The organism is Kitasatospora saccharophila (assembly GCF_039529925.1).
GTDB classification, from domain to species: Bacteria; Actinomycetota; Actinomycetes; order Streptomycetales; family Streptomycetaceae; genus Kitasatospora; species Kitasatospora saccharophila.
The window spans coordinates 1-57671 of the sequence record NZ_BAAANS010000008.1; the positions used below are offsets into that span (position 1 = coordinate 1).

General features: G+C 74.5%; 33 protein-coding genes and 1 pseudogene (1 of these 34 running past the window's edge). 27 read left to right on the top strand and 7 right to left on the bottom strand.

Features of this window, described 5'->3' with window-relative positions:
• Positions 1 to 712 (bottom strand): annotated as a pseudogene (locus tag ABD345_RS07820) (ComF family protein); the annotation flags it as partial.
• Between the two features lie 367 nt (positions 713 to 1079).
• Between ABD345_RS07820 and hpf the strand changes: the two are divergent.
• On the top strand, positions 1080 to 1775 hold the full coding sequence (gene hpf / locus ABD345_RS07825; RefSeq protein WP_344551148.1) for a ribosome hibernation-promoting factor, HPF/YfiA family: 696 nt from the start codon (positions 1080 to 1082) through the stop codon (positions 1773 to 1775).
• 180 nt (positions 1776 to 1955) lie between these two features.
• Positions 1956 to 2681: a response regulator gene (locus ABD345_RS07830; RefSeq protein WP_380273480.1), complete on the top strand. Its 726-nt coding sequence runs from the start codon at positions 1956 to 1958 to the stop codon at positions 2679 to 2681.
• Between the two features lie 42 nt (positions 2682 to 2723).
• Here ABD345_RS07830 and ABD345_RS07835 read toward each other — a convergent pair whose 3' ends face one another.
• Positions 2724 to 3971 (bottom strand): winged helix-turn-helix domain-containing protein, encoded by a 1248-nt coding sequence (locus ABD345_RS07835; RefSeq protein WP_344551150.1) that lies wholly within the window; start codon positions 3969 to 3971, stop codon positions 2724 to 2726.
• 219 nt (positions 3972 to 4190) lie between these two features.
• On the opposite strand from ABD345_RS07835, the gene secA reads away from it, so the two are divergent.
• Positions 4191 to 6974 (top strand): preprotein translocase subunit SecA, encoded by a 2784-nt coding sequence (secA, locus tag ABD345_RS07840; RefSeq protein WP_344551152.1) that lies wholly within the window; start codon positions 4191 to 4193, stop codon positions 6972 to 6974.
• A 98-nt stretch (positions 6975 to 7072) separates the two neighbouring features.
• Here the strand turns inward: secA and ABD345_RS07845 are convergent, their stop codons facing one another.
• Entirely contained in the window at positions 7073 to 7624 is a 552-nt protein-coding gene (locus ABD345_RS07845) for an Rv3235 family protein (protein WP_344551154.1), read from the bottom strand.
• A gap of 328 nt (positions 7625 to 7952) precedes the next feature.
• On the opposite strand from ABD345_RS07845, the gene ABD345_RS07850 reads away from it, so the two are divergent.
• The 8 genes from ABD345_RS07850 (at position 7953) to ABD345_RS07885 (ending at position 16928) form a co-directional block, all read left to right on the top strand.
• Positions 7953 to 8462: a DUF6912 family protein gene (locus ABD345_RS07850; protein WP_344551156.1), complete on the top strand. Its 510-nt coding sequence runs from the start codon at positions 7953 to 7955 to the stop codon at positions 8460 to 8462.
• Positions 8463 to 8759: 297 nt separating this feature from the next.
• The gene (locus ABD345_RS07855) at positions 8760 to 9947 is read left to right on the top strand and encodes an MFS transporter (RefSeq protein ID WP_344551158.1); all 1188 of its coding nucleotides are present in this window, start codon (positions 8760 to 8762) and stop codon (positions 9945 to 9947) included.
• A 32-nt stretch (positions 9948 to 9979) separates the two neighbouring features.
• Positions 9980 to 10807, top strand: coding sequence for an aldo/keto reductase (locus ABD345_RS07860; RefSeq protein ID WP_344551160.1), 828 nt, complete (start codon positions 9980 to 9982; stop codon positions 10805 to 10807).
• A gap of 150 nt (positions 10808 to 10957) precedes the next feature.
• Complete coding sequence (locus tag ABD345_RS07865; protein ID WP_344551161.1) at positions 10958 to 12271, top strand: sensor histidine kinase; 1314 nt, start codon at positions 10958 to 10960, stop codon at positions 12269 to 12271.
• 413 nt (positions 12272 to 12684) lie between these two features.
• Positions 12685 to 14877 carry an MMPL family transporter gene (locus ABD345_RS07870; RefSeq protein ID WP_344551162.1) on the top strand — a complete coding sequence of 731 codons (2193 nt, stop codon included), beginning with the start codon at positions 12685 to 12687 and terminating at the stop codon, positions 14875 to 14877.
• 159 nt (positions 14878 to 15036) lie between these two features.
• Complete coding sequence (locus tag ABD345_RS07875; protein WP_344551164.1) at positions 15037 to 15243, top strand: MbtH family protein; 207 nt, start codon at positions 15037 to 15039, stop codon at positions 15241 to 15243.
• 4 nt (positions 15244 to 15247) lie between these two features.
• Positions 15248 to 16195 carry an ATP-binding cassette domain-containing protein gene (locus ABD345_RS07880; RefSeq protein WP_344551165.1) on the top strand — a complete coding sequence of 316 codons (948 nt, stop codon included), beginning with the start codon at positions 15248 to 15250 and terminating at the stop codon, positions 16193 to 16195.
• Positions 16196 to 16199: 4 nt separating this feature from the next.
• The gene (locus ABD345_RS07885; protein ID WP_344551166.1) at positions 16200 to 16928 is read left to right on the top strand and encodes a 4'-phosphopantetheinyl transferase family protein; all 729 of its coding nucleotides are present in this window, start codon (positions 16200 to 16202) and stop codon (positions 16926 to 16928) included.
• Positions 16929 to 16991: 63 nt separating this feature from the next.
• Here the strand turns inward: ABD345_RS07885 and ABD345_RS07890 are convergent, their stop codons facing one another.
• Positions 16992 to 17825 (bottom strand): AfsR/SARP family transcriptional regulator, encoded by an 834-nt coding sequence (locus tag ABD345_RS07890; protein ID WP_344551167.1) that lies wholly within the window; start codon positions 17823 to 17825, stop codon positions 16992 to 16994.
• Between the two features lie 584 nt (positions 17826 to 18409).
• On the bottom strand, positions 18410 to 19453 hold the full coding sequence (locus ABD345_RS07895; RefSeq protein ID WP_344551168.1) for a hypothetical protein: 1044 nt from the start codon (positions 19451 to 19453) through the stop codon (positions 18410 to 18412).
• Between the two features lie 455 nt (positions 19454 to 19908).
• Between ABD345_RS07895 and ABD345_RS07900 the strand changes: the two genes are divergently transcribed.
• The 7 genes from ABD345_RS07900 (at position 19909) to ABD345_RS07930 (ending at position 26615) form a co-directional block, all read left to right on the top strand.
• A complete protein-coding gene (locus tag ABD345_RS07900) occupies positions 19909 to 20838 on the top strand; it encodes a 3-oxoacyl-[acyl-carrier-protein] synthase III C-terminal domain-containing protein (RefSeq protein ID WP_344551169.1) in 930 nt (309 codons plus the stop codon).
• Positions 20839 to 20840: 2 nt separating this feature from the next.
• A complete protein-coding gene (locus tag ABD345_RS07905; protein WP_344551170.1) occupies positions 20841 to 22247 on the top strand; it encodes a preATP grasp domain-containing protein in 1407 nt (468 codons plus the stop codon).
• A gap of 93 nt (positions 22248 to 22340) precedes the next feature.
• Entirely contained in the window at positions 22341 to 23609 is a 1269-nt protein-coding gene (gene lysA, locus ABD345_RS07910) for a diaminopimelate decarboxylase (protein WP_344551171.1), read from the top strand.
• Between the two features lie 99 nt (positions 23610 to 23708).
• Positions 23709 to 23981 carry a phosphopantetheine-binding protein gene (locus ABD345_RS07915; RefSeq protein WP_344551172.1) on the top strand — a complete coding sequence of 91 codons (273 nt, stop codon included), beginning with the start codon at positions 23709 to 23711 and terminating at the stop codon, positions 23979 to 23981.
• A gap of 2 nt (positions 23982 to 23983) precedes the next feature.
• Positions 23984 to 24856, top strand: coding sequence for a hypothetical protein (locus ABD345_RS07920; protein WP_344551173.1), 873 nt, complete (start codon positions 23984 to 23986; stop codon positions 24854 to 24856).
• Positions 24826 to 25467 carry a hypothetical protein gene (locus ABD345_RS07925; RefSeq protein ID WP_344551174.1) on the top strand — a complete coding sequence of 214 codons (642 nt, stop codon included), beginning with the start codon at positions 24826 to 24828 and terminating at the stop codon, positions 25465 to 25467. Before ABD345_RS07920 ends, ABD345_RS07925 begins: the two co-directional genes overlap by 31 nt.
• Positions 25464 to 26615, top strand: coding sequence for an acyl-CoA dehydrogenase family protein (locus ABD345_RS07930; RefSeq protein WP_344551175.1), 1152 nt, complete (start codon positions 25464 to 25466; stop codon positions 26613 to 26615). The genes ABD345_RS07925 and ABD345_RS07930 overlap by 4 nt, the downstream gene beginning before the upstream one ends.
• Before the next feature lie 51 nt (positions 26616 to 26666).
• Here the strand turns inward: ABD345_RS07930 and ABD345_RS07935 are convergent, their stop codons facing one another.
• Positions 26667 to 27314, bottom strand: a complete 648-nt coding sequence (locus ABD345_RS07935) for a response regulator transcription factor (protein ID WP_344551176.1) — start codon at positions 27312 to 27314, stop codon at positions 26667 to 26669.
• Positions 27315 to 27578: 264 nt separating this feature from the next.
• Here ABD345_RS07935 and sbnA point away from each other — a divergent pair, with 264 nt between their 5' ends.
• The 7 genes from sbnA (at position 27579) to ABD345_RS07970 (ending at position 52270) form a co-directional block, all read left to right on the top strand.
• Positions 27579 to 28559, top strand: a complete 981-nt coding sequence (gene sbnA, locus ABD345_RS07940; RefSeq protein ID WP_344551327.1) for a 2,3-diaminopropionate biosynthesis protein SbnA — start codon at positions 27579 to 27581, stop codon at positions 28557 to 28559.
• Between the two features lie 54 nt (positions 28560 to 28613).
• Positions 28614 to 36548, top strand: coding sequence for an amino acid adenylation domain-containing protein (locus ABD345_RS07945; RefSeq protein WP_344551177.1), 7935 nt, complete (start codon positions 28614 to 28616; stop codon positions 36546 to 36548).
• Positions 36548 to 43738: an amino acid adenylation domain-containing protein gene (locus ABD345_RS07950; RefSeq protein ID WP_344551178.1), complete on the top strand. Its 7191-nt coding sequence runs from the start codon at positions 36548 to 36550 to the stop codon at positions 43736 to 43738. Before ABD345_RS07945 ends, ABD345_RS07950 begins: the two co-directional genes overlap by 1 nt.
• On the top strand, positions 43735 to 44559 hold the full coding sequence (locus tag ABD345_RS07955) for an ABC transporter permease (protein ID WP_344551179.1): 825 nt from the start codon (positions 43735 to 43737) through the stop codon (positions 44557 to 44559). Before ABD345_RS07950 ends, ABD345_RS07955 begins: the two co-directional genes overlap by 4 nt.
• A 141-nt stretch (positions 44560 to 44700) precedes the next feature.
• On the top strand, positions 44701 to 45357 hold the full coding sequence (locus ABD345_RS07960; protein WP_344551180.1) for an HAD family hydrolase: 657 nt from the start codon (positions 44701 to 44703) through the stop codon (positions 45355 to 45357).
• 105 nt (positions 45358 to 45462) lie between these two features.
• Complete coding sequence (locus ABD345_RS07965) at positions 45463 to 47040, top strand: aldehyde dehydrogenase family protein (protein ID WP_344551328.1); 1578 nt, start codon at positions 45463 to 45465, stop codon at positions 47038 to 47040.
• A 292-nt stretch (positions 47041 to 47332) separates the two neighbouring features.
• Positions 47333 to 52270 (top strand): NAD-glutamate dehydrogenase, encoded by a 4938-nt coding sequence (locus tag ABD345_RS07970; protein ID WP_344551181.1) that lies wholly within the window; start codon positions 47333 to 47335, stop codon positions 52268 to 52270.
• A gap of 220 nt (positions 52271 to 52490) precedes the next feature.
• Here the strand turns inward: ABD345_RS07970 and ABD345_RS07975 are convergent, their stop codons facing one another.
• Entirely contained in the window at positions 52491 to 55199 is a 2709-nt protein-coding gene (locus ABD345_RS07975; protein ID WP_344551182.1) for an FtsK/SpoIIIE domain-containing protein, read from the bottom strand.
• Positions 55200 to 55539: 340 nt separating this feature from the next.
• Between ABD345_RS07975 and ABD345_RS07980 the strand changes: the two genes are divergently transcribed.
• Both ABD345_RS07980 and ABD345_RS07985 read left to right on the top strand, forming a co-directional pair.
• Positions 55540 to 57336 carry a serine/threonine-protein kinase gene (locus ABD345_RS07980; RefSeq protein WP_344551183.1) on the top strand — a complete coding sequence of 599 codons (1797 nt, stop codon included), beginning with the start codon at positions 55540 to 55542 and terminating at the stop codon, positions 57334 to 57336.
• A gap of 142 nt (positions 57337 to 57478) precedes the next feature.
• Positions 57479 to 57671, top strand: the 5' end (the start) of a protein-coding gene (locus tag ABD345_RS07985; protein ID WP_344551184.1) for a serine/threonine-protein kinase. 1055 nt of this gene lie beyond the right edge of the window; only the first 193 of its 1248 coding nucleotides appear in the window; the start codon lies at positions 57479 to 57481; its stop codon lies off the right edge, out of view.

The following is a 57671-nucleotide window of genomic DNA, read 5'->3' on the forward strand; positions in this document are numbered from 1 at the left end:
CCGGGCGGGGGCCGCGACGGTGGCCGCCGCCCGCGGCGGGCAGCCCGCCGCGCGCAGCGCCCGGGCCGCCTCGGCCAGGCTCGCCCCGGTGGTCACCAGGTCGTCCACCAGCACCAGCCGGTGCCCGGCCAGCCGCCCCGCCACCCGGGCCGGCACGGCCAGCGCCCCGTCCAGGTTGCGCTGCCGCTCGGCCGCGCGCAGGCCCGCCTGGTCGGCGACCGGGCGGCTGTGCCGCAGCACCGCCGCCACCAGGGTGGCCACGCCGCCGCCGCGCAGCCCGCGGACGGCGGCCGGGGCCAGCAGCAGCGTCGGGTCGTGGCCGCGGGCCCGGGTGGCCGCGGGGGCGGAGGGCACCGGCACCAGCAGCAGCGGGGCGGACCCCGCGCCGGTGGCGTCGCGCACCGCGGCGGCCAGCGCGGTGCCGAGCACGGGCCAGCAGCAGCGCCCCGCGCTCCTTGTGGGCGAGCAGCAGCTGGCGCACCGGCCCGGCGTAGGGGGCGGCGGCGTGCACCGGGGGCAGGCCGGGCGGCGGGCGGTGCGGTCCGGCCGGGCCGGCGGCGGCTCCGTCGAGCAGCGCGCGGCAGGGCGGGCAGAGGCCGGTGAGGCCGCTCCCGCAGCCGGCGCAGCGGGTCGGGAGGAGCAGGTCGAGCAGGGCGGCGAGGACCCGGTCCGAGCCGGATCCGGGCTGGTGGGCGGTGCTGCGGCTCGTCACGGAACCCCTCCGGAACGCCCGCCGGGCGGCGGCATCAGCCATACGGTGGGCGGTGCCGGGCGTGTTGTCCAGCCGTTCGCCGGTGTTTCACCCGTAGGTGGGTAGACAGGGGGGAACAGCCGGACCACCGACCGGACGCCGGTAGCTTCGTTCGACTGGAGAGGCGAGATCCCCGCGGCAGGTGTTGCATGAGGTTTCCAGGGGTTTCGAACGCTCCTGGTGGGGAGGAAGTGAGGTAAGGGCCGGTGGTCCTCGCGGGTTCCCCGGGCGGTGTCCGGGGGCGGGCGGTGACCGACTGGTCCGGCTGGGTCTCACGCCGGTTCGGGACGCACTCCGGGCCGGTCAGCACGAGGGATCGGAGTTCTGCGTGGACATCGTCGTCAAGGGCCGCAAGACCGAGGTGCCCAAGAGGTTCCGCGAGCACGTGGCCGAGAAGCTGGAGAAGGTCCAGAAGTTCGACACCAAGGCGATCAGCCTGGACGTCGAGGTGTCCAAGGAGCCCAACCCGCGCCAGGCCGACCGCGCCGACCGGGTGGAGATCACCCTGCGCAGCCGCGGCCCGGTGATCCGGGCCGAGGCGTCCGCCAGCGACCCGTGGGCCGCGCTGGACCTGGCCTCCGCCAAGCTGGAGGCGCAGCTGCGCAAGTCCGCCGACCGCCGCCGGGTGCACAAGGGCGGGGTCAACGGGCGGACGCCGGTCAGCGTCGCCGCGGCGACCGCCGCGCTGGCCGACCTGCCCCCCACCGAGGCCGCCCCGAGCGCCAACGGCACGGCCCGCAAGACCGTGGCGGGCAACCTGGAGGTGGAGGGCGACGGGCCGCTGGTGGTCCGCGAGAAGACGCACGCCGCGGCGCCGATGTCGCTGGACCAGGCGCTGTACGCGATGGAGCTGGTGGGCCACGACTTCTACCTGTTCCAGGAGAAGGACAGCGGCCTGCCGAGCGTGGTCTACCGCCGGCACGGCTACCACTACGGCGTGATCCACCTCAAGGAGGACATGACCGCCGCGGCGGACGTCGCCGGGGCGGGCGGCGCGATCAACAACGGGGCCGACGAGGACTGACGGCGGGCCCGCCCCGCGGAGGCGGCGGGTGACCCCGGCGGCCGGGGCGGCCGCCGGGGTCACCCGCGCGTGCGGGGTCACCCAGCCGGGCGGTTCGGCGCCGCAGGGTGACCGCGTCACGGCCCGGCCGTGGAATGATGGGCGGCGTCGGACGTGACGTGATCGGCGGGGGAGGAGCGGATGGGGGACCTTTCGCGCGAGGGCCAGGGGCCGGGGGACACCGGCTTTCCGCCGCACCGCGCGGAGCCGATCCGGGTGCTGGTGGTGGACGACCACGCGCTGTTCCGCCGGGGCCTGGAGATCGTGCTGGCCGAGGAGCAGGACATCCGGGTGATCGGCGAGGCCGGCGACGGCGCGGAGGCCGTGCTGAAGGCCGCCGACCTGCTGCCGGACATCATCCTGATGGACGTCCGGATGCCCCGGCGCAGCGGCATCGAGGCGTGCACCGCGATCAAGGACGTGGTGCCCAGCGCCAAGATCATCATGCTGACGATCAGCGACGAGGAGGCCGACCTCTACGAGGCGATCAAGGCGGGGGCCACCGGCTACCTGCTGAAGGAGATCTCCACCGACGAGGTGGCCACCGCGATCCGGGCGGTGGCCGACGGGCAGTCGCAGATCAGCCCGTCGATGGCGGCCAAGCTGCTGACCGAGTTCAAGTCGATGATCCAGCGCCGCTCGGACGACCGGGAGCTGCTGCCCGCGCCCCGGCTGACCGACCGGGAGCTGGAGGTGCTCAAGCTGGTGGCCACCGGGATGAACAACCGGGAGATCGCCAAGGAGCTGTTCATCAGCGAGAACACCGTGAAGAACCACGTGCGCAACATCCTGGAGAAGCTCCAACTGCACTCCAGGATGGAGGCGGTGGTGTACGCGATGCGTGAGAAGATCCTCGAAATAGGCTGAGCGCCGGCCGGGAGTGCCGGCCGGGAGCGCCCGCGGGGAGGTTCAGCCCAGCAGCCGCTCCAGCTCCGGCCGCAGCGACTCGTCCGCCAGCTGCTCCACCCGGACGGCCGAGCAGCCCGTCCACTCGGCCGCCTCGCGCAGCGCCTCGGCCAGCGCGGGGACGAACTTCGGTGCGTCCAGCGAGACTTGGCGGGCCACCAGGACGTTGCCGACGCGCGCCGGGTCGACCCGGCCGACCAGCCGGCCGGCGGTGAGCAGCGGCATCGCGAAGTAGCCGTGCACCCGCTTGTGCTTGGGGGTGTACGCCTCCAGGCGGTGGCTCATGCCGAAGATCCGCTCGGTGCGCGGGCGGTCCCAGATCAGCGAGTCGAACGGCGAGAGCAGCGTGGTGCGGTGGCGCCCGCGCCCCGCGGCGGAGCCGCCCGCCGGACCCGCCGCGGCCAGCGCCGCCGGGTCGGCCCAGGCCGGGGCGCCCCAGCCCTCCACCTCGACCGGGACCAGGCCCGACTCCGCCAGCACGGCGTCCAGTTGGGCGCCCTTGAGGCGGTGGTAGTCCATCAGGTCGGCGCGGGTGGCCACGCCGAGCGCGGCCCCGGCCAGCGCCACCAGCCGCACCAGGCACTCGGCGTCGGTCGGGTCCTGCCCGAACAGCTCGGCGGGGACGGCCCGTTCGGCCAGGTCGTAGACCCGCTTCCAGCCGCGCCGCTCGGTGACCACCACGTCCCCGAAGGCGAGCGCCCGCTCGACGGCGATCTTGGTGTCGGACCAGTCCCACCACTCGGAGGTCTTCTTGGCGCCGCCGAGGCCGGTGGAGGTCAGCGGGCCCTCGGCGCGCAGCTTGTCGATCACCTGGGCGTAGGCGGAGGAGGAGACCGGGTGGCCCCAGACCCGGTCCTTGGCCCGGTAGGCGCGGCGGCGGAAGGCGAACAGCGGCCACTGCTCGATCGGCAGCACGCAGGCCGCGTGCGACCAGTACTCGAAGGCGGTGCCCCGGCCCCAGTACGCCTGCTCGACCGGGCGGCGGCCGACCGCGCCGAGCCGGGCGTACGGCACCAGCTCGTGCGAGCGGGCCAGCACCGAGATGGTGTCCAACTGGACGGCGCCGAGCCGCCGCAGCACGCCCCCGGCGCCGGCCCGGCGGTCGGGCGGACCGATCAGGCCCTGGGCGCGCAGGGCGATCCGGCGGGCCTGGTCCGCGCCGAGCCGGACGGTGGGCGGGGGCGCCGCCGCTGCGGACGCGGACGGTGCGGCGGGAGTCGCGGAGGGTGACTCGACAGGGATCTCGGCCATGGGGCGAGGCTAGGCGGGAGCACTGACAACCGACCGGGAGCGAACCGCTTTGACCGTTTGGACCCGGCATCGGACGATGTGCTCCCAGGGGTGACACAGGAATAGCGTGCTGACGGACCTCCCGGCCGCTCGGACTCCTCGCATACGATGGCCCGTACGGTGGGGTGAACTCCCCACCGGCAGTCATCCAGAGCCGAATGAGGCAAGGAGCCCGCTCACGTGTCCGTCTTCGACAAGATCCTGCGCGCAGGCGAGGGCAAGATCCTCCGCAAGCTGCAGCGGATTGCCGCCCAGGTCAACTCGATCGAAGAGGACTTCGTCAACCTCACCGACGAAGAGCTGCGCGCGCTGACCGACGAGTACAAGTCCCGCCTGGCCGACGGCGAGAGCCTCGACGACATCCTCCCCGAGGCGTTCGCGACCGTCCGCGAGGCCGCCAAGCGCGTCCTGGGACAGCGCCACTACGACGTGCAGATCATGGGCGGCGCCGCCCTGCACTACGGGCACGTCGCGGAGATGCGCACCGGCGAGGGCAAGACCCTGGTCGGCACCCTGCCCGCGTACCTGAACGCGCTGACCGGCAAGGGCGTGCACCTGATCACCGTCAACGACTACCTCGCCGAGCGCGACTCGGAGTGGATGGGCCGGGTGCACCGCTTCCTGGGCCTGGAGGTCGGCGTGATCCTGGCGAACATGTCGCCGGCCGAGCGCAAGCGCCAGTACGGGATGGACATCACGTACGGCACCAACAACGAGTTCGGCTTCGACTACCTGCGCGACAACATGGCGTGGTCGCAGGACGAACTGGTGCAGCGCGGCCACAACTTCGCGATCGTCGACGAGGTCGACTCGATCCTGATCGACGAGGCCCGCACCCCGCTGATCATCTCCGGCCCGGCCGACCAGGCCACCAAGTGGTACAACGACTTCGCCAAGCTGGTGCAGCGCCTCAAGATCGACCGCGACTACGAGGTCGACGAGAAGAAGCGCACCGTCGGCATCCTGGAGGAGGGCGTCGGCCGGGTCGAGGACTACCTCGGCATCGACAACCTCTACGAGTCGGTGAACACCCCGCTGGTGGGCTTCCTGAACAACGCCATCAAGGCCAAGGAGCTCTACAAGGTCGACAAGGACTACGTCGTCATCAACGGCGAGGTCATGATCGTCGACGAGCACACCGGCCGCATCCTGGCGGGCCGCCGCTACAACGAGGGCATGCACCAGGCGATCGAGGCGAAGGAGGGCGTCGAGGTCCAGAACGAGAACCAGACGCTGGCCACGATCACCCTGCAGAACTTCTTCCGCCTCTACGACAAGCTGTCCGGCATGACCGGTACCGGCACCACCGAGGCGGCCGAGTTCCACCAGATCTACAAGCTCGGCGTGGTCCCGATCCCGACCAACAAGACCCCCCAGCGGATCGACCAGCCCGACCTGATCTACAAGTCGGAGCCGGCCAAGTTCGCCGCCGTGGTCGAGGACATCGCCGAGCGCTACGAGAAGGGCCAGCCGGTCCTGGTCGGCACCGTCTCGGTCGAGAAGTCCGAGTACCTGTCGCAGGAGCTGCGCAAGCGCGGCATCCCGCACGAGGTGCTGAACGCCAAGCACCACGAGCGCGAGGCGCAGATCGTCGCGCAGGCCGGCCGCAAGGGCGCCGTCACCGTCGCCACCAACATGGCCGGCCGCGGCACCGACATCATGCTCGGCGGCAACCCCGAGCACCTGGCCGCCGCCGAGCTCGCCCAGCGCGGCATCACTCCCGAGGAGACCCCGGAGGAGTACGAGGGCGCGCTCCCGGCCGCGATGGAGAAGGCCAAGCTCGCGGTCAAGGCGGAGCAGGAGGAGGTGCAGGAGATCGGCGGCCTGTACGTCCTGGGCACCGAGCGGCACGAGTCCCGCCGGATCGACAACCAGCTGCGCGGCCGCTCCGGCCGCCAGGGCGACCCGGGCGAGTCCCGGTTCTACCTGTCGCTGGGCGACGACCTGATGCGCCTGTTCAAGGCCAGCATGGTCGAGCGCGTGCTGTCGATGGCGAACGTCCCGGACGACGTGCCGATCGAGTCGAAGATGGTCACCCGCGCCATCGCCTCCGCGCAGACCCAGGTCGAGCAGCAGAACTTCGAGATCCGCAAGAACGTCCTCAAGTACGACGAGGTCCTCAACCGCCAGCGCGAGGTCATCTACGGCGAGCGCCGCCGCGTCCTGGAGGGCGAGGACCTGCAGGAGCAGGTCGGCCACTTCATGGACGACACCGTCGCCGCGTACGTCAACGCCGCCACCGGCGACGGCTTCGAGGACGACTGGGACCTCGACAAGCTGTGGACCGCGCTCAAGCAGCTCTACCCGGTCTCGCTGGACCTGGACGAGCTGGAGGAGGAGGCCGCGGACAGCGGCGGCCTGACCCCCGAGTTCCTCACCAAGGCCATCCAGGAGGACGTGGCCGCCGCGTACGGCCGCCGCGAGGACGAGCTCGGCGAGCAGATCATGCGCGAGCTGGAGCGCCGGGTCGTCCTGTCGGTGCTGGACCGCCGCTGGCGCGAGCACCTCTACGAGATGGACTACCTGCAGGAGGGCATCGCGCTGCGCGCCTACGCCCAGCGCGACCCGCTGGTCGAGTACCAGCGCGAGGGCTTCGACCTGTTCTCCGCGATGATGGAGGGCATCAAGGAGGAGTCCATCGGCTACCTGTTCAACCTGGAGGTCCAGGTCGAGCAGCAGGTCGAGGAGGTCCCGGTGCCGGACGACGAGCAGGTGCTGCTCGACAAGCTGGAGAAGGACGCCGCCGTCCCGGCCGCCCGCCCGGAGATCCGGGCCAAGGGCCTGGAGGCCCCCGAGCGCAAGAAGCTCCACTACATCGCCCCGTCCGACGAGATCGGCGGCGGCGTGGTCGAGGGCGACTTCGAGGACGAGGACGGGTCGGCGTCCGAGGGCGACGGCCTGACCCGGGCCGAGCGCCGCAAGGCCGCCAAGGCGGCGAAGGGCGGCCGGCGCCGCAAGGCCTGACCGGGTCCGCGCTCTCCGTGCTCTCCGTGTTCCGCGGGGCGCCGCTCCTTCCGGGGGTGGCGCCCCGCGGCGCTTCCCGGGCACCGCGTTCCCGCCGGTCACTTGGTCTCCACCGCGGCGCACTGCCACTGGCCGGTGCGGGTGTGCCGCTCCAGGCGGAACGCCAGCACGTGGTGCCGCGGGCCCAGCTCGACCCGCACGCACGCCTCCACCGCGCCCGGGCCCGGCGCGCAGTCGTGCACCCGGCCCAGCCGCGGACGCTGGACCCGGCCGCGCGGGCGCAGCGGGCCGCTGCGCACCAGCGCGGCCAGCTGGTGGAAGCCCGGCAGCGTGGTGTGCCGCTGCAGCTGGTGCACCGGGCGGGCCCCGCACAGCACCTCCACCAGCCGGTGGGCGAAGCGGCCGGCGAGGTCGGCGTGGCCGGTGCTGCCCGGGGCGGCCGTCCCCGGCCGGAGCGGCGGCCCGGAGCCGTCGCAGGCCGCGCGCGGGCTGCGGGCGGTGCGCGGGGCCGTCCCGGCCCGGTGCGGGTCGTGGTGCGGCTCCCGGTGCGGGTCCGGGTGCGGGTGGCGGACCGGGCGGCGGAGGCCGGGCGCGGGGCGGACCAGCGGGCGGATCAGCGGGCCGGGCGTCCGGGTGAGCTGCTCGGTCATCGTGGCCCTCTCGACGGGTGGGTGCCTGGTGGCGGACAGGGCCTTTGGTACCGGGCGGGCGGAGACCGCTCCAAGGGGGTTTCCCGCGTTCCGGCGACGCCCGGAAATCCACCCGTACGGGTGGCGGCCCGGTAGCCACGGGGGCGGGGCGGCCGGGCGCGGGGGCGGAAGTTGACGGTCGGCCGGTTCCCGGAACGGCCCGTAGGGGGACGCGGGGGGTGACCTGATCGGCGCACGGCGCGGGCGGCGGCCCGGGGCATCGCGGGCGGTCGGGCGGGCTGCGTATTCTTGACCCGTCGCACAGTGAGACCGTCAGAAGGGTGCCCCGATGCGCGTGTACGTGCCGACCACGTTGAAGGACCTGGCGGTGGCGCACCCCGAGGGCGTCCTGGAGCAGAGCGTCGCGTACGCGGTGACGCCCGCGCTGCGCGAGTGGTACGTCAGCGACGACCTGGAGGAGCTGGAGTACGCGGCCCTGAACCGGGCGGCGCTCTCCTCGGTCCGCCTGCTGGCCGCCGATCCGGGCGCGCCGCGCCGCCGGGTGGTCCTCGCCGTCGAGGTCGCCGACTCGGCGGTCACGCCGTTCCCCGGCGACGAGTACCAGGACCAGGCGTCGCTCGGCCGGGTCGTGCTGGCCGGAGCGGTCCGGCTGGCCAAGGCCGCCGCGGTGCACGCCGACGACACCGACTCGGACGTGCTGGCCGACGTCGGCGCCGCCGCCGACGCGATCGCCGCCGCGGACGGCGGCGACCAGGACGCCCAGTTCACGGTGGACGGCGCGGAGGACCACGAGCTGCTCTGGTTCGCCGTCCAGGAGATCCCGGGCCTGATCGCCTGACCCCGCACACCCCCGAAGACCCCGCCACGGCCACCCGGCCGGGGCGGGGTCTTTCGCGTTGGGGGTGTGGAAGGGGGGAGGGAAGCGGGCCTGCGGCGCTTGGGCGGGGCGGGAGGAGGGGCTTCGGAGGGGAGAGGGAGGGGAGAGGGAGGGGTGCGGGCCTGCGGCGCTTGGGCGGGGGAGCGGGTGAGGTTTGGCTGGGGCGGGGGTGGGGTTCGTTGCGTTTGCAAGTATGTGTGTCTGCAATTATTGTCGAAGCACGTAAGGCGCACCGGCAATCACATGGAGGTCCCTGTCATGCCCCTCGCGCTCCTCGCCCTGGCCATCGGGGCCTTCGGGATCGGCACCACCGAGTTCGTGATCATGGGGCTGCTGCCCGAGGTCGCCGCCGACTTCGGGGTCGGCATTCCGACCGCGGGGCTGCTGGTCACCGGGTACGCGGTCGGGGTGGTGGTCGGGGCTCCGCTGATGACCGTGCTCGGGACGCGGATCAGTCGCAAGCGGATGCTGATGCTGCTGATGGTGCTGTTCACCGCGGGCAACCTGCTGTCGGCGCTCGCGCCCGGGTTCGGGGCGATGCTGGCGGGGCGGATCGTCGCCTCGCTCGCGCACGGCGCCTTCTTCGGCATCGGGTCGGTGGTCGCAGCCGAGCTGGTCGCGCCGGAGAAGAAGGCCGGGGCGATCGCCACCATGTTCACCGGGCTGACCGTGGCGAACATCGTCGGCGTGCCGCTGGGCACGTTCGTCGGGCAGCAGGTCGGCTGGCGGGCCACCTTCGCGGCCGTCGCCGCGCTCGGCGTGGTCGGGCTGCTGGGCATCGCCAGGCTGGTGCCCGACCTGCCCCGGCCGCAGGGGGCGCACCTGCGGCGGGAGTTGGCCGCGTTCAAGAACGCGCAGGTGGTGCTGGCGATGGGGATGACGGTGCTGGGCTTCGGCGGGGTGTTCGCCGCGATCACCTACGTCAAGCCGATGATGACCGGCGTCGCCGGCTTCTCCGAGGGCTCGGTGACCTGGCTGCTGGTGCTGCTCGGGACCGGCATGTTCCTGGGCAACCTGCTGGGCGGGCGGTTCGCCGACCGCCGGCTGATGCCGATGCTGTTCACCACCCTGGGCGCGCTGACCGTCGTGCTCGCCCTGTTCACCGTCACCGCGCACAACGAGGCCACCGCCGCGGTCACCCTGCTGCTGATCGGCGCGCTGGGCTTCGCCACCGTGCCGCCGCTGCAGAAGCGGGTGCTGGACCAGGCGCACGGCGCGCCGACGCTGGCCTCGGCCGTCAACATCGGAGCATTCAACCTGGGCAACGCGCTGGCCGCGTGGCTCGGCGGCGTCGTGATCGCCGCCGGGTACGGCTACACCGCCCCGAACTGGGTGGGTGCGCTGCTGGCCGGTTCCGCGCTGGTGCTGGCCCTGGTCTCGGCCGCGCTGGAGCGCCGGTCGAAGACCGCCCCCGCGGCCGCCCCGGTGCCCGTACTGAACCACTGAGGACCCTCGAACTCCCGTACTGGAGAAGGAACATGAGCACCACCGTCCCCAACGTCACCCTCAACAACGGCGTCGAGATGCCGCAGCTCGGCTTCGGCGTCTTCCAGGTCCCGGACGAGGAGACCACCGCGGCCGTCGCCGCCGCGCTGGAGGCCGGGTACCGCAGCGTCGACACCGCCGCGGTCTACGGCAACGAGCGCGGCGTCGGCAAGGCGCTGGCCGCCTCCGGGCTGCCCCGCGAGGAACTGTTCGTCACCACCAAGCTGTGGAACGCCGACCAGGGCCACGACGCGACCCTGCGGGCCTTCGACGCCAGCCTCGACAGGCTCGGCCTGGAGTACGTCGACCTGTACCTGATCCACTGGCCCACCCCGGCCCGGGACCTGTACGCCGAGTCCTGGAAGGCCATCGAGCGGCTGGCCGCCGAGGGCCGGATCCGCGCGGCCGGCGTCTCCAACTTCCAGCCCGCGCACCTGACCCGGCTGATCGAGGCGGGCGGACTCGTCCCGGCCGTCAACCAGGTCGAGCTGCACCCGGGTCTCCAGCAGGCCGAGCTGCGCGCCTTCCACGCCGCCCACGGCATCGCCACCGAGGCGTGGAGCCCGCTCGCCCAGGGCGCCGTGCTGGACGACCCGGCGATCACCGCGATCGCCGAGCGCACCGGCAAGTCCCCCGCCCAGGTGGTGCTGCGCTGGCACCTGCAGCTCGGCAACCTGGTCATCCCCAAGTCGGTCACCCCGGCCCGGATCCGGCAGAACCTCGACGTGTTCGACTTCGCGCTCACCGACGAGGACACGGCCGCGATCGCCGCCACCGACCGCGGCCTGCGCACCGGCCCGGACCCCGACCGGTTCAACTGACCCTCCCGCGCGCGAGAAGAGGTGCCACCACCCCCGCCGGGGGGTGGTGGCACCTCGCGCAAGAGGGGTACTAGCACCCCCGAAATCCGCCCGCCGAATCGCCATGCTGGTAAGCACAGTGAATCGGTGAAGGCGAAATGGGGCCAGGACATGACTGCACGTGCCGAAGGAACGGAGAGGATCCACCCGAACCGCGGCGGCGCGGTCGCCATGGTGCTCCGGGGGGTGTCCCTGACCGGGATCGCCATCGGGGAGGCGCTGCTGCTGCTCTGGCTCTGCCTCGTGGTGTGCCTCAGCTGCATCGGCGTCGGCCTGCCGCTGCTGCCCGGCGCGCTGGACGCGATCCGCTCGGACGCCCGCCTCCAGCGCCGGCTGGCCCTGGAGTGGTCCGGCGTCCGGGTGGACTCGGCCTACCCGTCGGAGCCCGCCGACGGCTCGGCCCGGACGGGCCTGCGACGGGTCCACCGGATGCTCGGCGAGCGCGAGACCTGGCGGGACCTGACCTGGACGGTGGTCAACCCGGTGATCGGGCCGGTCCTGGCGCTGCTACCGGCCGCCGCGATCCTGGGCGGACTCTGGGGCCTGGCGCTGCCGTTCGTCTGGGAGGACCTCAGCACGTCCTGGGACGGCATCTGGTTCACCTTCATCCCGGTCGAGAGCCAGGGCACCGCCATCCTGGCCGCCCTGCTGGGCGTGGTGGAGATCGCCGCGGGCGTGCTGCTGCTGCCCAAGCCGATGCTCGGGCTGCACGGCCGCTGGGTGCGGCTGGTCCTGGGCTCCAGCCGGGCCGAACTGAACCACCGGGTCGAGCACCTGGCCAACTCCCGCTCGGACGCGATGGACATGCAGGCCAACGAACTGCGCCGGATCGAGCGCGACCTGCACGACGGGGCCCAGGTCCGGCTGGTCGCCCTGGGGCTGACGCTGTCGGCCGCCGAGTCGCTGATCGAGCAGAACCCGGCGGCGGTGCGCGCCCTGCTCGCCGAGGCCAAGGACAACTCGGTGAAGGCGCTCAACGAACTGCGCGACCTGGTGCACGGGGTGCACCCGCCGCTGCTGGCCGACCGCGGCCTGGTGGACGCGGTCCGCACCCTGACGCTGGAACTGCCGCAGCGGGTGCAGCTGACCGGCTCGGTGCCGGGCCGACTGCCCGCCCCGGTGGAGTCGGCGGCCTACTTCGCGATCGCCGAACTGCTCAACAACGTGACCAAGCACGGCAAGGCCACCGAGGTGACCGTCGACATCCACCACGCCGACCACGAACTGCGGGTCTCGGTGCACGACAACGGCGTCGGCGGGGCCGACAGCGGCCGCGGCAGCGGCCTGCGCGGGGTCGAGCGCCGGCTGGCCGCCTTCGACGGCCTGCTCGCGATCAACAGCCCCGCGGGCGGCCCGACCATGGTGGCCTTCTCCATCGGCTGCGACCTGCTGGCCGGCCCCGCCGGCACCGCCCAGAACAAGTAGGGCCGGGCGGCCCCGCCCGCGCCACGACCGCCCTCCCGGTCCCGCGCGGGCCGGGAGGCACCACCCCGGCACACCCGCCCCACCGCACCGTCCCGTCGCACCGCACCGCACCGCCCCGGCGGTGGAGGGCACCCGACGCGGCACCGGGGCCCGTCCGCCGGCCCCCCGACCTCGCCACGACGCCCGGCACGCACCTCCCCGGGCCGACCACACCCCCTCCAGGCCCGCAGGGTTCCGCGACGGCCGCTCCTCAGCCGTGCCCGGAAACGGTCCGGAAGCGGCCCCGGTCCCCTCGCCGCACCCCGCCCCGTACCGGCTCCTCCCGGCCCCGGCCGCCCCTGAGCACGCCCTGAGCACGCCCTGAGCACGCCCCGATCCCTCTCTCCCGCCTCCGAAACGAAGGACCGATCGACATGACCGGCAAGAAACGCCACTTCGCCTCGCGAATGGGCCGGTGGAGCGCCACCCACCCGTGGTGGGCCATCTTCACCTGGCTGCTGCTGACCGTGGTCGCCTTCTCCATCGGCACGGTGGTGAAGGGCAAGGAGGCCACCAACCAGCAACTCCTGGTCGGCCAGGCGGCCACGGCCGAACGGATCGTCAACGAGAACGGCCTGCGCGGCCCGGCCACCGAGAACGTGCTGATCGGCCCGCTGGACGGGCAGCTGAACGACTCGGCCGCCGCGGCCGCCGCGGAGCTGAAGCAGCAGCTCGGCGCGCTCGACGGCGTCGCCTCGGTCTCCGACCCGATCCCCTCGACCGGCAACCGGGTCCTGCTGCTGCAGGTCGCGCTCAAGGGCGACCCCGACACCGCGAGCGACCGGGTCGCGCCGCTGCAGACCGTCACCAGGGCGGTCCAGCAGGCGCACACCGACCTGCGGGTCGAGCAGGTCGGCGAAGCCTCCATCAAGAGCGACTTCCAGGACTGGCTCGGCAAGGACCTGCAGAAGGCGACCACCATCAGCGTGCCGGTCACCCTGGTCATCCTCGCGGTGATCTTCGGCGCCCTGGTGATGGCCGGCGTGCCGGTGCTGCTGGGCCTGACCGCGGTGGCCTCCACCCTGGGCCTGTGGGCGCTCGCCTCCCAGGTGGTGCCCGACCCGGGCACGGTGACGGACGTCATCGTGCTGATGGGCCTGGCGGTCGGCGTCGACTACTGCCTCTTCTACCTGCGCCGCTTCCGCGAGGAGACGGCCAAGGGCTACGGGCCGACCTCGGCGGTGGAGATCGCCGCGGCGACCTCCGGCCACTCGGTGGTGGTCTCCGGCGTCGCGGTGCTGGTCTCGATGGCCGGGCTCTACCTGGCCGGCGACCTGATGCTGGCCTCGATGGCCACCGGCGCGATCATCGTGGTCGCGGTGGCGATGCTCTCGGCGGTCACCGTGCTGCCGGCCCTGCTGGTCAAGCTGGGCCGGGCGGTCGACCGGCCGCGGATCCCGCTGCTGTGGCGCCTCACCCGGAACCGGAGCAACCCGCGGGCCTGGAACTTCCTGCTCCGCCCGGCCACCAGGCACCCGCTGATCTCGCTGGTGCTCGCGGTCGGCGCGCTGGTGGCGCTGGCGCTGCCCGCGCTGGGGATGAACCTGAAGGCCACCCAGATCGCGGACTACCCGCGCACCCTGGCCACGATGCAGAGCTACGACCGGCTGCTCGCCGAGTTCCCCTCCAACGCCAACACCGACGTGGTGGCGGTGAAGGTGCCCGCCGGGCAGGAGGACGCCGTGCGCCAGCGCCTGGAGGGGCTGGCCGAACAGCTGAAGCAGGAACCGCTGTTCGCCAAGGACATCCCGCCGACGGTCCGGGTCTCGGCGGACGGGCACGGCGCCGTCCTGGAGGCGGGCACGCCGACCGGACCGGGCACCGACCCGGCCCGGGACTCGGTCGACCGGCTGCGGGACACGTTGGTGCCGGCGGCGCTGCAGGACGTGCCGGGCGTGCAGTACGCGGTCGGCGGCGACCAGGCGGACGACATGGACTACACCGCCAACCTGAAGGACCGGCTGCCGATGGTGATGGGCGTGGTGTTCGCCCTGACCTTCCTGATCATCGTGCTGGCGTTCCGCTCGGTGGTGGTGGCGCTGACCACCGTGGTGCTGAACCTGCTCTCGGTCGCGGCCTCGTTCGGGTTCCTGTGCCTGGTCTTCCAGCACACCTGGGCGGACGGGATCCTCGACTACCACTCGACCGGGCACGTGGTCTCCTGGGTGCCGGTGCTGCTCTTCGTGATCCTGTCGGGCCTGTCGCTGGACTACCACGTCTTCGTGGTCAGCCGGATCCGGGAGGGGGTGGTGGCCGGCATGACCACCCGCAACGCGGTGCTGGACGGCATCACCAGGACCGCCGGCGTGGTGACCGGCGCGGCCGCGGTCATGGTGGCGGTGTTCGCCACCTTCGGGACGCTGACCTTCATCGAGCTGAAGCAGATCGGCGTCGGGCTGGCGGTGGCCATCGTGCTGGACGCCACGGTGATCCGGATCTTCGTCCTGCCGGCCGCGATGACCCTGCTGGGCCGGGCCAACTGGTGGCCCTCGCGCACCGGCCGGGTGGTCACCGCGGACCTGCCGCGGCGCAGCGACGGGCCGCACCCGGAGCCGGTGGACGTCTGACCGGACCGGTCGGACGGGTCGGGGCCGCCACGGTCCCGGCCCGTCCCGGCGCGGCCCCGCGAACGGCGGCGATCAGCCGTTCGTCAGTTCCGCGTCAGCAGGTATGGAGCATAGTTGTCAGCGGATTTGACTCTGGAAGACGGACAGGACGGAACCTCGATGAGCAACCCCTTCGACGATCCCGACGGCACGTTCCACGTACTGGTGAACGGCGAGAACCAGCACAGCCTGTGGCCCGCCTTCGCCGAGGTTCCGGCGGGCTGGCGCGCGGCGCTCAGCTCGGTGCCCCGGGAGGAGGCGGTGCGCTTCGTCGAGGAGAACTGGACCGACCTGAGGCCGCTCAGCCTGATCGAGCGCGGGGCCTGAACCGGTGGCGGCCCAGGCGGCGATAGAGGCGGAGGGCCTCCGCAAGAACTACCGGGACCAGGAGGTCCTCAAGGGGATCGACCTGCACGTCCCGGCCGGCACGGTGCTCGGCCTGCTCGGCCCCAACGGGGCGGGCAAGACCACGACGGTCCGCATCCTCAGCACCCTGCTCGGACTGGACGGCGGCCGGGCCGCGGTGGCCGGCTTCGACGTCGCGGCGCAGCCGCGCGAGGTGCGCCGCAGGATCGGCCTCTCCGGCCAGTACGCCGCCGTGGACGAGGAGTTGACGGGACGGGAGAACCTCGTCCTGCTCGGCCGGCTGCTGCACCTCGGCCGGACGAGGGCCCGGGCCAGGGCGGACGAGCTGCTGGAGCGGTTCGACCTCGCGGACACCGGGAACAAGCCGCTGCGGGCCTACTCGGGCGGCATGCGGCGCCGGCTGGACCTGGCGAGCACCCTGGTCGGCGGCCCCGAGGTGATCTTCCTGGACGAGCCGACCACCGGGCTCGACCCGTCCAGCCGGCTGGTCCTGTGGTCCGTCGTGCGGGACCTGGTGGCCAACGGCGTGACGGTCCTGCTGACCACCCAGTACCTGGAGGAGGCCGACGAACTGGCCGACCGGATCGTGGTGATCGACCAGGGCGTGGTGGCCGCCGAGGGCACCGCCGACGAGCTCAAGCGCAAGGTCGGCCAGGAGCGGCTGGAGGTCACCGTGGTCGACCCGGCCGACCTGCCGGCGGCGCTGTCCGCGCTGAACCCGCTGATGGTCGGCGAGCTGACCCGGGACGACCGCAAGGGCGTGCTGGCCGTGCAGTTGAGCGACGGACTGGCCGGGGTCTCGGCCGCGGCCGCGGCGCTGCACCGGGCCGGGATCCAGGTCAGCGGCCTCGCCCAGCGCCGCCCCTCGCTGGACGACGTCTTCCTGGAACTCACCGGCCGCCGGGCCGCGTAGCGCGATGGCCCAGCCGAACGCGGTCAGTTGCCGGGTGCTCTGGTCGCCGGTGGTCGACCGGGCCCGGGTGCGCGCCCTGATGTCCGAGGACGAGCGGGCCCGGTACGGGCGGCTGGCCGAGCCCGAGGACCGGGCCCGGTTCGCCACCGCCCGGGCGCTGGTCCGCAGCGCGCTGGGCCGGGCGACCGGGGTCTCGCCCGGGGCGGTGGTGTTCAGCCGCCGGTGCGGGCACTGCGGCGGCCCGCACGGCAAGCCGCGGGTGCCCGGTGCCGCGGCGCGGTTCTCGCTGTCGCACTCCGGCGGACGGGTGGTGCTGGCCGTGACCGAGCACGCCGAGCCGGGGGTGGACGTGGAGCGGGTCACCGCCCGCGAGGTGGACCGGCTCGCGCCCCGGGTGCTCTCCGCGCGGGAGTTGGAGGACTTCCGCCGGATCCGCCCGGAGGACCGGACGGCGGCCTACCACGTCTACTGGACCAGGAAGGAGGCCGTCCTCAAGGCGGTCGGCCGCGGACTCTCCGTCCCGCTGCGCGGCCTCACCCTCGCCGCGCCCGCGCGGCCCGCGGCCCTGCTGTCCTGGGACGGGGCGCCCGGGGACGGCGGGACGGGGCCGCCGGCCGTGGCGATGGCCGACCTGGACCCCGGCCCCGGGTACGCGGCGGCGCTCGCCGTCGAGGCCGCGGGGCGGATCGAACTGGCCGAGTGGACGCTCGACGACCCGCTGGACGTGCCGTGACCGCTCCGGCCGCCGGAGCGGTCGGAGCGGTCACGTCGAACGGAGGGGGGAGGAATCAGCCGGTCACCGCGCGTCGGCCCAGACCAGGCCGGCGTCGATCGACGGATCCTGGGCCAGGATGGCCTGTTGGAGGCCGCGCATCTTCTTCCGGGGCTCCAGCCCCAGCTCGGTGTTCAACCAGGAGCGGACCCGCTGGAACGTCGCCAGCGCTTCGCCCTGGCGGCCGGCCCGGTAGAGCGCGAGCATCAGTAACTCGGATATCCGCTCGCGCTCCGGGTGCTCGCAGGCGAGTTGTTCGAGCTCGTTGGCCGTGTTGCCCCCGGCGCCCACGCTCATGCGGGCCTCGTAGAGGTCCTCCAGGGCGTCCAGCCGGCGGCTGTTGAGCCGGTTGACCTGGCTGTCGCAGCGCAGCCCGCCCGAGACGTCGAGCAGGGCCGGCCCGCGCCAGAGCCGCAGGGCCTCCTCCAACTGCTGCGCCGCCTCGTAGGGTTGGTCGCGCAGCAGGGCGGCGCCGCGGGCGGCCAGGGTGTCGAATCTTCGTGCGTCGACGGCCTCCGGCGGCAGGTCGAGCAGGTACCCGTTGGCGGAGGTGGGCACCAGCAGGTTGCCCGGCACGCCGGTGGCCAGCTCCAGCGAGGTGCGCAACCGGCGCATGTTCGCCTGCAGGGCGTTCTTGGGATTCTTGGAAGCCTGGTCGGAGAAGAGTTCCTCGATCAGGACGTCCATCGAGACGACTTCGCCCACGCTGAAACTCAGTACCGCGAGCAGGGTCCGCACCCGGTTCGCGCCGATGCTGTCGTAGCGGTCGTCGACCGATACCCGCAGCGACCCGAGGATTTCGACGGAAACCCGGTTCTTCGCATCGAGCTGACTTTCTACCTGGTGGTAATATTTCATTTATGCGACCCGATTCCGAGGCTCTGACCGCATGAGGGAGATTCTGCGCAGGTGTCGCCCGGCTTGCCTCCGCTGGGCGGTGCCGATCCCTACAGGCAGTCAATGGGGTGGTATGGAATGGTGCAGCCTCTGGTCCTCCGGCGCGCTTCCCGTCGTGCGCGGCCTGTGCGCAGGAGGGGCCCCAAGGCCGACGGGCGGGCCATCGGCCCGCCCGTCGCGTGCTTTCGTGGCGCGCGGAGCTACGACAGGGGACAGCACTGCCTCGGCGATGGGGCCGGGCGGTCGGAGCGCCCGGGTGGAGAAAAGGTCGAACAGATGATCATTGATTGCCCCCGTGCTTTCGCCGAACGTCCGACCCGCCGCTAGGGGCGGACGCAAGCTGAATGTTTCCTGGTACTGCCTGGTGCTTCCTGGGTGAGCAGGTCCGGGCTGCCCGCGGTCGAAGATGCGGCCCGGATCAACTTAACACGGTCAAACGAATACTTTACCGAATCCGTCGTCCCAAAAATCCCGACATCCCGCCCGGCGGCGTTGTCTCGACAGTGCGTCGGTAAAACGCGGGGAAGCCGGGCGCCCGCGGGCCGTCAGAGCAGGTCGAGCCGCTGCCCGACGCCGAGTTCGACGGCCGTGCGCCGGACGGCGTCGATCATGCCGACGTCCAGGATGGACATGCCGAACGGGTTGCTGACCACGTAGCCGGTGCTGGGCCGGACGGCGGGCACCAGCCCGAGCAGCACCTGCCCCAGGGTGCCGTCGACGGTCCGCCCGGGGCCGGTGGCCGGCGCGGCCGCGGTGCCCGGCCGGGTCACCCGGCCCTCCTGCAGGAGGCGGCCGAGGATCCGGCGCGGGTTCTCCTCGATCAGGTCGAGGTCGTCCCCGAATACGGCCTCGGCGCCCAGGAAGACCTCCTCCGTCAGGTCGCCCAGCGAGACGTGCGCGAGGAAGCTGCCCGGACGGATCCAGGAGGCCGGCACGTACGGGTCGTCGCTGGTGGTCAGGGTGACCGTGACCGGGGAGGCGGAGACCGCCTCGGCCGCCGAGGCGGCCACCGCGACGGTCAGCTGCGGGTGCTGCCCGGCGGCCCAGGCGACCAGCTGCGCGGACCGTTCGGCGGACAGGTCGAACACCGTCACCCGGCGGACCTCGGGGAAGTTGCGGACCAGCAGGTCCAGGTGGGCCCGGGCCAGCGCGCCGGTGCCGATCAGGGTGAGGCCGTCCCACTGCTCGGGGCCGAGCTCGCGCAGGCTGACCATGGTGTAGGCGGCGGTCCGGATCGCGCTCAAGTACCCTGCCTCGGCGATCAGTTCGGGCCGGGCGGTCTCCGGGTTGAAGGCGAAGCTCAGGCCGCCGGCCCGCTCGATGCCGCGGGACGGGTTGTCGACGGCCGCGTTGATCAGCTTCATGCCGTAGACCGAGGAGGTCTCGCGGTGCAGGGCGCCCAGCATCGCGATGGCCCGGCTGTAGGCGCCGTTGCCGTTGCGCCACGGCAGGTAGCCCTCGGTCGGGATCTCGGTCCGTCCGGCGGCCTGGTCGCGCAGGACCTCCGCCACGACCTCGACCGGGTCGAACTTCTCCAGGCACGCGAGCACGGCCGGCCGGTTGAGGAAGAGCAGGCTCTCTTGGGACATGGCGTTCCTCGGTTCGAAGTGGGTGTGGGTGCTTCCTGCGCGGCGTCCGGGCGCGGCCGGGCGGGCGCGGCCGGGCGGGTGCGGTCGGAGCGGGAGCGCGAGCGCGCCGGAGGCGGCCCCGGCCCGGCCCGGCCGACGAGCCATCGCAGCTTAGCTGATCATCTTCCTTGTGAAACAGGTGAGTTGATGACAGATCAGCTGAATCGGTCGGTACGGCGGGCGAACGGGAGAGTGGTCATCCTTGATCGCCGCGTGGTCAGTATTCGGTCAGTCGTTTGTCAATTCGGCCCACTAGCTTGATCTCCGTCGCCCTGGGCGTACGGCTCGGGGAACAGCTGTGCACGGGCACGGCACCCGGCCGGCGGCCGCGGAGGTGACCGGCGGTACCCGCGACGGTGCCCGCCCCGGAGCACCGTGCCGAACCGTCGACTGCGGCTGAGAGGAGCCGGCTAGCCGTGACCTCACTGATCGAGGTATCCACCCACTGGCCCACCCAGGTGTCCATCACGGACCGTCAGCGGGCACTGGGCCTGACAGACACCGAACTGCGGCGCTACGGAAGGGGCTTCGGCCTCTCCGAGATCTGCTGGGACGAGGCCGAGACCGAGACCGAGAGCCTGCTGGCCGCGGTCGGGAAGCTCACCGCGCTGCGCGGCCGGGAGGACAAGGTCCGCTACCTGATCCGGCCGCGGACCCAGCGCTTCCCCTCGCCCTACCCGCTCAGCGCGCTGCACGAGGTGCGCCGGGAGAGCGGACTGCGGCACGCGAAGACCTTCGCCCTGACCGAACAGGCCTGCGCCTCGGGCCTGGTGGCCGTCGACGTGGCCGGCATGCTGCTGGCGGAGGACCCCGACCCGGAGGCGCTGGCCCTGGTGCTGGTCGGCGAGAAGGCGTACACCCAGGTGGCCCAGGTGCTGCCCGGCATGGGCATCACCGGCGAGGGCACGGCGGCCGTACTGGTCTCCGCCGCGGACACCCGCGACCGGGTGCTCGGCTTCGCCACCCGGACCGTCTCCTCCGGCGACCCCGGCCTGGTGATGACCGAGGAGGCGTTCGCCAACTTCCGCGCCTTCTACCCCGACACGCTGATGGCCGTGATCGACGAGGCGCTGGCCGCGGCCGGCCTGGGCATCGGCGACATCTCCCTGGTGCTCCCGCACAACGTCAACCGGATCGCCTGGGTGCGCTTCAGCGACCGCCTCGGCGTCGAGGTCGACCAGATCTTCCTGGACAACATCCCGCAGACCGGCCACTGCTTCGGCGCGGACCCCTTCATCAACTACGTCAGCGCCCAGGCCCTCGGCCGGCTCAGCCCCGGCGACCGGTACCTGATGGTCTCGGTCGGCCTCGGCGCGAGCTTCGCCGCGATGGTCGTGGAGCACTGAACGTGAACGCGACGGGAGAACAGGGCATGACCGGACCGGGGTTCAACCGGCGGCTGAAGACCGCGGTGGCCGGGGACGACCGCGCCGCACTGGTGTTCCTGGGCAACTTCGAGGTCGAGGAGCAGTGGGCGCGCGGCGAGATCGGGCTGCCCCGGCTCTCCTCGGCCGGCAGCACCGCGGTGGTCAACCGGATGGACGAGTTCGCGCTGCTGCTCGGCGGCGCCGACGACCACGTGGTGCTGAAGACCGCCCCCGACCGGGAGTACCTCCACTACCTGGGCGAACTGGGCCTGCGGCTCCCCACCGTCCACGTGGTGGCCGACCAGCTGCCGGGCAACACGGTCACCCAGGACGCGCTGGCCGACCCCGGGCTGCTGGCCGTCCTGGAACGGCTCGGCGAGCAGGGCGCGCTGCTGCTCCCGCACGGGGTGTCCGAGCTGGAGGAGGACCTGGCGGCCAAGGCGGGCATCGGGATCGCCGGACCGTCCGCGGCCCTGTGCAAGACGGTCAACAGCAAGGTCTACAGCCGGCGGATCGCCGACGAGCTGGGCCTGCGCCAGCCGCGCGGCTGGGCCTGCGGGACCCCGGCCGAGCTCGACGAGGCGGTCGCCGGCGCCACCGCCCTCCTGGACGAGGGCGCCGTGCTGCTGTTCAAGGAGGCCCTCGGGGTCTCCGGCAAGGGCATCTCGGTGATCGAGAGCGCCCGGCGGCTGGAGCGCACCCGGCAGATCGTGGCCAAGGCCGCGCGGGCCGCCGGCACCGACCGGATCGCCTTCGTGATCGAGGAGCGGGTGGCCAAGGTCGCCGACCTCAACTACCAGTTCACCATCGCCCGCGACGGCTCGGTCCACCTGGACTTCGTCAAGGAGGCCATCACCGCCAACGGCGTCCACCTGGGCCACCGGTTCCCGCCCGCCCTCGACGCCGGACAGCTCGCCGAACTCGGCCGCGCCGCCGAGCTGCTGGGCTCCCGGCTCGCCGCCGACGGCTTCCACGGCGTGGTCGGCGTGGACGCGATGACCGACCCGGACGGCGGCCTCTACCCGGTCATCGAGATCAACGCGCGCAACAACATGTCGACCTACCAGGTCCGGCTCCAGGAGCAGCTGCTCGGACCCGGCCGCACCGCGCTGGCCCGGCACTACCCGCTGGCGCTCGCCGAGCCGCTGCCGTTCGGCGCGGTCCGCGAACTGCTGGACGGGCTGCTGCTCCGGGGCCCCGGCGGGACCGGCCTGGTGGTCAACAACTTCGCCACCGTCAACGCCGGCGCCGCCGCGGGCACGCCGTTCAACGGCCGGCTCTACGGCCTGGTCATGGGCGACTCCCCGGCGGAGGTCGCCGCGCTGGACGCCGCGATCACCGAGCGGCTCGGCCGCATCGAGCCGTCCGCCACCCCCACCCGGCCCTAGGGCCGCTCCGCCGGACCCCGCCGGCGCCCGGCGACGCGCGCCGGGCCGGCGGGATCCGGCGGGCAGGACCCGGCCGAAGTCGAAAGGAGCACCATGAGCGCGGAATTCCAGATCCAGGGCCTGGGCGTCACCGCCCTCGCCGAGGAGTTCGGCACGCCCCTGTACCTGTACGACGGCGACGCGCTGCAGCGCCGGATCACCGACCTGCGCGAGCTGCTGCACCCGCGGCTCGAAGTGTTCTTCTCGATGAAGTCCAACCCCAACATCGCGATCTGCGCGCTGCTGCACCGCCACGGCGCCCGGGCCGAGGTCTCCTCGGTCGCCGAACTGCTGACCGCCCGCCGGGCCGGCGTGCCGCCGCAGGACATCGTCTTCCTCGGCCCCGGCAAGAGCCGCGCCGAGCTGACCGAGTGCCTGACCCAGGGCATCTACGCGATCATCTGCGAGTCGCTGCCCGAGCTGGAGCTGATCGAGGAGCTGGCCGGCGGGCTCGGCCTGGTCGCCCCGGTGGCCCTGCGGGTCAACCCCAGCTTCGCGGTCAAGGGCTCCGGCCTGACCATGGGCGGCAAGCCGCGCCAGTTCGGCATCGACGAGGCCCAGCTGATGGAGGGCGTCCCGCTCGGCAAGCAGTTCGAGCACGTGCGGCTGATGGGCGTCCAGGTCTACATGGGCACCCGGATCCTGAACGAGGACGCGGTGGTGCAGAACACCGCCCGGATCCTGGAACTGGCCCAGCGGATCGCCGCGCACCACGAGTTCGCCCTCGACATGGTCGACATCGGCGGCGGCCTCGGCGTCTCCTACTTCGAGGGCGAGCGGGACCTCGACCTGGCGCTGCTGGCCGAGGGGGTCAACCCGGTGCTGGCGGAGTTCGCCGAGGCGCACCCGCAGACCCGGATGATCATGGAGCTCGGGCGCTACCTGACCGCGGAGAGCGGCACCTACGTGGTCCGGGTCCGCTACACGAAGACCTCGATGGGCGAGAACTTCGCGGTCGCGGACGGCGGGACCAACCACCACATGGCGGCCGTCGGCATCGGCTCCTTCGTCAAGCGCAACTTCCCGATCCGGCTGCTCAACCGCTACGACGCGCCGGCCGACGAGGTCTGGAACATCACCGGCCCGCTCTGCACGCCCAACGACACGCTGGGCAAGAAGGTCCAACTGCCGAACCTGCGCGCCGGCGACCTGCTCGGGGTCGAGCGCTCCGGGGCCTACGGACCGAGCGCCTCCCCGGTGCTCTTCCTCAGCCACGGCTACCCCGCCGAGGTCCTCGTCCAGGACGGGCGGGCCCACCTGGTGCGCGAGGCCGACAGCACCGAGGACCTGCTGCGCAAGCAGCGCCTGGTCGACGAGGGCTGACGGCAGGCCACCGCGGCACGCCACCGACCGCACCGCACCACCGATCGCAGCACGCCACCACGCCAACACGCCACCACGCCACGAAAGGGCGCGATCCCCATGAGCGACACCATCGAGACCACCGACCGCACCAGGGTGGTCGCCGCCATCACCGAGGCGCTCGGCGCCGTGCTCCAGCGCGACCTGGGCGACCTGGCACCCGAGACCGAGCTCTTCGACACCCTGGGCCTGGACTCCACCGGCGTGCTCGACCTGCTGCTGCGCCTGGAGGAGCTGCTGGACGGGGAGTTCGACACCGACGAGCTGGAGATGAGCCACTTCGCCACCGTCCAGTCGCTCGCCGACTTCATCACCGCCGAACTGGACGCCTGAGGATGTCGATCTCAGCACCGGAGCGGGCCGGTGCCGCCGGGCGGGGCCCGGCCCGGTACCCGGGCCTCGCGGTGACCGCGGCGGCGCACCGGTTCTTCCCGACCGGCACCACCCCGATCGACAACCCCGTCGAACGGAGCTTCTTCCCCGACCACACCGGCCACGCCGGCCTCGACCTGGACCTGGCGGCGCTCGACGCCGCCACCGGCAACCGGTTCGAGGACATGGGCGCCGAACTGCTCGACCTGCTCGGCGCCCAGCCCGAGACCGACCTGATGGTCCTGGCCTACGCCACCCCGGACCTGCTGCCCACCACCCTGACCGCGCCCACCCTCGCCGAGCGGCTCCCCGGCCGCCCGCTGCTGCTCGCGGTCACCGACCAGGGCCGCTCCGCCCCGTTCAGCGCCCTCGCGCTGGCCCAGAGCTACGCCCACCGGCACGGCTACCGGCGCTCCCTGGTGCTGGCCTTCGACCAGGCGGTGCTGCCCTACCGGCTCCCGGCCGACGGGCCGCTGCGCCTGGCCGGCGACAGCGCGGCCGTCCTGGTCCTGGAGGCCGTCGACGCCGACCGGCCGGACGGCTACCAGGTGCGCCAGGTCTGCGGGTTGGAACCGCAGCAGGTCGGGCGGGCGCTGCGCGACCTGGTCGCCGAACTGGACCCGCGGGGCACCGCGCGGCTGCTGGCCGGACCCGGTCTCGAAACGGACCCCGGCCGGGCCGTCGCCCGGCGGGCGGAGGCCGGCTACCCGTGCACCGCGCTGCTGGGCCTGCTCGCCGAGGGGCTGCCGGACGGGGGGCCGGTCCTGCTGGCCGAGTACGACCCCGTCCTGGGCGACCTGTCGGTGTGCCGCGTCGACCCCGCCCCGGCCCGGTGACCGCGACGGCGCAGGCCCCCGCGCCGGCGGCCGAGCTCCAGCGGGTGGCCCGGACGGAGGGGCTCGTCCCCGCGCTCGGCCTGCTGCTGGAGGCGCACGGCGCCGCCCTGCCGCTCGGGCCGACCGGCCACGCGCTGCTGCCCGAGCGGGACGCGGCCCCGGACCCGGTGCGCCGCTACCCGCTGCCCGGCGGCGCGGTCGTGCTGGTCCACGACCCGCGGGCGGTCCGCGACGGGGCGCGGGCCGTCGACCAGGCGGCGCTCCTGCGGCTGCGGCTCGGCCTGCTCCAGGGCCTGCGCGACGACTGCGTCGCGCACCTGGCCGAGCGGGCCAGCGGCGAGAGCACCGTCCTGCTGCAGCAGCTCGTCAAGGGCCAGCTGGCCGAGGCGCTCGGGCACCAGCTGGAGCTCGCGGCGCTGCTCGACGCCACCGCGCCGCGGGAGCTGACCGGTCCGGTCCTGCGGGACCTGCACAGCCAGGTCACCGCGGTCGGCCGGGTCCTGCTGCGGCTGCTGGGCGCCCACGGCTTCCTGGCCGACGGCCCCGGCGCCACCGCGCACGTCTCGGAACTGCTGGCCGACGTCTACCTGCACGCGGAGGAAGCCCGGTGACCGAGCTGGACAGCCGCCTGGCCGCGCTGCGCGACCAGGCCCGCGAGTGGGGAGCCGGGTTCGCGGCGGTCGCCCTCGAACTGGACCGGGACCCCGACCGGATCGCGGACCACCTCGACCTGCCCGGGGTCCGCTTCATGAGCACCTTCGGCGTCCCCGCCGAGTTCGGCCGGCCGCCGCTGCGGATCGGACCGCACCGGTTCGAGGGCACGTCCGCGCTGGAACGCGCGGTGGTGCTGGAGGAACTGGCCCGCGGCGACATCGGCACCACGCTGGCCGCGCCCGGCCCCTCGATGTCCGGCGTCCTGGTCGAACAGCTCGGCGACCCGGCCCAGCGGGAGTGGTTCTACGGGCGGGTGCTCGCGGAACCCACCTGGACCTGCTTCGCCCTGACCGAGCCCGGCCACGGCTCCGACGCCTCGGCGCTGGACACCGTGCTGCGCCCGGCCGCCGACGGCGGGTTCGAACTGACCGGGGCCAAGCGGTACGTGGGCAACGCCTCGCGGGCCCGGATCGCCGCGGTCTTCGCCCGCACCCGGCCGGGACCGCTCGGCGTCACGGCGGTCCTGGTGGACACCGACGACCCGGGCTACCGGGCCGAACCGCTCGACTCGCTCGGCGTCCGCGGCGCCCGGATCAGCGCCGTCACGCTGGACCGGGTGCGGGTCGCCCCGGAGCGGGTGCTGGGCCGGCACCTGTCGCCGACCCGGCGCGGCATCTGGGCCTCCATCCAGGTGTTCAACCGGCTGCGGCCCACGGTGGCCGCCCTCGCGCTGGGCATCGCCGGCGCGGCGCACGACCTGCTGCTGGAGCACCGGGCCGCGGCCCGGGGCACCGACCGGGAGCGGATCGAGCGGATCGGCCGGCGGATCGGCGCCACCCGCGCCCTCGTCCACCGGGCCGCGGCCGCCGTGGACGCCACCGGCGACGGGTACCTCGCCTCGGCGGCGAAGGCCCGGGCCTGCCGGCTGGCCGAGGAGGTGACGCTGGAGGCGTGCGAGCTGCTCGCGCCCGCCGCCCGGGTCACCCACCCGCTGCTCGACAAGCTGGTCCGCGACGCGCGCGGGGTGGAGTTCATGGAGGGCACCCGCAACGTCCAGCACCTCAACCTGTTCCAGGGCCTGCTGTCGGGCCGGGTGGACGGGTGAGCGGGTCCCGCGGGCGGCGGCGGCCGCCCGGCTCCGGGAGCCGACGGGGCGTCAGGCCCGGTTGAGGTAGGCGAGCACGGCCATCACCCGCCGGTTGTCGTCCTTGGACGGCGGCAGGTCGAGCTTGGCGAGCAGGCTGTTGATGTGCTTGGCGACGGCCTTCTCGGTGATCACCAGGACCGCGGCGATGGCGGCGTTGGACCGGCCCTCGGCCATGTAGCCGAGCACCTCGCGCTCGCGCTCGCTGAGCCGGGCGATCTGCTGGTCCTGCGAACTGTGGTTGAGCATCCGGGAGACGACGTCCGGGTCCATCACGGTGCCGCCGGCGGCGACCTGGTGCAGGGCCGAGATGAACTGACCGCTGTTGAAGACCCGGTCCTTGAGCAGGTAGCCGACCCCGCCGTCGCCGTCGGCCAGCAACTCCTGCGCGTAGAGCTGGTCGACGTACTGGGAGAGGATCAGCGAGGGCTGCCCGGGACGCAGGCGGCGGGCCTCCAGCACGGCGCGCAGCCCCTCGTCGGTGTGGGTGGGCGGCATCCGGATGTCGACCAGTGCGACGTCGGGCTCGTGCTCGGCCAGCGCCGCGGTCAGTTCGGGGCCGGAGCCGACCGCGGCGACGATGTCGAAACCGTTCAGTTCGAGCAGTCGGGACAGGCCCTCGCGGAGCAGGAACTGGTCTTCCGCGAGTACCAGGCGCATGATCCGACCCCCGTGTCTTCCCGTCAGTCCCGGCCCGTCGGGCCGGTGACCCTCCGGCCCACAAGCTAGCAACGCCCCCAGGGCCAAGCAAGGCAAGCCAATCGGTCAGCGCCTGGTCAACTGCCCGTCAGCGCCGTTTGAAATGATCCTTCGGGTCAGGCGCCGCAAGGGATTCCAGGACGCGTGACCGACGAAGGCATCCACCGCTGTATCCGAGCCGGCCCGGAATCACCCCGCCGGCCATATCGACGTGGACGGTGTCCCATTCAAGTCATCTCCGCTCCGTATGAATTCAATGCCGACGATGTCTTCGTCAATCTCGAAACCGTCATCGGACAACGCCTGATGCTCAAGTGCGAGGGCTTCAATTTCGCCGGTTCCATCAAACTCAAGGCCGCGCACGCGATGGTGAGCGCCGCCGAGCGGTCCGGCCAGCTGCGCCCGGGGTCGACCCTGGTGGAGAGCTCCTCGGGGAACCTGGGCGTGGCACTGAGCCTGGTCGCCGCCAGCCGCGGCTACCGGTTCATCTGCGTCACCGACTCCCGCTGCACCCTCGGCGCGCGCCAGTTGATGGAGGTGTTCGGCAGCGAGGTGCACGTCATCACCAAGCCGGACCCGGTCGACGGGCTGCTGGGGGCGCGGATCAAGTACGTGCGCGACCTGTGCGCGGACAACGAGGGCTTCCTCTGGCTCAACCAGTACGCCAACCCGAACAACTGGCAGGCGCACTACCAGCTGACCGGCCCCGAGATCCTCAAGGCGTTCCCCGACCTGGGGACGCTGTTCGTGGGGGCGGGCACCACCGGCACGCTGATGGGCTGCGCCCGCTACCTGCGCGAACAGAAGCCGTCGGTGCGGATCGTGGCGGTCGACGCGGTCGGCTCGGTCACCTTCGGCGGCCCGCCCGAACCGCGGCACATCCCGGGCCTCGGCACCGGCGTGCGCCCGGCGCTGTTCGACGAGTCCGTGGTGGACGACGTGGTGATGGTGGCGGAGCCCGACACCATCCGGGCCTGCCGCCGGCTGGCCCGGCACGGCTTCCTGTTCGGCGGCTCCACCGGGACGGTGGTGAGCGGGGCCGCGGCCTTCCTGGCCGAACACCCGCTGGCGGACGGCGAGTCGGCCGTCGCCATCGCGCCCGACCTGGGGGACCGCTACCTGGACACCGTCTACCAGGACGCGTGGGTGACGGACCTGTACGGCCCCGACGTGCTCCAGGACACGGTCCGGGCCGAGGCCCGCTGACACCGCGGTCCAGGCCGTCCTCACCACAGCCCGCAGTACCACGATGGAGACGTCATGACCTCGCCCACCCGTTCGACCCTCCCGCTGACCGGCGCCCAGACCGGCATCTGGTTCGACGAGCGACTCGCCAGCGGCCGCCTCGCCTACAACATGGCGGACTACCTGGACATCAGGGGCCCGCTGGACGACCGGCTGCTCGTCGAAGCCCTCACCCGGGTGACGGACGAGGCCGAGTGCACCCGGGCGAGGTTCTCCGAAGTGGACGGCCTGCCCGTCCAGTGGATCGAACCGCTGGACGGGCTCCCGCTGCGCACCGTCGACCTGACGGGCCACCGGGACCCGGTCGGCGAGGCGCTGCGGCTGATGGACGAGGACCTGCACCGCCCCTTCGAGCTGCTCGGCGGTCTGCTGTTCCGGGCCGTCCTGGTCCGGGTGGCCGCCGACCGCTCGCTGCTCTACCTGGCCATGCACCACCTGCTCTCCGACGGCTACAGCCGCCTCGCGGTCTACCGCAGGCTCAGCGAGGTCTACGGGGCGCTGGTGGCGGGGGAGCCGGTCGCCGGCGGCGCGCTGCCGGGGCTGGAACTGCTGCTGCGGGAGGAGGCCGACTACCTGGGCTCGGCCGCCGTGGAGCGCGACCGCGCGTTCTGGGAGGGCCAGCTGAGCGGCCCGGCCGGGCCCACCAGCCTGGCCGCGGGCGAACCGGTGCCCGGCACCGCGTTCCTGCGCGACAGCCTCGCCCTCGACGCGGCCACCGCCCGGACCCTGCGGGCGGCGGCCCGGGCCGCCGAGGTGACCTGGCCGACCTTCGCCATCGCCGCGGCCGCCGCGTACACCGGCAAGTCCGCCGGCCTGTCGGACGTGCTGCTCACCCTGCCGATGACCGCCCGGCTGACCGCCACCGCCCGCTCGGTGCCCGGCATGGTGGCCAACTACCTGCCGCTGCCCGCCCGGGTCGGCGCCACCACCACGGTGGGCGGACTGCTCCGCGCCACCTCCAGGTCCGTGGCCCGCTCGCTGCGCCACCAGCGCTACCCCGCCGACCGGATCCGCCGCTCGATCGGCCTGCGGGCCGACGACCGGCGGCCGTTCGGCCCGTTCGTCAACGTGCTCCCGCAGACCCCGGAGTTCCGGCTCGGCCCGTGCGAGGCGCGGCTGAACAACCTCTCCACCGGGATCGTCGACGACCTGATGATCACCGTCCTGGACGGCGCCGACGACGGTGTCGAACTGCACGTCAACGGCAACCCCGCGCTGTACGGCGCAGCGGAGGTCACGGACCACCTGCACCGCTTCGGCGCCTTCCTGCGCAGCCTCGCCGAAGCCGGCCCCGACACCCCGCTGGGCCGCCTCGACCTGGCCACCGACGCCGAGCGCGCCCGGCTGGCGCGGGTCGGCACCGGCCCGGCCGGCGCCCCGGGCGGTTCGCTGCCGGAGCGGGTGCGCGAGGTGGCGCTGGGCGGACCGGGCGCGGTCGCGGTGAGCGACGGCGAGGTGGTGGCCTCCTACTCGTCGCTGGTCGGCTGGGCCGACGGGCTCGCGGAGGTGCTGGGCGGCGAGGGCGTGCGCCCCGGCACCCTGGTGGGCGTGCTGGCGGAGCCGGGGACGGCGTTCGTGGGCGCGGTGCTGGGCGTGTTGACGGCGGGGGCGGCGTACGTGCCGCTGGACGTGTTCGCGCCGCCGGTGCGGGTCGCCTCGCTGGTGGCGGACGCGGGCGTGCGGCACCTGCTGGTGGGCGCGGGGCAGGAGGCGCTGGCGGCGGAGGTGGTCGCGCTGGCGGGCGACGGGGTGCGGCCGCTGCCGCTGCCGGGCGGTTTCGAGGCGGGCGCGGTCGAGCTGGGCCCGGCCCCGGCGGTGCCGGGCGGCCCGGACGACCTGGCGTACGTGATCTTCACCTCCGGCTCCACCGGCAAGCCCAAGGGCGCGATGGTGCACCGGGCCGGGATGGCCAACCACCTGCTGGCCAAGGTCGAGGACCTGGACCTGGCCGCGGGCGACACGGTGGTGCAGAACGCGCCGGTCACCTTCGACGTGTCGGTCTGGCAGATGCTCGCCCCGCTGCTGGTCGGCGGCACCGTCCGGGTGGTGGACCGGGCGACGGCGGCCGACCCGGACGCGCTGTTCGCGGTGGCCGCGGCCGACCGGGTCGCGGTCCTGGAGGTGGTGCCCTCGCTGCTGCGGGCCGCCCTGGACGCCTGGGACGCGGCCGGCACCGCCCCCGCCGCCGGCCCGCTGCGGCGGCTGATGGTGACCGGCGAGGCGATGCCGCCGGACCTGTGCGAGCGCTGGTGGCGGCGCAGCCCGGAGGTCCCGCTGGTCAACGCGTACGGGCCGACCGAGTGCTCGGACGACGTGACGCACGCGGTGCTGCGGGCCGGCGACGAGGTGGGCGTGCGGGTGCCGATCGGCGCGCCGGTGCGCAACACGAGCCTGTACGTGCTCGGCGACGACCTGCGGCCGGTGCCGCCGGGCGCGCTGGGCGAGCTGTACGTGGGCGGCGCGGGCGTCGGGCGCGGGTACCTGGGCGACCCGGTCAGGACGGCCGGCTCGTTCGTCGCGGACCCGTTCTCGGCGCTGCCGGGCGCGCGGATGTACCGCACGGGCGACCGGGTGGTGTGGCGCGGCGACGGGCAGTTGGAGTTCGTCGAGCGGCGCGACCACCAGGTCAAGGTGCGCGGGTTCCGGATCGAGCTCGGCGAGGTGGAGGCCGCGCTGCGGTCGCTGCCGGGCGTGCTGGACGCGGCGGTGACGGCGCCGAAGGACGCGGCGGGCCGGGTGCGGCTGGTGGCCCACGTGGTGGCGCCGGGCGGCGACACCACGGCGGTGCGCGCGCGGCTGGCGCGGGTGCTGCCCGACCACATGGTGCCCACCGGGTGGGTGGCGTGGGGCGAACTGCCGCTGACGCCGCACGGGAAGGTCGACCGCAAGGCGCTGTCGGCGTCCGCGGCGGGCGCCGCCGCTCCGGTGGCCGACGCGGCTCCGGCGGCGGGCCGGGCGCCGCGGGGCGAGCTGGAGCAGCTGCTGTGCGAGGTGTTCGCCGAGGTGCTGGGCGTGGCCGGGGTCGGCGCGGAGGACAACTTCTTCGCGCTGGGCGGGGACTCGATCAGCTCGATCCAGCTGGTCAGCCGGGCCCGGGCCCGCGGCGTGGTGCTGACCCCGCGGGACGTCTTCGGGCACCGCACGCCCGCCGCCCTCGCGACGGTGGCCGCCGCCGCGCCGGCCGGACCGGACCGGCCCGCCGCCGAGGACGGCACCGGCGAGGTCGAACCGACCCCGATCATCGCCCAACTGACCGAGGACCTCGGCACCCTCGACGGCCCGGCCACCGAGTACAGCCAGTACGTGCTGGTCAGGACGCCGGCCGCGCTGACCGCCGAGCGGCTCCCCGAACTGCTGGCGGCCCTGCTCGCCCGCCACGACGCGCTGCGGACGGCCGTCACCGAGGCCGCGCCCGGCGTCTGGACGCTGCGCACCCTGGAGGCCGGCGCCGTCGACGCCGCCCGGCTGGTCGACTCGGTCGACGCCGCCGGGGTGCTCGGCGACCCGGCCGCGCTCGACGCGCTGGTCACCGAGCAGGTCCGGGCCGCCCGCGGCCGGCTCGTTCCGACCGAGGCCGTGATGCTGCGGGCGGTGCTGCTGGACGGCGGCCCCGCGGCGGACGGCCGGCTGCTGCTGCTCGCCCACCACACCGTGGTCGACGGGGTCTCCTGGCGGATCCTGGTCGCCGACCTGGAGCGCGCCTGGGAGGCCGTCGCCGCCGGCCGGCCGCCCCTGCTCGACCCGGTGCCCACCTCCTACCGGCGCTGGGCCGCCACCCTCGGGGAGCAGGCCAGGAGCAGCGCCAGGATCGCCGAACTCCCGTACTGGCAAGAGCAGTTGACCGCCGATCAGCCCGCCCTCGGGCGGCGCGCCCACGATCCGGCCCGGGACACCTACGGCACGGCCGGCCGGCTGCGGCTGGAACTGCCCGCCGACCGGACGGCGGCGCTGCTGACCGCCGTCCCCGCCGCCTTCCACGGCGAGATCAACGACGTGCTGCTCGGCGCGCTCGCCGTGGCCGTCACCGACTGGCGGGCCCGGCACGGGGCCGACGGCGGGGCGCCGGTGCTGATCGAGCTGGAGGGCCACGGCCGCGAGCAGATCGTCGAGGAGGTGGACCTGGCCCGCACGGTCGGCTGGTTCACCACCGTCTTCCCGGTCCGGCTGGACCCCGGCCGGTTCGACCGCGCCGAGGTCCTGGCCGGCGGCCCGGCGCTCGGCGCCGCGGTCAAGCGGATCAAGGAGCAGCTGCGCGCCGTCCCCGACCGCGGCATCGGCTTCGGCCTGCTGCGCCACCTCAACCCGCAGACCGCCCGGCTGCTGGCGGCCGCCCCCGCGCCCGCCATCGGCTTCAACTACCTGGGCCGGTTCCGGGTCGACGGCACCACCGGCCCGTGGACGCTGGACGGCGGCAGCGCCGTGGTCGGCACCGGCGTGCACCCCGACATGCCGCTGCGCCACCCCCTCGCGGTGACCCCCGTCACCGAGGACCACGCGGACGGCCCGCGCCTGGTGGCCGACTGGCTCTGGGCGGACGGCCTGCTGACCGGGGCCGAGGTCCGGGACCTCGCCGAGAGCTGGTTCGCCGTGCTGCGCGCCCTGACCGACCACGCCGCGGCCCCCGGCGCGGGCGGCCGCACCCCGTCCGACCTGCCGCTGGTGGCGATCGGCCAGGCGGAGATCGAGGAGATCGAACGGGGCGCGGGCGGTCCGCTCACCGACGTGCTGCCGCTGACGGCGCTGCAGCGCGGCCTGCTCTTCCAGGCCGCGCTCGACCCGGACCGCAGCGACCCGTACACCCTCCAGATCACCGCCGACCTGGTCGGCGCGGTCGACCGGACGGCCCTGGAGGACTCGCTGGCGGCCCTGCTGGAACGCCACCCCCACCTGGGCGCGGCCTTCCACCACCGGCCCGCCGGCGACCCGGTCGCGGTGCTGCGCGGCGGCGTCCGGGTGCCGCTGGCCGCGGCCGACCTGTCCGCGCTCGCCGCGGACGAGCGGGCGGCCGCGCTGGACCGGCTCGCGGAGCAGGAACGCGAACGCGGCTTCGACCTGTCCAGCCCGCCGCTGATGCGCTGGACGCTGGTGCGCCTGGACGAGGACCGGCACCGGCTGGTCTGGACCCTGCACCACATCCTGGTGGACGGCTGGTCGATGCCGCTGCTGGTCCGCGAACTGCTCGACCACTACCGGCACGGCGGCGCGGCCGACGCGCTGCCCGCCGCCGTCCCCTTCCGCGACTACCTGGCGCACCTGGCCGGCCAGGACCGCGAACGGGCCCGCGCCGCCTGGCGCGCCGCGCTGGCCGGAGCGGCCGAGCCGACCCTGCTCAGCCCCGCCGCCCCGGACCGGCGCCCGGCCGTGCCCGCCCGCCTGCCGCTGCTGCTGACCGAGGCGGAGACCGCCGCGGTCACCGGCTTCGCCGCCCGCCGCGGCCTGACCGTCAACACCGTCTTCCAGGGCGGCTGGGCGATCCTGCTGGGCCGGCTGGTCGGCCGCCCGGACGTGCTGTTCGGCTCCGTCGTCTCCACCCGCCCGGCCGCGCTGCCCGGGGTGGAGGGCATCGTCGGCCCGTTCCTGAACACCCTGCCGGTCCGGGCCGTGCTGGACCCCGCCGACCCGATCGACGACTACCTGCAGCGGATCCAGGCCGCCCAGGCCGCGCTGCGCGACTTCGACCACCTGGGGCTCGCCGAGATGCTGGAGGGCAACCCCGCGCTGGCCGGCCTCGGCGAACCCTTCGACACCGCCCTGGTGTTCGAGAACTTCCCGATGGACGGCGCCGCCGACGCCGCGGCCGGCACCGGCCTGCGGATCGAGGAGGTCTCCGCCCACGACGCCCGCCACTACCCGCTCAGCCTGGTGGTCCTGCCGGGCCGTCAGCTGGAGGTGCGCTTCGACTACGCCCCCGACCTGCTGACCGGGGAGCAGGTCGCGGTGATCGCCGACCGGTTCCGCCGGCTGCTGCTCGACCTGGCGGCCGGGACCGCCGAACGGCTGGGACACCTGGACGTCCTGACCGAGGACGAGGCCGGCCTGCTGCGCAAGTGGAACGACACCGCCCGCCCGGCCACCGGGACGATCCGCGCCGGAGTGGTCGAGCGGGTGCGCGAGTTCGCGCGGAGCACCCCCGCCGCGCTCGCGGTGAGCGACGGGCGCACCGCCGCCTCCTACTCCTCGCTGGTCCGCCGGGCCGACGAACTCGCCACCGCGCTGGCCGCCGACGGGGTCGGCCCGGACACCCTGGTCGGCGTCCTGGCCGAACCCGGGACCGCCTTCGTCGGCGCGGTGCTGGGCGTGCTGCAGAGCGGCGCGGCCTACCTGCCGCTGGACGTGCACGCGCCGCCCGCCCGGACCGCCGCGCTGCTCGCCGACGCCGGCGTCCGGCACCTGCTGGTCGGCCCCGGACAGCAGGAGCTGGCCGCCGGGCTGACCGCCCCGGGCACCGGCCCCGCCCCGCGACTCCGGCCGCTGGCCGGGGAGTTCGGCACCGGCGCCGTCCCGCTCGACGGGCTGGCCGCGCCGCTGGGCGGCCCGGACGACCTCGCCTACGTGATCTTCACCTCCGGCTCCACCGGCAAGCCCAAGGGCGCGATGGTGCACCGCGCCGGAATGGCCAACCACCTGCTGGCCAAGGTCGAGGACCTGGACCTGGCCGCGGGCGACACGGTGGTGCAGAACGCGCCGGTCACCTTCGACGTGTCGGTCTGGCAGATGCTCGCCCCGCTGCTGGTCGGCGGCACCGTCCGGGTGGTCGACCGGGCGACGGCGGCCGACCCGGACGCGCTGTTCGCGGTGGCCGCGGCCGACCGGGTCGCGGTCCTGGAGGTGGTGCCCTCGCTGCTGCGGGCCGCCCTGGACGCCTGGGACGCGGCCGGCACCGCCCCCGCCGCCGGCCCGCTGCGGCGGCTGATGGTGACCGGCGAGGCGATGCCGCCGGACCTGTGCCACCGCTGGTGGGCGCGCCACCCGGAGGTCCCGCTGGTCAACGCGTACGGGCCGACCGAGTGCTCGGACGACGTGACGCACGCGGTGCTGCGGGCGGGCGACGAGGTGGGCGTGCGGGTGCCGATCGGCGCGCCGGTGCGCAACACGAGCCTGTACGTGCTCGGCGACGACCTGCGGCCGGTGCCGCTGGGCACGGTCGGCGAGCTGTACGTGGGCGGCGCGGGCGTCGGGCGCGGCTACCTGCACGACCCGGTCAGGACCGCCGCCGCGTTCGTCGCCGACCCGCACGAGCCCGGCGCCCGGATGTACCGCACCGGCGACCACGTCCGGTGGCGCCCCGACGGGCAGCTGGAGTTCGTCGAGCGCCGCGACCACCAGGTCAAGGTGCGCGGCCACCGGATCGAGCTCGGCGAGGTCGAGGCCGCGCTGCGCGCCCTGCCCCGGGTCACCGACGCCGCGGTCACCGCGGTCCGGGACAGCTCGGGGGCCACCCGGCTGGTCGGGTACCTGGTCGGCGGCGACCCGGCCGCCGTGCGGGACGAACTGGCCCGGGTGCTGCCCGACCACCTGGTGCCCACCGCCTGGGTGTCGCTGCCGGCGCTGCCGCTGACCGCGCACGGCAAGGTCGACCGCAAGGCGCTGCCCGAGCCCGGGCCGGACCGGGCCGCGTCGGCCGCCGGCCGGCGGCCGGCCACCGAGGAGCAGCGGGTGCTGTGCGAGGTGTTCGCCGAGGTGCTCGGCCTGGCCGAGGTCGGCGTCGACGACAACTTCTTCACCCTGGGCGGCGACTCGATCAGCTCGATCCGGGTGGCCGCCCAGGCCAGGGCCCGCGGCCTCGGGATCACCCCCCGGGACGTCTTCGGGCACCGCACCCCCGCCGCCCTGGCGGTGGCGGCGGCCGCCGCCGCGCCGGCCGAACCGGCCCGCGCCGCCGCGCCGGCCCCGCTGCTGGAGCTGAGCGAGGACGAGATGGACGAACTCGACATCGAGCTGGAGTCATGATGGGACGCACCGAGGGACGAGGGCGCACGAGCGAGTTCCTGCCGCTCTCACCGCTGCAGCAGGGCTTCGTGTTCCACGCCGACTTCGTCGGGCGGGACGTCGACGTCCACGTGCTGCAACTGGTCGCCGACCTCGCCGGGGACCTGGACGCCGGGCGGATGCGGGCGGCCCTGGCCGGCCTGCTGGAGCGGCACGCCGGACTGCGGGCCTGCTTCCGGGCCCGCCGCTCCGGCGAGACGGTGCAGGTGGTGCCCGCCGCCGTCGAACCGCTCTGGCGGGAGCACGACCTGTCCGCCACGGCCGAGGGCGAGCGCGCCGCGGCCCTGGAGCGGCTGACCGAGGCCGACCGGGCCGAGCCGTTCGACCTCACCCGGCCCCCGCTGCTGCGCGCCACCCTGGTGCGGCTCGGCGGCGACCGGCTGCGCCTGCTGCTGACCGTCCACCACATCGTGCTGGACGGCTGGTCGATGCCGCTCCTGCTGGACGAGCTCTTCACCCGGTACGCGGGCGGCCCGGCGCCGACCGCCCCCCTCCCGCACCCGCGCGAGTACCTGGCCTGGCTGGGCCGGCAGGACCGCACGGCGGCCCGGGCGGCCTGGCGGGCGGCCCTGGCCGGCGTCGAGGAGCCCACCCACACCGTCCCGCCGGACCCGGCCAGGGCCGCGCTGCTGCCCCGGACGGCGGTCACCGCGCTCGCCGAGGCCGACACCGCCCGGCTGGCCGAGTGGGCCCGCGGCCGCCAACTCACCCTGGGCAGCGTGGTGCAGGGCTGCTGGGGCCTGCTGGTCGGCCAGCTGACCGGCCGCGCCGACGTGCTCTTCGGCGTGGTCGACTCCGGCCGCCCCGCCGAGCTGCCCGGCGTCGAGTCGATGGTCGGCATGTTCGCCAACACGCTGCCCACCCGGCTGCGGCTGGACCCGGCCCGGACGGTGGCGCAGCTGCTCGCGGACTTCCAGGACCAGCAGGCCGAACTGCTCCCGCACCGCCACCTGGGCCTCGCCGAGATCCAGGAACTGGCCGGGCACGGAAGCCTGTTCGACACCGCGGTGATGTTCCAGAACTACCCGATGCCGGCGGCGACCGCCTTCACCGAGCTGACCGGCCTGACCCTGCACGGCTCCGAGATCCGCAACGCCACCGAGTTCCCGCTGAGCCTGGTCGCCCTGCCCGGCCGGGAGCTGGAACTCCGCGTCCAGTACCGCCCGGACCTGTTCGAGGACGCCGAGGCCGAACGGCTCGCCCACCGGCTGGCCGCCCTGCTCGGCCGGATCGCCGCCGCGGCCGACCTCCCGCTCGCCCGGCTCGACCTGCTGGCCCCCGCCGAACGGGACGAGGTGCTGCACGCCCGCAACCGCACCGAGGCGCCCGCCCCCGCCGCGCTGCTGCCCCGGCTGCTCGCCGACCGGGCCGCCGCCCGGCCCGGCGCCGTCGCGGTCCAGTACGGCGACGAGCGGCTGACCGCCGGCGACCTGCACGCGCGGGCCAACCGGCTGGCCCGCCAGCTGATCGACCGCGGCACCCGGGTCGGCAGCGTGGTCGGCCTGGCCCTGCCGCGCTCCACCGACCTGGTGGTGGCCGCCCTCGCGGTGCTCAAGACCGGCGCCGCCTACCTCGCCATCGACCCCGACCACCCGGCGGACCGGATCGCCCACATGCTCGCCGACGCCGCCCCCGGCGTCCTGCTGAGCACCTCGCCCACCCTCGCCGGACTGGGCCGGACGGGCACCGTGCTGCTGCTGGACGACCCGGTGGCCGAGGCCGAGCGCGCCCTGCTCCCCGACCACGAGCTCACCGACGCCGAACGCGGCGCCCCGCTCGACGCCGCGCTGCCCGCCTACGTGATCTACACCTCCGGCTCCACCGGCCGGCCCAAGGGCGTCGTCGTCCCGCACGGCGCGTTCGTCAACCTGGTCGACGACATGTGCCGCCGGCTGGAGGTCACCGAGGACGACCGCTTCCTCGCGGTGACCACCTTCGGCTTCGACATCGCGATGCTGGAGCTCTTCGTCCCGCAACTGGCCGGCGCCCGGCTGCTGCTGGCCGACCGGGCCACCGCGGTCGACCCGGCCGCCCTGGCGGCGGCCGTCACCACCGGCCGGGCCACCCTGATGCAGGCCACCCCGAGCCACTGGCAGGCCCTGGTGGCCACCGCCCCCGAGAGCCTGGCCGGGCTGCGGGTGCTGGTCGGCGGCGAGGCGCTGCCCGAACCCCTGGCGGCGGAGCTGAGCCGCCGCGCCGCCGCCGTGTTCAACGTCTACGGGCCCACCGAGACCTGCATCTGGTCGACCGCCGAGCGGCTGGACGGCACCCGGGCCGGCGCCCCGCCGATCGGCCGCCCGATCGCCAACACCCGGGTGTACGTGCTGGACGCCGCGCTGCGCCCGGTGCCGGTCGGCGCGGTCGGCGAGCTCCACATCGCCGGCACCGGCCTGGCCCACGGCTACCTGAACCGGCCCGCGCTGAGCGCCGAGCGCTTCGTCGCCGACCCGTACGGCGCCCCCGGCACCCGGATGTACCGCACCGGCGACCTGGTCCGCTGGCTCCCCGACGGCGCGCTGGACTACATCGGCCGGACCGACCACCAGGTCAAGGTGCGCGGCTACCGGATCGAGCTCGGCGAGATCGAGAGCGTGCTGGCCTCCCGGCCCGAGGTCGAACGGGCCGTCGTGACGGCCCGCGAGTTCGCCCCCGGCGACACCCGGCTGGTCGCCCACCTGGTGGCCGCGCCCGGGGCCGGGGCGGACACCGCGGCGGTCCGCGAGGGCGTCCGCGGCACGCTGCCCGAGTACATGGTCCCCGCCGCGTTCGTCTGGCTGGACGCCTTCCCGCTCAACCCCAGCGGCAAGGTGGACCGCGGGCGGCTGCCCGCCCCCGACCTGGCGGCGGCCGCCGGCCGGGAGGCCGCCGACCCGGTCGAGGAGATCCTCTGCGGGCTGTTCGCCGACGTCCTGGGCCTGGCCTCGGTGGGCGCCGAGGACCACTTCTTCGAACTCGGCGGGCACTCCCTGCTGGCCACCCGGCTGGCCGGCCGGGTGCGCGGCGCGCTCGGCGCCGAGATGTCGGTGCGCACCCTGTTCGAGCACCCCACGCCCGCCGGGCTGGCCGCCCGCCTGGACACCGCCGCGGCGGCCCGCCCGCCGCTGCGGGCCGGCGACCGGCCGGACTTCCTGCCGCTGTCGCACACCCAGCGCCGGCTCTGGTTCGTCAACCGGCTCGACCCGGCGGCCGGCGGCTACCACGTCCCGCTGGCCGCCCACCTGGACGGCCCGCTGGACCTGGTCGCACTGCGCGCCGCCCTGGGCGACCTGACGGACCGGCACGAGATCCTGCGCACCGTCTTCCCCGACCTCGGGGACGAACCGGGCCAGGTCGTGCTCCCCGCCGAGCGGTCCCGCCCCGCGCTCGAACCGGAGCCGGTGAACGGCGCCGACCTGGAGCGGCGGCTGACCGAGGAGGCCGACCGGACCTTCGACCTCTCCCGCGACCTGCCGCTGCGGGTGCGGCTGTTCGCGGTCGGCCCGCAGGAGCACGTGCTGCTGCTGGTCGTCCACCACATCGCCTTCGACGGCTGGTCGACCCCGGTGCTCGCCGAGGACCTGGCCCTCGCCTACCGGGCCCGGACCTCCGGCACCCTGCCCGACTGGGAGCGGCTCCCGCTCCAGTACGCCGACTTCGCGCTCTGGCAGCAGCGGATGCTGGGTGCCGAGGACGACCCCGACAGCCTGCAGAACACCCAACTGGCCTACTGGACCGAGGCGTTGCGCGGCCTCCCGGAGGAACTCGGCCTGCCGCTCGACCACCCGCGCCCGCCGATCGCCGGCTACCGGGGCGACGTGGTGCGGTTCGCCGTCCCCGCCGACCTGCACGGCCGGCTGGTGCGGCTGGCCCGCGCGTCCGGGGTGAGCCCGTTCATGGTGGTCCAGGCCGCGCTGGCCACCACGCTGGGCCGGCTCGGCGCGGGCGCCGACGTCCCGATCGGCGTGCCGGTCGCCGGCCGCTCCGACGAGGCGCTGCACCCGATGGTCGGCTTCTTCGTCAACACCCTGGTGCTGCGCACCGACCTCGGCGGCGACCCCACCTTCGAGCAGCTGCTGCACCGCGTCCGCGACGCCGACCTGGCCGCCTTCCAGCACCAGGACCTGCCGTTCGAACGGCTGGTGGACGCGCTCGCCCCGGTCCGCTCGCTCGCCCGGCAGTCGCTGTTCCAGGTGATGCTGGCCTTCCAGAACACCGAGGCCCCCCGGTTCGAACTGCCCGGCCTGCGGTCCTCCTTCCGGGAGACCGGCAGCACCGCCGCCAAGTTCGACCTGGTCTTCGAGTTCACCGAGCGGGGCCCCGGCGAGGAGCTGTCCGGCCGGCTGGAGTTCGCCACCGAGCTGTACGAGCGCCCCACCGCCGAGCGGATGGCGGCCCGCTTCCTGCGGCTGCTGGAGGCGGCCGTCGACGCCCCCGGGACGGCGCTGAGCGACCTGCCGGTGCTCGACGAGGCCGAGCGGCGGCAGATCCTGGACGAGTGGGCCGTCCCGCCCGTCCCGCCCGCCGCTCCGACCGGCGCCACCGTGCCCGAGCTGTTCGAGGGCTGGGCGGCCCGCCGCGGCGAGCACCCCGCCTTCGTCTCCGCCGACGGCACGCTCAGCTACCGGGAACTGGACGCCCGGGCCAACCGGCTGGCCCGCGAACTCGCGGACCTGGGCGCCGGCCCCGGGGCGATCGTCGCCCTGATGCTGCCCCGCTCAGAGGAACTGCTGGTCGCCCTGCTGGCCGTGCTCAAGTCCGGTGCCGCCTACCTGCCGGTCGACCCCGCCTACCCGGCCGACCGGATCACCCACATGCTCGCCGACGCGGACGCCCGGCTGCTGCTCACCTCGACCGGGCTGCTCGCCGCCGGCGCGCTGCCCGCCGAGGCCGCCGGCCGGGCCGTCGCCGTGCCGCTGGACGACCCGGCCACCGCGGCCCGGGTGGCCGGCCGCTCCCCGGAGCCGCTCACCGACCGGGAGCGCCGCCGGCCGCTGCACGACCGCCGGCCCGCCTACGTGATCTACACCTCCGGCTCCACCGGCAAGCCCAAGGGCGTGCTGGTCGCGCACCGCACGGTGGCCGAGCTGACCGCCGACCACCTGCGCCGGTTCGCGATCGGCCCCGACACCCGGGTGCTGCAGTTCGCCACCTTCAGCTTCGACGCGGCGGTCTGGGAGCTGTGCTGCTCGCTGCTGGCCGGCGCCACCCTGGTGCAGGTCCCCGACGAGCGGCGGGCCGGCCTGCCGCTGGCCGACTTCATGACCGAGCAGCGGATCAACCTCTGCCTGCTGCCGCCGGTGGTGGTGGCGGCCTTCCCCGCCGAGGCCGCCCTGCCCGCGGACCTGGTGATGACGGTCGGCGGCGCGGCGCTCCCCGCCGAGCTGGTCGAGCGCTGGGGCCGCGCCGTGCGACTGCACAACATCTACGGCCCGACCGAGACCACCGCGGTCTGCACGGTCAGCGACCCGGTCACCGCGGGCCGCCCGCCGATCGGCCGCCCGCTGGCCGGCCACCGCGCGTACGTGCTGGACGCCGCGCTGCGCCCGGTGCCGGTCGGCGCGGTCGGCGAGCTCTACATGGGCGGCACCGGCCTGGCCCTCGGCTACCTGAACCGGCCGGTGCTGAGCGCCGGGCGCTTCGTCGCCGACCCGTACGGCGCCCCCGGGGGGCGGATGTACCGCACCGGCGACCTGGTCCGCTGGCTCCCCGACGGCACGGTGGACTACATCGGCCGGACCGACCACCAGGTCAAGGTGCGCGGCTACCGGATCGAGCTCGGCGAGATCGAGAGCGTGCTGCTGGAGCACCCGCTGGTCGACCAGGCCGTGGTGGTGGCCCGGGAGGACCACCCGGGCCTGCAGACCCTGGTCGGCTACCTGGTGCCCGTGCCGCGGGCCGCGGTCGACCACGCCGAGGTGCGCAGCCGGCTGGCCCTGCGGCTGCCCGACTACATGGTGCCGCCGATCCTGATCACCCTGCCGGAACTGCCCGTGACGGTGAACGGCAAGCTCGACCGGGAGGCCCTGCCGGCCCCCGACCGGACGGCCGGCGCCGGCCGGGCCCCGCGGACCCCGACCGAGCGGACGCTCGCCGCCGCCTTCGCGGAGGTGCTCGGCCGCGAGTCGGTCGGCGCCGAGGAGGACTTCTTCGCGCTGGGCGGCAACAGCATCGGCAGCGTCCAGCTGATCGCCCGGGCCGCCAAGAGCGGGCTGCGGCTGGCCGTGGCGGAGGTCTTCACCCAGCGCACCGTCGCCGCGCTGGCCGCCCTGCTGGACCACCGCGGCGAGCAGCCGGGCGGCGCCGCCCACCTGGTCGGACAGCTGCGCGAGAGCGGCCTGGCCGACGACCCGGACCCGTTCGGCCCGGTGCTGCCGATCCGCCCGACCGGCGAACTGCCGCCGCTGTTCTGCGTGCACGGCGGACTCGGCACCAGCCTGCCCTACCTGGGGCTCAGCGGGTACCTCGACGAACGGCGGCCGGTCATCGGCCTCCAGGCGCCGCAGGTCAGCGGCGGCACGCCGGCCGGGAGCATCGAGGAACAGGCCGACGAGTACCTGGCCCGGATCCGCGCGATCCAGCCGCACGGCCCCTACCACCTGCTCGGCTGGTCCTTCGGCGGGCTGCTGGCCCACCAACTGGCGGTGCGGCTGCGGGCCGAGGGCGAGGAGGTGGCCTACCTGGCCAACCTGGACGCCTTCCCGTACGACCGGGCGCTCGACGGCGAGATGCCGGGCCGCGACGGACTGCTGACCAGCTTCCTGGAGTACCTCGGGGAGGAGCAGGCCGCGGCCGCCGCGGACGCGCTCGACACCGCCGCCGTCGCCCGGGTGCTGTCCCGGCACGGCGGACCGTTCGCCAGCCTCACCGAGGCGGACGTGGAACGGCTGGTCGAGGTCATGCGCCACCACGTGGAACTCGCCGAACGCTTCACCCCGGGCCGCTTCGACGGCGAGATGACGCTGTTCGTGGCGACGGCCGGCCGCACCGCCCGGGAGCGGGCCGACGCCCCCGGGCGCTGGGCCCCGCACGTGGCGGGCGGCGTGGTGGTCCACGGGATCGACCACGCCCACGAATACCTGATGCACCCGGCCCCGCAGGCCGAGATCGGCGCCCTCGTCGACGCCGGACTGCGCCGGTCGGCCCGGAACCCCCGCTCGGAAAGGACCCCATGAGCACTCTCGCCCCGGGACCGCTCGCCGCGGCCCCGATCGGCGGCTCCGCCGTCGAGACCCTCGCCCTGGCCGGACGCCGGCTGCGCCACCTGCGCCGGGCCCCCGGCCGGCTGATCGGCGTCGTGCTCAACCCGATGGTGATGCTGCTGGCCGTCGGCTACCTGTTCAAGAACGCGATCAAGGCCCCGGCCGGCGGCAGCTACCAGGAGTACCTGATGGCGGGCATCGCCATGCAGGTCGGCCTGGCCAGCATCGGCCCGACCGCGATCAGCGTCGCGCTCGACCTCAAGGCCGGCCTGATGGACCGGTTCCGCTCGCTGCCGATCGTGCGCGGCTCGGTGCTGGTGGCGCACGCGGTGGGCGACTTCCTGGTCAGCCTGGCCGTGCTGGCCGTGGTCTGCGCGGCCGGCCTGGCGGTCGGCTGGCGCACCCACGGCAGCCCGCTGTCGGTGCTGGCCGGCTTCGCGGTGGCGGCCGGGTTCGTCATGGCGATGGTCTGGGTGGGGATCACCATCGGGCTGGTGGTGCGGAACATCGAGTCGATCGACTCGATCGGCGCGCTGGTCCTGGTGGTCTGCACCTTCCTGTCGAACGCGGTCTTCCCGGCCGAGGCGATGCCGGCCTGGCTGCACCCGGTGGTCCAGTGGAACCCGATCAGCGCGGTCTCCGACTCCTGCCGCCGCCTCTGGGGCAACCCCTACGTCGCGGACGGCGGCTTCCCGGGCCAGCACCCGCACCTGGTGGCGGTCGTCTGGCTGGCCGTCCTGCTGGTCGGCACCGCCTGGCTGAGCCTGCGCACCTTCCGCCGGGCGGCCGCCTGAGGCCGGCCCGGCCCGGCTGACCGGGACGAACCTCCCGGTCAGCCGCCCCGTCGACCGCTCGCGCAGGACCCGGCCGCCGGCGGCCGCCCGGCACGGCAATCCTCCGTGCCGCTCGACAACGGCGCCGCTTACCCTTGGCGGGTGCGTACACACATAGTCTGGGACTGGAACGGCACCCTGCTGGAGGACATGGCGGCGGTGGTCGGGGCGAGCAACGCCGCGTTCGCCACGGTGGGGGTCGCGCCGATCACGCTGGAGGAGTACCGGGCGCACTACGAGATCCCGATCCCGCGGTTCTACGAGCGGCTGATGGGCCGGGTGCCGACCGCGCAGGAGTGGCTGGTGCTGGACGACGCGTTCGACGCCGAGTACACGGAGCTGTTCCCCTCCTGCGCCCTGACGGCGGGCGTCGAGGGGCTGCTGTCGCAGTGGGTCGAGGCCGGGCACAGCCAGTCGGTGCTGTCGATGTACGGGCACGAGAAGCTCGTCCCGGCGGTGGACGCGTTCGGGATCACCCGGTACTTCACCCGGGTGGACGGGCGGCGCGGGGAGTCCGGCGGCCGCAAGGCCGGGCACCTGGCGCTGCACCTGGACGCGCTGGGCGACGGGATCGACCGCGGGCGGACGGTGCTGATCGGGGACGCCGCGGACGACGCCGAGGCGGCGCTGGCCGCGGGCATCAAGTCGGTGCTGTACACCGGGGGTTCGCATCCCCGGGAGAAGCTGGCCCACCTCGGCGTGCCGGTGGTGGACTCGCTGGCGGAGGCCGTCGCGCTGGCGGAGGAACTCGCCCGGTAGGCGTGTCACGGCGCGGTGGCGGGGCAGGCGCGGCCAGGGTGGGGGTACGAGCAGGCAGCCCCACCCCGTCCGTCCAGCCCTAGGGAGCACCCCAGCACCATGCCGATCGACGCGGTCACCACCCTTCCCGTCCCCGTCCGCGAGACGCCCCGCGAGTACGCGCCGGGCAGTGCCGAACGGGCCCGGCTGGTGCGGAGACTGGACGAACTGGCCGGGCGGCACACCTCGCTGCCGATGGTGATCGGCGGGGAGCGCCGGCTCGGCGGCGGCGAGCGGACGGAGCTGGCGCAGCCCCACCACCACGCGGCGAAGCTCGGCGTGCTGGGCGCGGCGACGGCCGCCGACGTGCGGGCCGCGGTGGACGCGGCGCTGGCGGCGGCGCGGGAGTGGCGGGAGCTGTCCTTCGACGACCGGGCGGCGGTGTTCCTGCGGGCCGCGGACCTGCTGGCCGGGCCGTGGCGGGAGACGCTGGTGGCCGCGACCATGCTGGGCCAGTCGAAGACGGTGCGGCAGGCGGAGGCCGACGCGGCGTGCGCGCTGGCCGACCGCTGGCGCGGCGACGTGCACGCGGCCCGGCGGCTGCTGGCCGAGCAGCCGTCCTCCGGGCCCGGCGGGTGGAACCGGGCCGACCACCGGCCGCTGGAGGGCTTCGTCTGCGCGATCACCCCGGCCGACTCCACGGCGGACGCCGGGAGCCTGCCGACCGGGCCCGCCCTGCTGGGCAACACCGTGGTGTGGAAGCCCGCGCCCGCCCAGACCCTGGCCGCGCACCTGACGATGCTGCTGCTGGAGGAGGCGGGGCTGCCGCCGGGGGTGGTCAACCTGGTCACCGGCGACGGGCAGGCGGTCGGCGAGGTGGCGCTGCGCGACCCGGCGCTGGCCGGACTGCACTTCGCGGGTTCGGCCGCGGCGTTCCGGCGGCTGTGGCGGGAGATCGGGGTGAACGTCGCCCGCTACCGCGGCTTCCCGCGGCTCGCCGGTACGACCGGCGCCGGCGGGGACTTCCTGCTCGCCCACCCCTCGGCCGATCCGGCGGCGGTGCGCACCGCGCTGCTCCGCGGCGCCTTCGAGCACCAGGGCCAGGGGCGGTCGGCGCTGTCCCGGGCGTACCTGCCGCGCGGCCTGTGGCGGCGGATCCGGGACGACCTGCTGGGCGAGGTGGACGAACTGCCCGTCGGCGACGTCACCGACCTGGGCAACTTCATGGGCGCGCTGATCGACGAGCGGGCGTTCACCGCCGCCGTCGACGCGATCGGGCGGGCCGGGGCCGACCCCGGGGTGCAGCTGCTGGCGGGCGGCCAGCACGACGGCGCGATCGGCTGGTTCGTCCGGCCCACCGTGCTGCTCGGCGGCACCGACCGGTACGGCGGGTGCGCGGGGCCGCTGCTCGCGGTCCGGGTGTACGAGGACGCCCGCTGGGAGGAGGCGCTGGAGCTGGTCGCCGCCGACGTCCCGGACGCCCGGCCGTCCGGCGCGGTGTTCGTGCGGGAGCGGCCGGCGCTGGCCCGGGCGGTGGAGCGGCTGCGCTTCGCCGCAGGGGACCTGCGGGTCAATGGGGAGCCGTCCGGCGGCGGCGCGGCGGCCCCGGACCCGGGGTGCTGGACGTCCGCCCGTTCGATCGGCGAGGCGTTCACCCCGCCGACGGACTACGTCCACCCGCACATGGAGTGGTCACCCGAATGACGGACACCCCAGCTGGGAGGCGTTGGACAAGGTGTCCAGGAAGACCCCTTCCTCCTGCGGGATTGCTCCTCCGTGTCCCCTGACACCTTCGTTTCGTCAGGCTAGGCTGACGACGTCGCCGGTTATCGGTCAGGCAGGCCAAACGTGCTGTCGTACCCGGGCGGAACGCGACTCATGCGTGCCTTGAGCGCTTTTCACCCCTCGTGTACGGGAGGATTGCCGACGGGGCCCGGCGGTGCACCCACAGCCATCACCGAGTCACGCAACGGCGCGCGACAGGAGCCAAACAGCCATGCAGACCAAGCTGGACGCAGCCAAGGCCGACCTGCTCAGGAAAGCAGCAGCAGCCGCTGAGAACAGCCAGGTGGGGGGAGCGGCGCCGGGGGAGGGCCTGAGCAACGGTGCTCTGGCCGCTTACCTGCACCACTACTACCTCCACACCGCCCCCGAGGACGTGATCAACCGGGACCCGGTGGACGTGTACGGGGCCGCGGCCTCCCACTACCGGCTGGGCCTGAAGCGCCCGCAGGGCACCGCCGAGGTCCGGGTGCACACCCCGACCGTCGAGGAGAACGGCTGGTCCTGCGGCCACACCGTGGTCGAGGTGGTCACCGACGACATGCCGTTCCTGGTCGACTCGGTCACCAACGAGCTGAGCCGGCTGGACCGGGCCATCCACCTGGTCGTCCACCCGCAGCTCGCCGTGCGCCGCGACATCACCGGCAAGCTGCTGGAGATCCTCGACACCGACGCGTGCAACCGCGCCCAGGCGGCCGGCACCGAGTGGCCCGCCGACGCCGTGGTCGAGTCCTGGATGCACATCGAGATCGACCGCGAGACCGACCGCGAGGACCTGCGCACCCTGGAGGCGGGCCTGCGCCGGGTGCTGGGCGACGTCCGCGAGGTCGTCGAGGACTGGTCGAAGATGCGCGACTCCGCGCTCCGGCTGGCCGACGAACTCGCCGAGGAGCCCCCCGCGCACCTGCCCGAGCAGGAGGTCGGCGAGGCCTGGGAGCTGATGCGCTGGCTCGCCGACGACCACTTCACCTTCCTCGGCTACCGCGAGTACGACCTGGTCGAGCACGAGGGCGAGGAGGTGCTCAAGGCGGTCGCCGGCACCGGCCTGGGCGTCCTGCGGGCCGACCCGCTCAGCCACGACACCGACCACCACCCGGTCTCCGAGGCGTTCGGCCGGCTGTCCGCCCCCGTCCGCGCCAAGGCGCACGAGAAGAAGCTGCTGGTCCTCACCAAGGCCAACAGCCGCGCCACCGTGCACCGCACCGCGTACCTCGACTACGTCGGCGTGAAGAAGTTCGACGCGGCCGGCGAGCCGGTCGGCGAGCGCCGCTTCCTCGGCCTGTTCTCCTCCGCCGCGTACACCGAGTCGGTCACCCGGATCCCGGTGGTGCGCCGCAAGGTGCAGGAGGTCATGAACGGGGCGGGCTTCTCCGGCGACAGCCACGACGGGCGCGACCTGCTCCAGATCATGGAGACCTTCCCGCGCGACGAGATGTTCCAGACCGCCGCCGCCGAGCTCCAGTCGATCGCCACCAGCGTCCTGTACCTCCAGGAGCGCCGCCGGCTGCGGCTGTTCCTGCGCCAGGACGAGTACGGCCGCTACTACTCGGCGTACGTCTACCTGCCGCGCGACCGCTACACCACCCGGATCCGGCTGGCCCTCACCGAGATCCTGAAGACCGAACTGAGCGGCGACACCATCGACTACACGGTGTACGCCACCGAATCGGTGCTCACCCGCCTGCACTTCGTGGTCCGGGTCGCCCCCGGCGCCGAGCTGCCGCAGCTCTCCGACTCCGACGTCGAGCGGATCGAGAACCGGCTCGCCGAGGCCGCCCGGTTCTGGATGGACGGCTTCAACGACCAGCTGGGCACCGAGTTCGGCGAGGAGCGCGCCGCCGAGCTCTCGCACAAGTACGCCACCGCCTTCCCCGACGGCTACCGCGCCGACTTCCCGCCGCGCACCGCCGTCGCCGACCTCAAGCAGATCGAGTCGCTCAGCGGCGAGGGCGACTTCCGGCTCAACCTCTACCAGCCGGTCGGCGCCGGCGACGACGAGCGCCGCTTCAAGATCTACCGGGTCGGCGGCCCGATCTCGCTCACCGAGGTGCTGCCCGTCCTGCAGCGCCTGGGCGTCGAGGTCCTCGACGAGCACCCGTACGCGCTGCGCCGCACCGACGGCACCACCGCCTGGGTGGTCGACTTCGGCCTCAAGCTCCGCGAGGGCACCGACCTCACCGACGAGGACCGCGAGCGCTTCCAGGACACCTTCTCCGCCACCTGGTGCGGAGAGGCCGAGAACGACGGCTTCAACGAGCTCGTCCTCACCGCCAAGCTGACCTGGCGCCAGGCCGTGGTGCTGCGCGCCTACGCCAAGTACCTGCGCCAGGCGGGCTCCACGTTCTCCCAGGACTACATGGAGGACGCGCTCCGCAACAACACCCACACCACCCGGCTGCTGGTCAACCTGTTCGAGGCCCGGCTCTCGCCCAGCCACCGGTCCGGCAGCGAGGAGCTCACCGAGGGCATCCTCGAAGAGCTCGCCGGCGCCCTCGACGAGGTCGTCTCGCTGGACGAGGACCGCATCCTGCGCTCCTTCCTGCACCTGATCAGGGCCACCCTGCGGACCAACTTCTTCCAGCACGACGCCGAGGGCCGCTGGCACTCGTACGTGTCGATGAAGTTCGACCCCAAGGCCATCCCCGACCTGCCCGCGCCGCGCCCCGCCTTCGAGATCTGGGTGTACTCGCCCCGCGTCGAGGGCGTCCACCTGCGCTTCGGCAAGGTCGCCCGCGGCGGCCTGCGCTGGTCCGACCGGCGCGAGGACTTCCGCACCGAGATCCTCGGCCTGGTCAAGGCCCAGATGGTCAAGAACACCGTCATCGTGCCGGTCGGCGCCAAGGGCGGCTTCGTCGCCAAGCAGCTGCCCGACCCGTCCCTCGACCGGGACGCCTGGCTCGCCGAGGGCGTCGCCTCGTACAAGACCTTCATCTCCGCGCTGCTCGACATCACCGACAACCTGGTGGCCGGCGAGGTCGTGCACCCCCTCGACGTGGTGCGCCACGACGAGGACGACACCTACCTGGTGGTCGCCGCCGACAAGGGCACCGCGACCTTCTCCGACATCGCCAACGGCGTGGCCGAGCAGTACGGCTTCTGGCTCGGCGACGCGTTCGCCTCCGGCGGCTCGGCGGGCTACGACCACAAGGGCATGGGCATCACCGCCCGCGGCGCCTGGGAGTCCGTCAAGCGCAACTTCCGCGAACTCGGCGTCGACACCCAGTCCGAGGACTTCACCGTCATCGGCATCGGCGACATGTCCGGCGACGTGTTCGGCAACGGCATGCTGCTCTCCGAGCACATCCGGCTGGTCGCCGCCTTCGACCACCGGCACATCTTCCTCGACCCGAACCCGGACGCGGCGGCCTCCTTCGCCGAGCGCCGCCGGCTGTTCGACCTGCCGCGCAGCTCCTGGGACGACTACGACAGGTCGCTGATCTCGGCCGGCGGCGGCGTCTACCCGCGCTCCGCCAAGTCCATCCAGCTCTCCGCGCAGGTCCGCGAGCGGCTCGGCACCGACGCCGCCAAGCTCACCCCCGCCGAGCTGATGAAGGCGATCCTGCAGGCCCCCGTCGACCTGTTCTGGAACGGCGGCATCGGCACCTACGTCAAGTCCTCGGCCGAGACCAACGCCGAGGTCGGCGACAAGGCCAACGACGCGATCCGGGTCAACGGCGGCGACGTCCGCGCCCGGGTGATCGGCGAGGGCGGCAACCTCGGCTGCACCCAGCTCGGCCGGATCGAGTTCGCCTCCAGCGGCGGCCCCGAGGGCACCGGCGGCTGGATCGACACCGACGCCATCGACAACTCGGCCGGCGTCGACACCTCCGACCACGAGGTGAACATCAAGATCCTGCTCAACCAGGTGGTCGCCGACGGCGACCTGACGGTCAAGCAGCGCAACGCCCTGCTCGCCGAGATGACCGACGAGGTCGGCCACCTCGTGCTGCGCAACAACTACGCGCAGAACGTCGTGCTCGCCAACGCCGTCGCCCAGGCCGCCAGCATGGTCAACGTGCACTCCCGCATGATCAACCGGCTGGAGGCCAACGGACAGCTCGACCGGGCCCTGGAGTACCTGCCCACCGAGAAGCAGATCCGCGACCGCCAGCAGGCCGGCCGCGGCCTGTCCCAGCCCGAACTGTCGGTGCTGCTCGCCTACACCAAGATCACCCTGGCCGACGAGCTGCTCGCCACCGACCTGCCCGACGACCCGTACTTCCGGGACGTGCTGCACGCGTACTTCCCCAGCGCGCTGCGGGCCCGGTTCGCCGAGCAGATCGACCACCACCCGCTGCGCCGCGAGATCATCACCACCCTGATCGTCAACGACACGATCAACCGCGGCGGCTGCACCTTCGCGTTCCGGCTCCGCGAGGAGACCGGCGCGACCATGGAGGAGATCGCCCGCACCCACGCCGCGGCCCGCGCGGTCTTCGGCCTGGAGCAGATCTGGGACCAGGTCGAGCGCCTCGACAACCAGGTCGCCGCCCGCGTCCAGACCAAGATGCGGCTGCACGCCCGCCGCCTGGTCGAGCGCGCCACCCGGTGGATGCTCAACAACCGGCAGCCGCTCGACATCGCCGACACCATCGCGTTCTTCCACGACCGGGTCAACCAGGTCTGGGACGCGCTGCCCAAGCCGCTCACCGGGGAGGACCTCGCCTGGTTCGAGTCCGTCCACCGGGAGCTGTCCGCGGCCGGCGTCCCCGACGAGCTCGCCACCCGGATCGCCGGACTCTCCTCCGCCTTCCCGACCCTCGACATCGTCGGCGTCGCGGACCGCTCGGACACCGACGTGATGGAGGTCGCCGAGCTGTACTACGACCTCGGCGACCGGCTCCAGATCAGCCACCTGCTCGACCGGGTCATCGACCTGCCGCGCACCGACCGCTGGTCCTCGATGGCCCGCGCCGCGATCCGCGAGGACCTGTTCGCCGCGCACGCCGCCCTCACCGCGGACGTGCTCGCCGCCGGGCCCGCCGGATCCAGCCCCGAGGAGCGCTACTCGGCCTGGGCCGAACTCAACGGCACCCTGCTCAGCCGGGCCCGCACCACGCTCGACGACATAAGGGGTTCCGGCAACTACGAGCTCTCCAGCCTCTCCGTCGCGATGCGGGTGATCCGCACCCTGCTGCGCAACGGGCGCTGAGGGCAGGCCCCTTCAGGGGCTCGGGGAACGGCGAGTCGATGCTGCGCATCGGCCCCGTCAGGGGCCCGGGGAACGGCGGGTCCGTGCTGCTGGTGGCCGGAGCCCATCGGAGGTTCGTGCTGCTGCGTGCAGTGACAGGAACCGGAAGCCGATGCGCGCTCCGGCCGTGCACCGCCAGCAGACCGGGGCTCGCCGTTCCCCGAGCCCCTGTTTTCGCCCCCTAGGAGCTCTCGGTGGCCCGGCGCAGCGCCGAAGCGAGCAGCGCCAGGTCGGTGGGCCCGTTGCCGAGCTCCCGGACCGGCCGCGGGGAGGGCGCCGCGCCGTGGTCCTCCAGGCGTTGGACGACGACGGTGGGGCGGAGCGTCGCGGTGCGGGGGATGCGCCCGCTGACCCGGGCGCCCTGGAAGGCGGTGACCGCGCCGTCCGGGCGGCGGAGGTAGCCGCGGCCGGGGGTGCCGGCGGGGAGGGCGGCGGCGTCGGGGAGGTGGACGAGCAGGGCGGAGTCGCCGGGCTGCTCGGTGCGCAGGGCGATCCGCAGCTGGGCGGCCTCGTCGACCTCGGTGCCGGCGGTGCTCTCGGGCGAGCCGGTCGCCGCGATCACGTGCACGCCGAGCCGGGCGCCGTGCACCGCGACGGCGGCGAGGGCGCGGGCCAGCGGGCGGCCGCCGGGGGAGGCGGGGCCGAGCAGCGCGTCGTAGTCGTCGACCAGGACGACCAGCCGGGGCGGGGCGGTGTCGGCCGGGGGCGCCTCGGGGGAGCGGCGGGGCTCGACCACCCGGACCTGCGCGGCCGGGTCGGCGGCGGGGCCGCCGACCAGCGCGGGGGTCCTGGCCAGGGCCCGCCGGGTGTGCCACTCGGTGAAGGTCAGGCCGTCGAACAGGGCTTCGCGGTGGGCGAGTTCGTCGGTGAGGCGCTCGGCGGCGAGCAGCGCGCCGCGCGGGTCCTCGGCGGCGTTGACGTGGTCGGTGACGTGCGGGAGGTCGGTGCAGCCGGCCAGGCCGCCGTCCTCCGCGCGGTCCCCGTCGACGGTCAGCAGGGCGAGCCGGTCGGGGCGTTCGGAGACGGCGAGCGACGCGGCCAGGCTGCGCAGCAGTTCGGACTTGCCGGAGCCGGCGCCGCCGCCGATCAGCAGGTGGTCGCCGTCCTCGGCGAGGTCGAGGGTGCAGTCCTCCTCGCCGGCGGCGGTCCGGGCGGTGCCGAGCAGGGCGGTGGCGCCGCCCGCTCCGGCGGGCAGCGCCTGCCAGCCCTCGGCGAGCCGGGCGGGGGAGAGCGATTCGGCGCGCAGCAGGTCGAGCAGGCGCAGGGCGTCGGGGAGCGGGCCGCGCGGCGGCGCCCCGGCGTCGGTCTCGGCGAGCGGGGCCAGGGTGCGGGCCAGCCGCTCGGCCCAGGCGGGGGAGACCGCGTCGAGGGCGATGTCGGTGAGGCGTTCGCGGCCGCCGGCGGCGGGGCGCTCCAGGGTGAGGCGGGTGGAGACCTCGCCGGTGACCAGGCCCAGCGCGCCGAGGCCGGTGGGGAGCTCCTCGGGGGTCTCGGCGAGGCAGAGGACGAAGACGCCGGCCGCGGGGCCCTGGCGCAGCAGCAGGCCGAGGGCGTGCCGGCCGGCCTCGGTGCCGACGTCCCCGTCGACCAGGACGACGGTGGCGGGCGGCCCGGCGGTGGCGGCGGCGAGCTCGGTGAGCCGGGCCTCGGCCTGTTCGGGGCCGAGACCGTACAGCAGGCGGCAGGCCTGGCCGTGGGCGGGGCGCAGGTGCGGGAGCCACTGGGCCCAGGCCCAGTCCTCGGCGGGCCGCTCGGCGCTGACCACGACCAGGGCGAGGCCGCTGGGCGGGTGCAGGGCGGCGAGCTGGGCGAGGGCGGCGCGGGCCAGGCCGGTGAGGCGGTGCCGGGGGCCGGCCAGGCCGAGGCTGCCGGCGGTCTGCAGGTCGAGGGTGACCGGGACGGCGGGCAGCAGGCTGCCGGGCGCGGCGCCGGGGCCGGCCGGCAGGTCGGCGGTGCCGAGCCGGAGGGTGAGCGCGTCGGGGTGGTCGGGGCCGCGTTCCCAGAGCCGGGGGCCGGTGCCGAGGGCGGTGAGCAGCAGGGCGGCCGGGTCGGGCCAGCGCTCGCGCTGGTTGGCGGCCTGGCGCAGCCGGGCGGCGTCGTGCCGGCGGTCGTCGTCGGCGGCGGGCGGTTCGGCCTTGCCGCGGCGCAGCCAGCGGCCGCCGCGCCCGGTGGCGGGGGCCTCCGGGTCCGGGCCGGTGCTGGGGGGCGCGGCGGGGCGGCCGGGGGCGGTGCGGGCGCCGGTGCGCGGGGCGAGCCGGATCCGGCCCTCGCCGTCGGGGACGGTGGGGCGGGCCGCGGTGCCTTCGGCGCGGGCGAGCTGGAGGGTGGACTCGCCGATCCGGAGCAGGGCGCCGGGGGCGACCTCGGCGCTGCCCTCGGGCAGCCACTGCTCGTCGAGCCGGGTGCCGTTGGTGGAGCCGAGGTCCTGGACGGTGGCCCGGCCGTCGGCGGCCAGGTGCAGGGAGAGGTGCAGGCGGGAGACGTCGGGGTCGTCGAGCGGCACGTCGGCCTCGGCGGAGCGGCCGATCCGGATCCGTTCGCCGTGCAGGCGGTGGACGCCGCCGGCGTCGGGGCCGCCGACCACCCGCAGTTCGGCGGCGGGGCGCTCGTCGGCGCCCTCGGCGTCCGGGTCGGGTTCGCCGAGGGCGAGCACCGCGCCGTCCACCAGCGGGGGGTGGCCGAGCGGGGTCTGCTCGTCCAGCCGCCGTTCCCCGTCGTAGAGGTGGACGTGGGTGGCGGAGCGGGCGCCGCGGACGCCGACCGCGCCGGCCAGGGCGGTGGCGACGGCACCGAGCACGGTGCCGGCCGGCGCGGTGACCAGTACGTCGGCGGCGGTGCCGGGGCCGGCCGGGCCGCTGCGCGGTCGAAGGACGGTGAGCCGGATCTGCATCTCGCCCGGGGTCCCTTCTGCACACGTGTGGTGCGTGCCATCCTGCCACTCGGGACGGACAGTCCGCGCACGGTACCGGATTTGACGATCTTGCGATCATCGCCATGGTGAATCCGACGGTGGGTCAGGTCAAGGAGCGGCCGCCACCGGGCCGCCCGACCGCGCGCGGCCCGGCCGGGGAACACCCGGAAACCCGGTCGGACACCGTTAGAGTTGCCGAAAATACGGGAGCCCGCCCGGCCGGGCGGACTCCCCAGGCCCCGGCGCCGTTCACGGGAACGGGGGAGTGCCGGAACGCGGCCCCGGCAGCGGGCGCCGGGTGACCGAACGGAGTGCACAGGTGCGGCCTGTCGGCAGTAAGTACGTGTTGGAGGAGGGCCTCGGGCGCGGCGCGACCGGTACGGTCTGGCGCGGCCGGGTGCGCGAGGACGCGGCGGTGCCGGGCCTGGTGCCCGGGCAGGCGGTCGCGGTCAAGGTGCTGCGCGAGGAGCTCGCCGCCGACCCGGACGTGGTGATGCGCTTCCTGCGCGAGCGCTCCGTCCTGCTCCGGCTGTCCCACCCGAACATCGTCCGCACCCGCGACCTGGTGGTCGAGGGCGAGCTGCTCGCCCTGGTGATGGACCTGGTCGACGGCCCCGACCTGTACCGCTACCTGCGCGAGTCCGGCCCGCTGTCGCCGATCGCCGGCTCCCTGCTGATGGCCCAGATCGCCGACGCGCTGGCCGCCAGCCACGCCGACGGCATCGTGCACCGGGACCTCAAGCCCGCCAACGTGCTGCTGGCCACCCTCGCGGTGGACGGCGACGAGCGGATGCACCCGATGCTCACCGACTTCGGCATCGCCCGGCTCGCCGACTCCCCGGGCATCACCCGCACCCACGAGTTCGTCGGCACCCCCGCCTACGTCGCCCCCGAGTCCGCCGAGGGCCGCCCGCAGAGCGCCGCGGTGGACGTCTACGGCGCGGGCATCATGCTGTACGAACTGGTCACCGGCCGCCCGCCGTTCCGCGGCGACAACCCGATGGCCGTCCTGCAGGCGCACCTCGCCCAGGAGCCGCAGCGCCCCGGCAGCATGCCCGAACCGCTGTGGACGGTGGTCGAGCGCTGCCTGCGCAAGGACCCGGCCCAGCGCCCCACCGCCGTCTCGCTGGCCGAGGCGCTCCGGGTGGTCGCGGCCGGCGTCGGCGTGCACGCCACCCCGGCCGCGGTGGACGCCGCGCTGGCCGTCGGCGACCTGCTGGTGCCCGACCCGGCGCTGGCCGCCGCCGCCCCCGCGGCGCCGCACGACGCCACCCTGGCCGGCGGGTACGACCCGGCCGCCGCGACCCAGGTGATGGCGCACCGGCCGGCCGTGCCGGGCGCCGAGGACCGCACCCAGCTGATCGCCCCGCCGCCGGCCGTCCCGGCCGCCGAGCGCACCCGGATGATGCCGCAGGTGCCGCCCGGGACCGAGCAGCCCCCCGCGCAGCCGGAGGGCCCGCACCCGTGGCAGACCCAGCTGCGCGCCGCCCGGGACCGCAACGCGCAGACCCGGATCGGCTACTTCGAGCCGGAGGACCTGGGCGAGCCGCAGGTCGCCCCGCACCCCTACCAGGCCGGCCGGCACCCGCAGCAGGGCCCCGGCGGCCGCCCGCCGGTCGCCCCGCCGCCGTACCAGCAGCAGGGCGGCCGGCCCCCGCAGGACGGCCGCTACGCCCCGCAGCAGGGCCCGTACCAGCCCCAGCACCCCCAGCGGTCGCCGCAGCAGCAGTACCCGCAGCAGGGCCGCCCGCCGGTCGCCCCGCCGCCGTACCAGGCCCAGCAGCAGCCCGGGCCGCCGCCCGGCCACGACGGCCGGCCGCAGGGCTACGGCGCGCCGCAGCGCCGGCCCGAGCCCGCCCCGCCGCGCCACCAGGAGCCGCCCTACCGGGAGCCGGAGCCGGCCCGCGAGGCGCCCCGGGAGCGGGAGCCGCGGCGGCGCAGCCCGAACCGGATGCGGATCCCCGGCCTGGGCTGCCTCAAGGGCTGCCTGCTGGTGCTGGTGGTGCTGGCGCTGGGCTGCCTGGCGCTGTGGAACTTCACGCCGCTGCCGCACTACTGGGACAACGTGGTCGGCTGGTACCACTCGGCGAGCGACTGGGTCACCAGCCACACCTGACGGTGGAATTGACGGTTTGTCGACAATCCCGCGAAATTCCACCGGATCGGTACCCCTCCGGGGGCCCTCCGGCGCCCCCGGAGGGTCCGCGGGCGCGTAGGTTGTTCGTCGAGCACCGACCTCACGAGCCCACGGAGCAGCATTGGCACGCAAGATCGGCAGCCGGTACACCGTCCACCAGGTGATCGGCCGCGGCTCGGCCGGCACCGTGTGGCTCGGCGAGGGCCCCGACGGTCCGGTGGCGGTGAAGCTGCTGCGCGAGGACCTCGCGGCCGACCAGGTGCTGGTCGGCCGCTTCGTCCAGGAGCGCGCCGCCCTCACCGGCCTCGACCACC

Excerpts from the sequence above, each read along its gene's own strand:
- ABD345_RS07830 (WP_380273480.1), top strand. The coding sequence starts at position 1,956 with ATGGGGGACCTTTCGCGCGAGGGCCAGGGGCCGGGGGACACCGGCTTT.
- ABD345_RS07835 (WP_344551150.1), bottom strand. The coding sequence starts at position 3,971 with ATGGCCGAGATCCCTGTCGAGTCACCCTCCGCGACTCCCGCCGCACCG.
- ABD345_RS07845 (WP_344551154.1), bottom strand. The coding sequence starts at position 7,624 with ATGACCGAGCAGCTCACCCGGACGCCCGGCCCGCTGATCCGCCCGCTG.
- ABD345_RS07850 (WP_344551156.1), top strand. The coding sequence starts at position 7,953 with ATGCGCGTGTACGTGCCGACCACGTTGAAGGACCTGGCGGTGGCGCAC.
- ABD345_RS07855 (WP_344551158.1), top strand. The coding sequence starts at position 8,760 with ATGCCCCTCGCGCTCCTCGCCCTGGCCATCGGGGCCTTCGGGATCGGC.
- ABD345_RS07860 (WP_344551160.1), top strand. The coding sequence starts at position 9,980 with ATGAGCACCACCGTCCCCAACGTCACCCTCAACAACGGCGTCGAGATG.
- ABD345_RS07865 (WP_344551161.1), top strand. The coding sequence starts at position 10,958 with ATGACTGCACGTGCCGAAGGAACGGAGAGGATCCACCCGAACCGCGGC.
- ABD345_RS07870 (WP_344551162.1), top strand. The coding sequence starts at position 12,685 with ATGACCGGCAAGAAACGCCACTTCGCCTCGCGAATGGGCCGGTGGAGC.
- ABD345_RS07875 (WP_344551164.1), top strand. The coding sequence starts at position 15,037 with ATGAGCAACCCCTTCGACGATCCCGACGGCACGTTCCACGTACTGGTG.
- ABD345_RS07885 (WP_344551166.1), top strand. The coding sequence starts at position 16,200 with ATGGCCCAGCCGAACGCGGTCAGTTGCCGGGTGCTCTGGTCGCCGGTG.
- ABD345_RS07890 (WP_344551167.1), bottom strand. The coding sequence starts at position 17,825 with ATGAAATATTACCACCAGGTAGAAAGTCAGCTCGATGCGAAGAACCGG.
- ABD345_RS07895 (WP_344551168.1), bottom strand. The coding sequence starts at position 19,453 with ATGTCCCAAGAGAGCCTGCTCTTCCTCAACCGGCCGGCCGTGCTCGCG.
- lysA (WP_344551171.1), top strand. The coding sequence starts at position 22,341 with ATGAGCGCGGAATTCCAGATCCAGGGCCTGGGCGTCACCGCCCTCGCC.
- ABD345_RS07915 (WP_344551172.1), top strand. The coding sequence starts at position 23,709 with ATGAGCGACACCATCGAGACCACCGACCGCACCAGGGTGGTCGCCGCC.
- ABD345_RS07920 (WP_344551173.1), top strand. The coding sequence starts at position 23,984 with ATGTCGATCTCAGCACCGGAGCGGGCCGGTGCCGCCGGGCGGGGCCCG.
- ABD345_RS07935 (WP_344551176.1), bottom strand. The coding sequence starts at position 27,314 with ATGCGCCTGGTACTCGCGGAAGACCAGTTCCTGCTCCGCGAGGGCCTG.
- ABD345_RS07945 (WP_344551177.1), top strand. The coding sequence starts at position 28,614 with ATGACCTCGCCCACCCGTTCGACCCTCCCGCTGACCGGCGCCCAGACC.
- ABD345_RS07950 (WP_344551178.1), top strand. The coding sequence starts at position 36,548 with ATGGGACGCACCGAGGGACGAGGGCGCACGAGCGAGTTCCTGCCGCTC.
- ABD345_RS07955 (WP_344551179.1), top strand. The coding sequence starts at position 43,735 with ATGAGCACTCTCGCCCCGGGACCGCTCGCCGCGGCCCCGATCGGCGGC.
- ABD345_RS07970 (WP_344551181.1), top strand. The coding sequence starts at position 47,333 with ATGCAGACCAAGCTGGACGCAGCCAAGGCCGACCTGCTCAGGAAAGCA.
- ABD345_RS07975 (WP_344551182.1), bottom strand. The coding sequence starts at position 55,199 with ATGCAGATCCGGCTCACCGTCCTTCGACCGCGCAGCGGCCCGGCCGGC.